This is a genomic window from Streptomyces sp. NPDC094448, assembly GCF_044763775.1.
In the GTDB taxonomy this organism is placed as follows: Bacteria; Actinomycetota; Actinomycetes; order Streptomycetales; family Streptomycetaceae; genus Streptomyces.
On record NZ_JBIWGU010000013.1, the window covers coordinates 158,449 to 216,119 of the forward strand.

Consider the following 57,671-nt stretch of genomic DNA (forward strand, 5'->3'; position numbering starts at 1 on the left):
GACCGCGTCGGAGCCGAAGAGGAATCCGGCCCCGGCGGGGTCCCGGCGGACCCGGGTGCGGGGGCCGACGACGGTGAGCAGCCCGCAGTCGACCAGGGCCGCCATCTCCTCGGCCCGCGACGGCGGCGGGCCGATGGAGAGATAGGCGTTGAGGGGGGTGAACCAGCGGACGACCTCGTCGCGGTAGGAGGTGCCGGTGATGCCCGCGTGGTCGATCGCGAGCCGTACCTCGTTGCGCAGATCGCGCAGTACGTCGAGGGCGGCCTTCAGCGGGTCGTCGAGGTTGCCGCCGCGGGCGTGCCGGACGTCCTCGCGGAGGTGGGCGGCGAGCCACCGGTTGAACTTCCCGGGGTCGGTGAAGACCCGGCGGCCCCAGGGGCGTTCGACCCGCTCCCATTTCCATTCGTCCTGGGCCCGGACCCCGTAGCGGCGCAGGACGGCGGTCCGGCCGGCGGCGGGCGCGGCCAGATACTCGGCGAGGAAGCGGTCGGCGGTGGGTGCGTCGGCCCACTGGGCGACCAGCGCCCGGTGGTAGACGGTGGCGACCTCCGCGGACAGCAGCGGCCAGACGTCCCGCCGGAAGGTCGCCCCGGGGCGGGCCCGGATCCGGCGGACCGCGTCCAGGGTGAGGAACAGCGGTTCGTGCCGGCCCGCCGCGCCCTTCTGGTTCTCTCCGCGGGACTGGTACGGCACTCCGCGCCGGGATCCCGCGTACAGCACGGGCTCATGACCCGACGGCAGGTACTGGAGGCCGCCCTCGGCGGCGGGGGAGGGGACGTACTTGCCTCCGCGGCCCTCCGTCAGCAGGGCCATCAGGTCGAAGAAGGCCAGACCGAGGCCGCGCAGGGCGACCCGCTCCCCGGACTCGACGGCCTCCAGGGCGGCTTCGAGGTCGGCGGGGTTGGCGGGCGGGTGGTAGCGCAGCCCGTGCTCCCGGGCGTACGCGGCCAGCTCCCGCTCCTCGCCGGAGAGTTCCGCCGGGCCGTGGCCGAGGGTGAGCACCACGGCGTCGAGGCCGGTGATCCGGGTGCCGTCGTCGAGGCTGAGGCTCTGGCCGCCGGTGTCCTCGTCGAGGGCGACGGCGGTGGCCCGGTGGACGGTGACGGTGAGCCCGGCCGGGGCTTCGGCCACCAGCCGGCCGAAGACCCACTCCAGATAGCGGCCGTAGCGGGCGCGGGAGGGGTAGTCGTCCGGTCCGAGGGGCTCGGGCTCCGCCCATGCGGCCCGGGGGCCCGGGGCGTCCGCGGTGCCGGGCCGCCGGAGCCAGTCGTACAGGCTGGGCCCCGGCCGTACCGGCCCCGCGCACGGCACGCTGTCGTCGGTGAACTGGCTGACCTGGGAGGTCACCGTGTTCATCAGCAGATGCGGTGACTGCCGGGTCCGCCAGGTCCGCCCCGGCCCCGGCGGGTACGGGTCGACGATATGGACCGCAAGGGGCCGCCCCTGGGGGTGGTTGGCGCACAGCCGCTCGAACACCGCGAGGCCGCGCGGACCGAGGCCCACGACACAGATCGCGCCCGCCTGCTCCGGCATCGTCGTCTCTCCTTCGTCCGTCCGGTCCCGTCGATTCCCGTTGTTTCCTGTTGCTTGGCGTTTCTTCTGCGCTTTCCCTATCCGGCCGAGCGGCGCGCGGCCTCCGCCACGAATTCCCCGAAGGTCAGGCCGGGCAGAGTCTCCATCTCCTCGTCGGAGAAGGCGATGCCCTGGTTGTCGAGTTGCATCACCAGCTCCGCGACGGAGAGGGATTCCAGTTCGAGTCCACCGTCGCCGAGCGGGGTTTCATCGGTGATCGAAGCCACCTCGAAATGCATGTCGCGCAGTGCGTCGACAATGACTTTGCGCAGTTCAGAGGACATGAAAAGCCTCCTGTTCGAAGTTTTTTGCACAGCGGGAAGCTACCGTTGAAATCCCTGCGAAGGGCGCGAAAGGGAATCCTTGAAGGGGGGTGGTTCATTCCCTGGATTCAACGATCCGGCCAGAAGTCAAGCAAAGCATGTTTCCGCGGGGGCGCCAAGAGGTATGCGGTTGTTTTTGGGTTTTATGGCTTTATGTTTCCGGTGGCGCGTTTCCTCGGTTTCTCGTGCTTCTCGGGTGTTCCGGGCGTCCCGGGAAACTCAGAAGTCGAGTTCCACGTCGTCCAGGGGATAGGCGACGCAGGCGTGCGCGTATCCGAAGCGGCGGTCCGAGCCGCGCAGCCGGGCCTCCTCGGCGTGGAAGACCTCGCCCGAGCAGACCTTGACCCGGCAGAGCGCGCATTCGCCCGAACGGCACGACGCCCGCGGGCGCAGCCCGTTGTCCTCCAGGGAGTCCAGCAGCGGCCGCCCGCGCGGCACTTCGAAGCTGCGGCCCCGGACGGTGACGGTGACCGTGCCCGCCGGATCGGCCTCCGCGGGCCAGTGCGGGTCCGCCGGCGGCGGCAGGGCGACGCTGTTGGCCTCCAGTCTGATCCGGCGGCGGGGCTGCCCCAGCGAGCGGAGCTGTTCGACGAGACGGGCGTACCGGCCCGGCGGACCGCAGAGATAGGTCATCCGGCCGTTCAGCGGGCCGGCCAGTTCGTCGATCAGGGCGGCGTCCAGCGGCCCGACGGCCCCTGTCCACCCGGGCTCCGGTTCCGAGACGACATGGTGGACCGTCAGTACGTCGGGGCGCTCCCGCGCGATCCGGTCCAGCTCCTCGCGGAAGATCACGTCGTCCGCCCGCTTCGAGCCGTACACCAGCGTCATCCGGCGGTTCAGCCCGCGGTCGAGGACGTCACGGATCATGCTCATCGCCGGGGCCACCCCGGAGCCGCCCGCCAGGAAGACCAGATCGTCGCCGTGGAACAGGGGGTCGTGGAAGAAGGTCCCGATGGGTCCGTCGCTGGTGAACTCCGTGCCGGGGGCGGTGGTGTCGAGCAGGTGGTTGCTGACCAGACCGCCCCGCAGCCTCCGCACGGTCAGGTCGTAGTGGTCCCGTTCGGCGGGCGAGGAGGAGATGGAGAACGCCCGGCTGGTGACCAGCTCCCCGATCCGTACCGTCAGGCTGATGTACTGCCCGGCCAGAAAGGCCGGCAGGGGGCCGCCGCCGGAGGCCCGCAGTCGCAGGGTCTTCGCCGTCGCGGTCTCGTCGACGACCTCGGACACGGTCAGCGCGAGCCCCGTCGGATGGTAGGCGGCGGCCTCGGCCCAGGCGTCGTCCGGATGGTGTACGGCCGCGCTCTCGGCGGCCGCGGCCCGCCGTTCGATCTCCTCGACGACTTCGTCGGCCCCGTCGAAGAGCCGGGCCAGTGGATTGACGGACGGTGGCATCAGTGGACCTCGTTCCCGGAGCCGGACAGTACGGATGAGACGGAGGAGGGGGCAGGGCGGCGGTTCAGAGGACGGCCAGCAGCCGGCGGCACATCCGGGCCGCGGTCACGATGGTCGAGTTGTAGCCCCCGGCGGTGACCCAGTTGCTGACCAGCACCACCCCGGGGACATTGGGCTTGATGTCGTCGTCGTGGAACAGCCAGCTGTCGGTGACGTCCTGGTCGAAGCCGTAGATCGCGCCCCCGGGCTGGCTCAGATAGCGCTTCATGGTGACGGGGGTGGCGATCTCGGCCTCCTCGATCACGTCCCGTACCCCGGGCGCGACCGTTTTGAGCAGCTCCAGCATGGATTCGGCATAGGTGTACTTGGCCCGCTGGTAGTCGGCGACGGGCACGGCGTCCCAGGGGTCCGTGTACTGGAGGGTGATCAGGTTGAGCTGGGTGGCGCCCGGCGGCGCGCCCCCGTTCGGTTTGACGTCGTAGCAGCTCGCCAGGATGAACGGCGCCGGGTCCAGGGAGCGCATCCCCCGGGCCACGGTCTCCTCCGACAGATCGGTGTGGACGAAGTTCGCGGCGGTGGTGAAACCCAGCTCGGCGGCGGGCGCGTCCAGCCCCAGATAGAGCGCGGTCGCCGAGACGCCCATCCGCCGCGACCCCAGATCGCGCAGGACGGCCGGGGGGACGTCCGCCGGGTCCAGCAGCCGGGTGTAGGTGGTGGTGGCGGGCGCGTTGGAGACCACGACCTTGCAGGACATGGTCTCACCGTCCGCCAGCCGTACCCCGGCCGCCCGGCCGCCGCGGGTGACGATCCGCTCCACGGCCGTATCGAACCGGACCGTTCCGCCCGCTTCGGTGAAGGACTCCAGCATCGCGTACGACAGTGCCTGGCTGCCGCCGGCGACCTGGTACGGCTTGGTCTCCACGAACAGCGCCAGGATCCGGGAGAAGTCCATGAACGACATCCGGGACGGGAGCTGCCCGTTGTACGACCAGTACGAGGCCAGGACGAACTTCAGCCGCTCGTCGGTGAAGAACTCGTCCAGGACTTCCCGGAACGTGCGCAGCCCGTGCCGGCGGACCTGCGGCATTCCGGTCAACCGTTCGATCTCCGCGTCGATCCGGTGGAGGTTGCCGCGGGCGGTGAGCTGCCACAGTCCGACGTCCCGGACCAGCTCCAGAAAGGCCGTCAGCGCCGCGCGCTGCCCCGGATAGTGGCTGTCGAGCACCTCCGTGATGCCCTGCCAGTCGGCGGGCAGTGTCACGTCCAGCACCCCGGGCACCACGGTCCGGTACAGCTGGTCGTCCTCGATGAACTCCACCCGCCGGGTCACGTCCATCTCGTCCAGCACCTGCCGCAGCGGCGCGGGCCCGCCCATCCCGCCGAGCTGGTGCAGCGACACCTCGAACTCGAAACGCCCCCGGACGAAGGTGGTGGCGGCCCCGCCCGGCACATTGTGGCGCTCCAGCAGCAGTGTCCGCTGCCCGCCGCGCTGGAGGGTGGCGGCGGCGGACAGGCCCGCGTTCCCCGCCCCGATCACGATCACGTCGTAGTCGACGCTCATTGCAGAGTCTCCTTCCGGACGCCCGGAGTTCGGGCCGCGGGGCGGGACGGGGGGAGCCCCGGCCCGCCGCCGCGGTCGTACGGGACGGGACGGGGAAGCCCCGCCGCCGTGGGTCGTACGGGACGGTTCAGCAGCCGCCGATCAGCTTCCGGGCCTCGGCCCGCACCACCCGCTTGAGGACCTTGCCGGTGATGCCCACGGGGATGGTGTCCTCGGTGACGATGGCCGCGCCCGCCACCCGCGGCAGCCCGGCCCGGCCCAGCGCCTCGTTGATCCAGGCCGTCGGATCCTGCGGTGCCTCCGCCCCGTCGACCAGGTTGACCAGGGCGTACACCGTGGCCACGCCCTCGTCCTCCCAGCCGAACTCCACCCCCTCGTCGGCCAGTCCGACCACCGTGCAGTCGAGGATCTCCGGGTACTCGCGCAGCAGCACCTCCTCGGTGTAGGCGCTGTAGACGAACCCCTCCTCCGTACGGATCGCGTCCGTCGTCCGGTCCAGGTGGTAGAAGGTGTTCGCGGCGTCCCGGTAGGCCAGGTCACCGGTGAGGAAGTAGCCGCCCAGCCACTGCTTGTGCCAGCGGACGTTGTCGTTCCAGAAGCCGGGGGTAAGCGATTTGGAGCGCACCCCGAGCCGGCCGACCTGTCCGGGCGGCAGCACCGAACCGTCCTCCCCGACCACCGCGGCCTGCGCGAACCGCATCGGGCGGCCGATGCAGCGGCCGATCACCGGACCGCCCGCCCGGTGCACGAAGTCGAAGAGCACATAGCCCATCTCGGTCGACCCGAACATATCGATGAAGATCGCGCCCGGGACCTTCTTCGGCTTCAGATCGGGGCCGGTGACGGTGTGGTAGCCCTTGTCCAGCAGCCGCCGGATATGGACCGCGTGGGCCGCGTCGCCGGAGGCGTAGTACGCCTCCACACTGGTCAGATCCCGGTCGGTCAGATCCTCCGCCGCCATCTCCGTGAAGGTGTGCGTGAAACCGAAGACGATCGTCGGACGGTGCTTCTCGATACCGTCGAGCACGGCCTTCCCGCTGGGGTCGGTGTAGTGGACCACCGGCGCGCCGAGCGTGAGCCCCAGCAGGGTGTTCGACATCGCGGACACATGGTGGCCCGGCAGGGCCAGCAGCCGCTTCCGGGTGGAGCAGTCCAGACCGTCCGCCAGCCGGCTCAGCGCGCCGTGGAACAGGGTCTCGTGGGTGTGGAACGCCGATTTGGGGATGCCGGTGGTGCCGGAGGAGTGGGAGATCAGGATCGGGTCGCCGGGGGCGTGCCGGAACGGGTAGCCGGCCGGGCGGTGCTCCCGGTTCCCCGGCTCCACCTCCGACTGGAGCGCCACGAACAGCGGCGGCTCGTCGTCGTCCAGATGCGCCAGCAGATCCGCGTGCCAGGGCTCACGGGTCATGATGCCGACCACCCGCTGGCGGCGGATGTACTCCCGGCGCGTCTCGGCCGGCATATTCGCGTTCACCAGCGAGGCGATCGCCCCGATACCGGTCAGCGCCATCAGATTGAGCGCGAAGTCGGTGATGGAGGTCGAGACGATCGCGACCGCGTCCTTCGCCCGCACCCCGGCCCGGGTGTAGAAACCGGCGTACTCCGCGACCACCTCGTGCAGTGCGCCCAGGGTCAGCACCTCGGGACGGCTGCCGTCCGGGGCCCGCCAGGTGCCGTCGAGCCACAGCACCTCCTCGTCCAGGGAGCGGCCGTACAGCGGGAGCCGGTGGATCACGTTCCCCGCGCCGAGCGCCGCGTCCGCGAGCACCTTCTGCCGGAGGTCTTCACTGATCATCATCTGCGGTCTCCGAATCCTCGTCGTCCTCGTCGTGCTCTGACAGGTGCGGTGGGTGCTGTTCGTGCGGTACGGGCCCGGCCGGGCCCGGTTCCGGCGGGGGCGCGGCGGCCCGCCGGACCGCCCGGTCCACCAGGGGTCCGGCGGCGCCCAGATAGCCCGCGGGGTCGAGGAGTTCACCGGGCGCGAAGGACATCTCGTCCGCGCAGCCCGCCTCCGCCAGGGCCGGCCGCAGCGCCTCGGCCGGTGGGATACCGCCCGCCGTGCCGCGTACCGCCCGGGTCACGATCTCCTTGGCCCGGGTCCGGCCGAGTTCGGCGGCGAGCGCCACGGACAGCCGTTCGGCCATCAGCCCTGCGCCGGTCAGAGCGGTGTTGGCGCGCACCCGGTCGACGGAGACGGCCAGCCCCTCGGCGAGTTCGGCGGCGGTGTGCGCGGCGCCGCCGGTGAGCCGCAGGCACTGCCGCAGCGGCTCCCACTCCGCGTGCCAGGCGCCCGCGGACCGTTCGTCCTCGGCGACCAGCGACTGCTGGAGCACCAGCGCGTACACCGGGACCTGCCGGGCCGCCGACGCCACCAGGGTGCTCAGCACCGGATTCCGCTTCTGCGGCATCGCCGACGACCGGCCGCGGCCCGCGGCGGCGGGCTCGACGACCTCGCCGATCTCCGTCCGCGTCAGCACCAGCACATCGGCGGCGAACTTGCCGAGCGCGCCCGCGGCCAGGGACAGTACGGCGCCGAGTTCGGCGACGGGGGTACGGACGGAGTGCCACGGCACCTCGGGGACGGCCAGCCCCAGCCGTCCGGCGACCAGCTCCACGAGCCGCAGTTCGGGATGGTCCCCGGCCGCCCCGGCCGCCCGCAGCTGGTCGTGGTAGGCGGCCAGGGTGCCCGCGGCGCCGCCCATCGACACCGGCAGGCCCCGGGCCAGCAGCGCGCCCACCCGGTCGTGGGCGTCGGAGGCCAGCGTCAGCCAGTTGGCCGCCCGCAGTCCGACGGTGGTCGGTACGGCGTGCTGGGTGAGGGTACGGGCGGCGGCCGGGGTGTCCCGGTATGTCCGGGCCGCCGCGGCCAGCGCCGTACGGATCCGGCCCAGATCGCCGTGGAGCAGCTCCAGGGCCCGCCGGGCGACGAGCATCGCCGCCGAGTCCAGGACGTCCTGACTGGTGGAGGCCGCGTGGACGTGCCGGGCGGCCTCCGGGTCGGCGGCGGCGACGAGTTCCGTGAGCCGTGATACGAAGAACACCACCGGATTGGCGGCCTCCCGCCCCCGCCGCGCCAGCGCCACCGGGTCGAGCCCGCCGCCCGCCCCGGCCGCCCGCACCGCGTCCCCCACCCCGCGCGGTACGGCCCCCAGTTCGGCCTGCGCGTCCGCGAGGGCGCCCTCGAACTCCACCATCGCCGCCAGCCAGGCCTCGTCCGAGGTCACCCCCTCCACCGGCGTCCCGGCCCATACGGGTGCCAGCAACCCCGCATCGACCCCGGCGCCCCGGCCCCCGGGCCGGGTGGGTTCACCGGCCGGACGGCCCTGGGCCCCGCTCAGGCGGCCGGGCGCCGGTGCGGGTGCCGCCGCAGGTGTTCCGGCGCCCCGGCCACCGGAGTTGTGGCCGGTGGGCTCACCGCCCGGACGGCGGGCTGCCGCCCTGGATGGTTCCGGTGCGGTTCCGGTCGTGAACTCTCCGGCGGTGGACGCGCGGGGCGCGTTCCCGGCCGGTATGGTTCCGCCCCCGGCCCGGTGGCCTGCCTGCGGCGCCGGGTGATCCGCCCGGCGGCCCGGACCGGGACCCGGGTCCCCGCCGCGGGAGCCCGCCGGGCGCTCCGGACCGGGGAGCCCATCGCCCCCGGGCGCCCCCGGGGCCCGTACCCCTTCCGGCGCGGAACGCGCCCCTCGCGCCGCCTCCCCGCTCATCGGCCCACCCCCACCGGCCGTGGCGGCCGGACCGCGCCGCAGGTCACCACCGCCGTCATCACCCGCGCCGACGGGCCCGCCGCGCGCGGCCCGCGGCCCGCCGACGCCACCGCCAGCCGGTCCGTACGGCCCCGCCACACCGCCCCGCCGGTCCCCCGGATCCCGCCGAGGGCGCACCGCGCCGAACCGGGCGGGCGGACCAGCCGCACCTCGCGGCCGCCGCGCGCCAGCCCCCGCCCCGATGCCTTGACCGCCGCCTCCAGCAGGGTCCAGGCCGAGAAGAACGCCTCCGGATCGTCCAGCCCGCCGAGCGCGGCCGCACCCGGATAGACCGTGCCCAGCACCCGGCCGCCCGCGCCCACGGGCCGTACCAGCTCCACGTCCACCCCCACCGGCCCGCCGTGCCGGACCGCGACCAGCAGCACCCCCGCCGACCGCGACCAGCTCACGTACCAGCCCGGATGCTCCGGCAGCACCGGCCGCCCGCCCGGCTCCGCCGCCAGCCGCACCCCCGCCGCGGTGCCCCCGAGCACCCCGGCCAGGGTGCGGCGGACCGCCGCCCGCGACCGTGTGTACACCGCCGCCGCCGCCGGATCCCGGAACCGGTCGGCCCGCTCCCGCTCCGGCCCCGACAGCACCGACCGCGCCGCCCGATCGTCCCCGCCCGCGCCCGGCGCGTACAGATCGATCAGCCGGCACTCCACCGCCGCCCGCGGCGGCCGGACAGCCGCGCTCATGACCCCGCCGTCCCGGTCAGCGCCCGCGCGCTGAAAACCCGCGGGGTCTCCGACGGCCGCGAACCCAGCAGATGCAGATCACCGAAAGCCGGCCGCATGGCCACCATCGCGACCGTCCGCTCCCGCCGGATGTTGCCGTTGCCCGGCACGAAGACCGGCGGCGCCGAGAGCAGCGCCAGATGGTCCCCCGGCAGCGCCGCCTCCGGCAGCGCGTCGAGCCGCAGCGAACACGCCTCCAGCCGCCGCAGCGACGAATTGCGGGCAAAGACGTTCAGCTTGTCGTACGGGATGAACTCCCGGTGCAGAAAGTGGTTCGTGTGCACGGTCCGCAGCGCACGGACCGTGTGCATCCGCCCGTCGAGGAACTCCGTACACGCCGCGCCTTGCGGATCGCAGAGCGTCAGCGAGCGCGAACTCGCCAGTTTCAGCCCCTCCAGCACCCCCAGTGCCTCGTCCACCGAGCCCGCACTGTCCAGGACATGACGGACCGCCAGATAGGGCGGCAGCCCCGGCCGCCACCGGCCGCCGAGGACCAGGTTGATACCGACGGCCAGACCGTCGCTGTTCATCCCCAGATAGCCGAGGAGCCCGCCGAAGCTGAGGACCAGCACCCGGCGCGAGGAGCCCGCCCGGTCGATGGACAGCAGCCGGCTCTGGTCGTCGAGATCGCCGCTGAGATCGACGGTCTGCGCCAGCACCGTATGCGGCCCGTTCGGATCGACCCGGGCATAGGTGGTGCAGTCGCCGCCCGGCCGCCGGATATCGCGGTAGCCGGTGATCTCCCGCCGCAGCTGGAGCAGCAGCGCCTGCTCATGGCTGATGCCCGCGCCCGCCGCCAGCCCCCGGATCTCCTCCGCCAGCTCCGGTACCGCGGTCTCGATCTCCCGGCGGAATTCCGTGATCAGCGGCCGGAGACCGGCCGTCGTCACCGGGGTGTCGAGGAGGTGGTTGATCCGGGCGAGCCCGTCGTCGAGGAACGCCCGCAGCCCGGCCGCCCGGGCGGCTCCGTGCTGCCGTCCCAGCTCGAAGGGGTCCCCGGCCAGCCGCAGCAGCGCGGCCGGGGCCCCGGCGCCGTCCCCGGCTGCCTCACCGCCGTCCGGCCCGCCCGTTCTCCCGGTTCTGTACGTGTCGTGCTGTCCGTGTCGGTGCATGGTCCGGCACACCCTTCCCGTCAGGGGCACTTGCGGAGCAGTACGCCGTGCCGGGCCCCCGGCACGCTGGACGCCAGCAGATACAGCCCGTCGTCCGCCGCCTCTCCCGCGGCGAGCAGATCGGCCAGATTGATCAGTGGATCGGCGGCGAAGCAGTGCCCGAGGCGCTCGATGTTCCCGGTGCGCATCCGGTCGGGGCCGAACCCGGCCTGCCGCTCCTTCATGGTGATCAGCGGCCGCACCAGATTGGCCGGCAGCAGTGCGGTGACCTTCTCCGGCGGGACGCCCGCCGCCCGCTCCAGCCGCTCGTTCACGGCGACCGAGAGCCGGGCGTCGATCCGGTCCAGCCGCCCCAGCACCTCCGGGTCCTGCGCGGACGCGGTGGCGAGCACCCTGAGCCGCTCCCGCTCCGGCCCCTGCTCGGCCGCCCCCACCAGACAGCTCGCCGCGCCATCGCTGAACAGGGCGAACTTCTCCAGCCGCAGGGACTCGTCGAGCACCCGGTCCGTGGTCACCACCAGCACCAGCCGATGGCTCCCGGACCGCACCAGGGCCTCCGCCACCCGCAGCCCGGCGAGCAGGTTGTTGCAGCGGTTGAGCGTCACCCCGCAGGTGAAGCCGGCCCGGACCAGCCCGAGACCGCGCAGGACCGACCCGACGAGCCCCGCGTGGTCGTCGACGCCCTCCGGGAACGAACTGCTGCACACGACCAGCCCGTCGACCGCCTCCGGATCCGCCCCGGCGGCGGCCAGGGTCGCGGTCCCGCTGGCGACGGCGAGTTCGGCGGTATCCCTGGAGGTACGGAAGAAGCTGCCCCAGCCCCAGATATCGGGCGCCATGGGGATGCCGTACCCGGCCACCCGTCCCGCGAGGTCCGGCACGGCCGTATAGGGCTCCTCGGTCTCGCCCAGCACATAGCGGGGCGCGAGCAGGAAGACCGGGGAAGACACCGGGGGAGTGCTCATCCGTCCTGGGGCTCCGTTCGGGATCGCCGTGCACGGGCAGAAGGAAGAAAAAGGGGGGAGGGGAGGGGACGGGACGGCCTGTCAGCCCCGCGGTTTCTGCACGGGGGGCGGTTCGGCCCGCAGGCGGACGACCGCGCGGGCCTCGCTCAGCACCTTCGTACCGCCGCAGGTGACCGTCAGGTCGATCCGGACCAGGCCGTCGCCGAGCCACCGCGCGACCCGCCCGCCGACCTCGACCAGGGCGCCCCCGGCGTCGTCGGGGACCGGCACCGGACGGCTGAACCGGGTGCGGTACTCGACGACCGCGCCCGGATCGCCCGTCCAGTCGGTGACCGCGCGGGCGGCGATCGCCATCGTCAGCATGCCGTGCGCGACGACATCGGGCAGTCCGGCCTCGCGGGCCACGCGCGGGTTCCAGTGGACCGGGTTGAAGTCCTCCGCGGCGCCCGCGTAGCGGACCAGATCGGACCGGGTGAGGGTGACCGTCAGCGTCGGCAGCTCCGTACCGTCTCCGTCCGCCGCCGGATCCACCGCAGAAGTCTTCGCCCCTGCTGTGCCTGCTGTCATGCGGGCTCACCTCCTTCCACGGCGCTCAGCGCCACGAACGTCATATGGGTGGTGACGACATGGCCCCCGTCGCCGTCGGCGAGATCCGCGCGGAGCGTCAGCACGTCCCGGCCGCGCAGCCGCTGCGCCCCGGTGATCTCCAGCACCGTCACCAGCCGGTCGCCCGCCAGGACCGGCCGGGTGTACTCGAAGCGCTGGTTGCCGTGGATCAGATACGTCGGGTCGAAGCCGATGTCCTCGTACCGGAAGACCTCCTCCATCGCGCGGGCGACCACGGCGAACGGGAAGGTCGGCGGGGCGGGCACCGCCGGATGGCCCAGGGCCCCGGCGGCTTCGGGATCGGTGTAGACGGGCGCCGGATCGCCCACCGCCCGTGCGAACCGGCGGATGGTCTCGGGCTCCACGGGATAGGGCGTGGCGGGCGGGTACGTCGTACCGACGCAGCCGGTGTCGAGTGGCATGTCGCTTCCTTCGGTCGAAGGCCCAGGGGGCACGGAACGCGGGAGCGGGGTACTTCACGGGCCGGTGCCGGGGCCCGGCCGGGGTTCCGGTGGTGTGTCGGTTCGTCTCGGTGTGTCGGTGTGTCGGTGTGTCGGTTCGTCGGTGCGTCGGCGAGTGGAGCGGCCCGGCGGACGCGGCGTCAGTCGTCCCAGTGCCGGACGACCCTCCGGCGTACGTCCTCCGGATACGCCTGCGCGAACGACGCGTGCCGCAGCCGCCCCTCGCCCCAGGCCGGCAGCAGCCCGTCCACCAGCACGCTCGGACCGCGCATCGCCGCCCGCTCCTCCGGCGAGAAGCAGGACATGAACGGCAGCACCCGGCTGTCCCAGAACTGCCGCCGGTCGCGCGGATGGAGCCGGGTCGCCAGCGCCCACAGCAGATCGCGGTCGTCGGCCGGGTCGATGTCGTCGTCCAGGACATAGGTGACGGGCAGCATCGCGCTGGGACCGCCGCCGTTGTGCATCACCTCACCGATCCGCCGGACGAACTCCGCACTGCCGGCGCCCGGCAGCACCGAGCGCCAGTTCTCCGGGACGGTCACCACCGCCCAGTGCATGGCCGCAGCGAACGGCACCCACACCGTTGTCACCGGCAGGCCCGCGGCCCGCAGCGCGTGCAGCACCTTCGCCGCCCGCCCGGTGCCGGTGACCGTGTGGTACTCGTCCGGCGGCCGGCCCTCCGCGACCAGTGGCCACACCGGTTCGTTCCGGTGGGTGACCGCCTCCACCGAGAAGACGGGCTGCTGCGAGGTGTGCGTGGAGGCGTATCCGGCGTACTCGCCGAACGGCCCCTCCAGACTGTCCCGGCCCACCGACAGATGCCCTTCGATCACCACCTCGGCACCGGCGGGCACCTCCAGATCGACCGTCTCGCAGCGCACCAGCTCCAGCGGCTCCCCGAGCAGCGCGCCGATATAGCCGGCCTCGTCGACCCGTTCGGGCAGCGGGATCCCGCCGACGAAGGGGATCGCCGGGGCGCCGCCCTGCACCAGCGCGTACGGCATCGGCTCGCCGCGCTCCACCCACTGCTCCCACACCAGCCCCAGATGCTGCGGCGGGACGACCAGACCGGTCATCCGCCGCCCGTCGAGGCGCATGATGCGGGTGATGGACCAGTTGGTCCAGGAGCCGTCCGGAGTCTTCGCGATCACGACGCCCCAGGTGTTGAGGTAGTCGCCGCCGTCCTCCTCGTGGATCCGGGGGATCGCGAACCGGTCGAGCGTCGCGTCCGCGCCCAGCAGGACGTTCTCCTTGCAGGGCGCCTGCTCCCGGGGCACGGTCACCGGCGGCACCGGCGGCGCGTCCCGGGTCCGTACGAGATGGTCCACCAGCTCCGCCGCGCCCGTATCGGCGGGCAGCCCCACCGACAGGGCGATCCGGGCCAGCGGCAGATCGGGCCGGGAGCCGACCCCGGCGGGGGCGCCGAACAGCCGCATCCCGATCCGGTCCTCCGCGACGGAGGTGAACAGCGGCGCGGGGGAGCGCAGTTCGTAGGAGCGGCGGGTGATCGCCGCGGCTTCGAGATCGGCGCTGACGGTCCGGTCGACGGTCCGCAGATCGCCGAGTGCGTCGAGGGCGTCGAGATACGCCCGGAGATCGGTGAGGTGCTTCATGACGCCCCTCCAGGGGTCGCGGCGAACGGCCGGACGAACGGCCCGGTCTCCGGTCCGGCCGGACGGGCCCCGGGCATGCCCTGCCAGCGGCGGGCCCGGTGCGATGCGATACCGAACTGGTCGAGGACGCGGGCGACCAGATGGTCGACCATGTCGTCCACCGACGACGGGCGGTTGTAGAAGGTCAGCACCGGCGGCATGACCACCACGCCCATCCGGGACAGGGTCAGCAGATGGTCGAGGTGGATCTCGCCGAGCGGGGTCTCCCGGGGCACCAGGACGAGCCTGCGCCGCTCCTTGAGGGTGACGTCGGCGGCGCGGGTGATCAGACCGTCGGCGTAGCCGGTCCTGATGGACGCCAGGGTCTTCATGCTGCACGGCATGACGACCATGCCGTCGGTGCGGAAGGAGCCGGAGGAGATCGCGGCGCCCTGGTCCTCGGGGGAGTAGGCGACATCGGCGAGCGCGGCCACGTCACGGGCGGTCAGGTCGCTCTCCGTCTTCAGCGTCGCCCGCGCCCAGCGGCTCATCACCAGATGGGTCTCGACACCGTCGTGCTGCCGCAACTCCTCCAGCAGCCGGATGCCGAGGACCACCCCGGTGGCCCCGGTCAGCGCCACGACCAGACGCCGGGGCCCGGCCGCCCCGGCGTCGGGCGCCGGAGTCCGGCTGCGGTTCCGTTCGGCCGGCATCACACGGCTCCTCTCACCTTGCGTGGTGGTCGGTGGTCTCGGGCCCGGTACGCGGCAGTCCCTGCCGTCCACCGCGGCCGCCGTCAGTCCGGGGCCCGCAGACAGGCGCGGAAGCGGCAGGATGCGGCGCCCTCGCGCATACAGGCCACGACCTCGTCGTCCGCGGTGACGCCGATGCCCTCGAACCAGCCCGCGCGCAGATCGAGACAGGGGCAGTCGTAGCCCTCCAGGGAGCGGCTCGCGGCCAGCATCTTCAGCGCGAAGTGTTCGCTGACCTCGGTCTCCCAGACGCCGTCGGCCTCGTCGAACTCGGTGGCGTCCAGCCGGACCATGGCCCGGGTGAACATCAGCCCGGCCAGCTCCTGGAGGACGGCGGCCACTTCACGCGGCCCGCTGCCGGGCGGGGTGGGCTTGCGGCGGCTGTAGAGGGTGGCGACCCGGCGGGCCACGAACCGCATCACCTCGGCGTTCAGCTCGTTGGCTGCCTCCTGGCCGAACCGGGTCTTCACCGCCTGGTACCAGCGGGCGTCGTGCAGCCACCACGACCTGCGCAGCAGCGCGATCTCGGAGGAGAGCGGGAACTCCACGGCACGCTCCCTCATTCCGCCACCCCTTCCGGCCGTGCCACGACGGATCCCGCCGGGCCCCCGGCCACGGCGGCGCCCCGGACCAGCAGGGCCTCCGCGCTGTCGGGTTCGCCTTCGCCGACGCCCAGTTCGACCAGGACCACCAGTACGTCCCGGGCGCTGCCGTCCTCGGCCAGCAGCCCCGCCAGCTCCAGCCCCTCGGCCCAGGGGTCCCCGGCCGGGCTGATGCAGATCACCGGCCCGCCGAGACCCCAGCGGGCCGACACCACCCCCAGTACGGCGCTGGGCACCGACTGGTAGAAGAGCAGCGGCGACGCCTTGGTGCCCCGGTCGACGGAGCCGGTGACCGCGGTCTCGGTGGCCATATCGCCCAGCCGGGAGACCAGCACCAGACCGGTGTCCCGGCCGTCTTCGGGGGGTGCGGGCGCGGTGCCGTGGAAGGCGGTGAGACAGCGGTCGGCGACATGGGCGAAGAGGGGGCCGAAGGGGGAGGCGGTGAAGCCGGGCAGGTTCGGCGGGCCGCCGGGGCGTGCGGCCGGATCCCAGCCCGCCCGGGCCAGCACGGTCAGACCCGCGGCCGTAGCGGCGCCGGTCATGGCAGTGGTCGTGGCGGCGGTGGCGGCGCTGGTCATGGTGCGCTCACCACCAGCGCCGTGTTCGCCCCGCCGAAGGCGGAGTTGAGGCTGACGGCATGGCGGACCTCCCGCTCGGTCGGGGTGTCGAGGACGAGGTCGAGCCGGCAGTCCGGGTCGGGCCCCAGATAGCCGGAGTTCACCGGCAGCAGACCGGTCCCGACGGTCAGGACGGTGATGACGAGTTCGACCATTCCGGCGGCCTGGAGGGCGTGCCCGGTCAGCGATTTGGTCGAACTCACCGGGATCCGCTCCGCCAGCTCGCCGAACACCCGGTGCATTCCGGCGGTCTCGGCCGAGTCGTTGTACGGGGTCCCGGTGCCGTGCGCGTTGACGTAGTCGAGGTCACCGGGGCCGAGCCCGGCCCGGCGCAGCGCCAGCTCGATGGAGCGGGCCATGCCCAGGCCCTGCGGATGCGGCTGGCACACATGGTGGGCGTCGCCCGCCATGCCCCAGCCGGAGAGCCGGGCCAGCGGGCGCATCCCGTCGCGGCTGCCGGCCGCCTCCAGCACCACCACGCCCGCGCCGTCACCCAGCAGCAGGCCCTTGCGCCCGGCGCTGAAGGGCCGCAGCCGGCCGTCGGCCGCCAGAGCCCGGCCCGCGTCGAAGGTGGTGAAGGATTCGGCGTCGACCAGATGCCCCGCCGCGACGGCCACCCGGTCCCGGCGGCCGGTCGCGATCAGCACGGCGGCTTCGGCCACCGCCGCGCCCGCCGCGACACAGGCGTTGATGTACGTCCGGCCCGGCGCTTCGAAACCGCACTCCTGCGCCAGCCATCGCGCGGTATCGCCGATGGGCCGTTCGCGCTGCTCGGCGCGGGGCAGCCGGGAGACGGCGGGGTCGGCGTGCCGGGCGGCGAGCAGCAGGGTCTCCGCGCGTTCGGCGGGGGAGAGCCCGGCCTGTTTGCACGCCTCCTCGGCCAGGGTCTTCAGCTCGGTGTCCAGGTCGAGGTCGGCCGGGCCCTGGGCGGCGATGCCCACCCGGTAGCGGTCGGTGTCGAACCGGGTCACGGGGGCGAACGCGGGGACGCCGGAGCGGATCCCCTCGCGCAGGGCGTCGACGCCGTGCCCGTATCCCGTGGTCACCGCCATCCCGGTGAGGACGACGGGCCGCGGGGTGCGGGCCGCCGCTTCGGTGGTGGTGGTCATCCGTCGCCTCCCAGCGTCGGTACGGAGCGGAGGTCGTCCCGGCGGGCCGGGGCGGGCCGGGGACCGCCCCCGACCCGGATCTCTGAATTCCAGGTGCTGCCCGGCCCGGTCGGCGGATTCCGGTCAGGCCACCGGAGCGGAGAATTCCGGCACCCGGTGCCCCGGCCTCGCCGATGCGGCGCGCGGTGGCGGCCGTTCCTTCCCGGCCCGGGATTCCCGGCTGTTCCGTATCCCTGTGCGGGCCCGTCCCCGACTCCGTACCGGCGTTCGGCAGAGCTGCCGTCCAAGGTTCCGTTCAGGGTTCCGTCGGTGGTTACGGTGCTGCCCCGGTATCCGGCCCCGGCCGGATATTCCCCGGGATTTCCCGGCCCCTCCACGTCAGTGCCCCATTCCCATACCGCCGTCCACCGGGACGACCGCGCCCGTGATGTACGAGGCCCCGGGCGAGGCCAGGAACTCCACGGCGGCGGCGATCTCGTCGGGGGCGGCCATCCGCCCCAGCGGTATCTGTCCGACGATCCGTTCGCGCTGGGGGGCGCTGAGCGCCTCGGCCATCGCGGTGTCGGTGAGCCCCGGCGCCACCACATTGGCGGTCACCCCGCGCGGCGCCAACTCCCGGGCGAGCGAGCGGGCCAGTCCGATCAGCCCCGCCTTGGACGCCGCGTAGTTCACCTGGCCCGCGACCCCGCTCAGCCCCGCCGTCGACGAGATGATCACGATCCGGCCCGACCGGGCCTGCACCATCTGCCGGGCGGCCCGCCTGACCACGCGGAAGGTACCCGTCAGATTGGTGTCGAGCACCGCCTCGAAGTCCTCGTCGGACATCCGGATCAGCAGCCCGTCCCGGACGATCCCGGCATTGGCCACCAGCACCTCGACCGGCCCGTGCGCGGCCTCCGCCTTGGCGAACGCCTCGTCGACGGAGGCCGGGTCCAGCACATCGCAGGCCACACCGAGCAGCCCCTCCTCGGGCGACCGGCCCGACCGGCAGGCCACCGCCACCCGGTCGCCCGCCGCGCCGAGCCTGCGGGCCACGGCCAGACCGATTCCCCGGTTTCCTCCGGTGACGAGGACAGAACGGCTCATGAAGAAACTCCAGCCCGGTCGGTGGTCGCGGAAAATGACATCGTGCCGCCCATTCCGAACCGGGTTCCGCAGGAAGACGACAATGGTTCAGTCCACCGAAGGCGGACCCCGGGGGTTTGCCGGAGCGGGCACATAAAGTTTTGGCCCATGCTTTCCGGTTATGCCATATGGCATGGTGTGCCTCGGCTGTGCCTCGCTTTTCGGCCACCGGCGCGCAGCACACCGGGAGCACACGGTTTTCCGCCACCGGCGGCCGGACCCCGCACCTGCTCGTGGCCCCGGACCCGCACGGGCTCGTGGCCCGGGCTCCGGACCCGTACCCGCCTGCGAACCCGGACCGCACCGCTCGCGAACCCGGACCGGCCCCGGACCTGTATCCGCCCCCGGACGCCCTGCGGCCGCCCGGCACCGTCCCCTGTGCCGGGCGGCCGCAGGCCGTACTGCTACCGGGAAGACCACCGGAAGACCCGCCTCGGTCTCCCGCTCCCCGGACTTCGTTCGTCTCACCGGGCGGGCCTCGACTTCCCGCACCTTCCCGGGTCCCGCCGGACCGTTCCGGCGGACCGCGCTCCCGCTCCGGGGGCGCCGCACGGCGCAGCCGTACCGCCCCCGCCGCGGCTCAGCGCCGCTCGTGACGGGCGGCCCGCAGCGCGGCCCGGATCCGCTCCGCCGCGGCTGCCTGCACCCCGCCCAGCAGCGCCGACGCCTTCGCCTCCGACTCCGCACCGGCCACCGGATCGCCGAGGGCCAACTGTGCCTCGGCCGCCCGCAGCAGATACATCGCCCGGACCATCGGCGGCAGGTTCAGCCCCGGGCCCCGGCGGCTGAAGAGCGGATCGAAGTGCAGCAGCGCCCGGTCCGGCTGATCCATGTCCAGCAGCGACACCGCGTCGATGCAGCTCAGCCAGGACTCGGAGCGCAGCGGCAGGATCGGCAGCCCCGCCGCCGAAGTGGTGCAGAGCGCCCGGCGCCCCGCCGCTATCGCCCGGACCCGGGCCGTCTCGTCCCCGCGCTGGGCGTGGATCCGGGCGGTCTGGGCGTACAGCAGTGCGTGGAGCGCGGGGTCGGCCGTCCCGTTCGTATGGCGGTCGAGCAGCTCCCGTACCGCCGCCAGCAGTTCGGCGGCCTCCTCGTGCATCTCCAGGTCGAGGTACTGGCCCACGTGCATGGTGAGCACGGCGGCGGCCACCTCGGGGTCGGCGGCCGCCGTGGCGCACCGCAGCGCGGCGACGTAGAACCGCTGGGCGTTGACGTGCTCGCCCTGCAGCCGGGCGATGAAACCGCAGACCGACAGCCCCTCGGCGGCCAGGACCAGGACCTCACGGCCGGTGTGCAGTGCCTCGGGGGAAGCGAGGAAGTGGTCCGCGAGATGCCGCAGTTCCAGCTCCGTCGCGGGGGCCAGCCAGCTCGCCGAGAACTTGGCCGCGAACTGGTGCAGCGTCCGCAGCCGGGTGCAGGCCTCCAGCAGGGAGCCCGGTTCGGCGCTCTCCGCCTCGGCGGGCGGCATCCGGCCCACGACCCCGCGCGGCGCGACGGTCGGGGCCAGCGACACCTCCTCGCTCACCGCGTCCAGCCAGTTCTTCACCAGCGACCGGGCGGCCCACCCGGTGGCCAGCAGATACTCCTGCTGAAGCTGTTTGCGGCCGGCGACCGCATCGAGAATGGCCTCGGGGACCGCGGCACGGGTCCACGGTAATTCGAGCTGCCGGGTGTCGCCGTTGGCCAGATGCAGCCAGTCGGGCCAGTCGAGCCTGAGGACCTCCTCCTGCGGGACGGCGTGGATATGCGCGATGGCCAGCTGCGCGGTGCGCTCCGGCACTGCTCGCCCGGCCTCCCAGCGGGAGACCTTCTCACGGCGCGCGGCCATCTGGCCGAAGCCCAGTTCGGCATGGGTGGTGGCAATCAGCTGTGCGTACTCGCCGTGCGTATAACCGGCCTTGGTCCGCAACGCGGCCAGGGGATGGCGGTTGCGCCCGGTGGAACCGGGGAAGCCGGGAAAGGGGGATAGGGCGTTCCAGGTATCGCTGCGCATGAACGTGGTGCCTCTCGGTCGAGTGCTTCCTGTGCTGGACCGGGTGGTTGGCCGGGTCGGGACAGAGCCCTCCTGCGCCCTCGGAGCCCGAGGGGCGGAGGCCGTGCTCCCAAGCAGGTGGACGAGAGCCCGCGGGGGGAAGACGCCGTACGCGGCGACCGCGGCGGCCGGACCGGCGAGTACCGGGGCGGGACTGCCCCTCCACTCCTCCCGGGTCCGCCGGGTGCGGCCGTACGACGGCAGCGCAAACCCTGGGCGCTTCAACAGGTCTGACACCGGGACCCGTGAAACACCGGACCACCTGCCCGGAGGCGGTGGTCCACGGCACGAACGGCTCTCGAAGGGCGGGCGCCCGGCCGCGCGCCGGTCCGGCCTCCGCCGCCCCGGCGCCCCGCCGCCCGACGGCGCTCCGTCAGCGTCGTACGGTGGGGGAGCGCCATGCGGCAGAGCGGGCACAACCGTCCCCTTCATGACACAAGAAACATATTGGGTCCTTGGGAAAAGTCCAGCGGTCCGGCATCTGTACCGCCTCCCTTACCCACTGGTAGCGTCCGCAAGCGGCTGGTAGCGTCCGAGCCCGCCGGACCCGGTTCTTCCGATGCGTCTCAGCCGACACCACAGCGTCGCCGAGAAGGAGGAAGAACCGTGCGCGAGTTCACCGTTCCGGCCCTGTACGACGTGCCGTCGGACGGCAATCTGACGGCCATCGCGATCCGGAACGCCACCGACTACCCGGACCGTGCCGTCCTCGCCCGCAAGGAGCACGGCCACTGGCGCGACATCACGGCCACCGCCTTCCTGGCCGAGGCCAAGGCGGTGGCCAAGGGCCTGATCGCCGCCGGGGTGCAGCCCGGGGACCGGATCGCCCTGATGTCCCGCACCCGCTACGAATGGACCCTCTTCGACTTCGCGATCTGGTTCGCCGGAGGCGTCTCCGTACCCGTCTACGAGACCTCGTCCGCCGAACAGGTCGAGTGGGTGACCGGGGACTCCGGCGCCGTCGCCTGCATCGTCGAGACCGCGGAGCACCAGGCCGTGGTCGAGGGCGTACGGGAACGGCTCCCGCTGCTGAAGCACCTCTGGCGGATCGACGCCGGCGCGGTCGCCGAACTGACCGGGTCGGGCGCCGGCATCACCGACGAACTGGTCGACGAACGGGCCGCCGTCGCGGACGCCGACTCCCTCGCCACCATCGTCTACACCTCCGGCACCACCGGCCGCCCCAAGGGCTGCGAGCTGACCCACCGCAACTTCCTCGCCGAGTGCGGGAACATCATCGGCCGCAATCCGGAGATGTTCTCCGCCGACGCCTCCGTCCTCCTCTTCCTCCCGCAGGCCCATGTCCTGGGCCGGGTCGTCGAGATCGGCGCGCTGATGGGCGCGGTCAGACTGGGCCACGTCAGCGACCTCAAGGACGTCTCCGCCGAGCTGGCCGCCTTCCGGCCCAGCTACCTCCTCGGCGTCCCGAGGGTCTTCGAGAAGGTCTACAACTCCGCCCGCGCCCAGGCCAGGGCGGCCGGCAAGGGCAAGATCTTCGACAAGGCCGTCGACACCGCCATCGCCCACAGCCGCGCCCAGGACGATCCGTCCGGCCCCGGCCTCGGTCTGCGCCTGCGCTACGCGCTCTTCGACAAGCTGGTGTACGGGAAGCTGCGCGCCGCCCTCGGCGGCCGCGCCCGCTACGCCATCTCCGGCGGCGCCGCCCTCGGCGAGCGCCTCGGCCACTTCTACCGCGGCCTCGGCATCCTCGTCCTGGAGGGCTACGGACTCGCCGAATCCTGCGCGGCCACCACCCTCAACCCGCTCGACCGGCAGAAGATCGGCACGGTCGGCCAGCCGATCCCCGGCACCGGGGCGAAAATCGCGGAGGACGGCGAGATCCTCCTCAAGGGCGAGCACATCTTCGCCGGCTACTGGAACAACCCCGAGGCCACCGCCGCCGTCATGTCCGGCGACTGGTTCCACACCGGCGATATCGGCACCCTCGACGCCGACGGCTACCTCCGGATCACCGGCCGGAAGAAGGAGATCATCGTCACCGCCGGCGGCAAGAACGTCGCCCCCGCCGTCATCGAGGACCGGATCCGGGCCCATGCCCTGGTCGCCGAGTGCATGGTGGTCGGCGAGGGCAAGCCGTTCGTCGGCGTGCTGGTCACCATCGACGAGGAGTTCCTGCCGCGCTGGGCCGCCCAGAACGGCAAACCGGACGGGATCACCGCGGCCGAACTGCGCGACGACCCGGTGCTGCTCGCCGAGATCCAGCAGGCCGTCGACGACGGGAACGCCGCCGTCTCCAAGGCCGAGTCGGTCCGCAAGTTCAGGATCCTCGAATCCCAGTTCACCGAGGCGTCGGGGCATCTCACGCCGTCGCTGAAGCTGAAGCGCACCGTCGTCCTGCGGGACTACGCCAAGGAGATCGACGCGATCTACGGCGACTGAACGCTCCCGGCGCCGGTCACGCACGGGCCGGTCACAGCCGTACGACGGCGGAGCCCCCGGCGGATCCTGCGATCCGCCGGGGGCTCCGGCCGTATGTCCCGCACCCGGTCCGTCAGTGCGTCAGTGCACGCCGCCCATGAGCGCCTTGACCTTCCGGCGGTACATGAAGACGCCCGCACCGGCCAGGAGGGCCAGCGCGCCCTGGCTGGCGAACCACGCCTCCGTACCCGTCGGCGCCCCGACGAGCTGGAGGAGCGCGATGACCGAGCTGCCCGCGGTGACCGCGAGGAACCAGACGCCCATCATCTGGGAGGAGTACTTCTCCGGCGCCAGCTTCGTCGTCAGCGACAGGCCGACCGGGGAGAGGCACAGCTCGCCGACGGTCTGCATGAAGTACACCGAGACCAGCCACATCGGGGAGACCTTGGTCTCGCCCGAGGCCACGCCCTGGGCCAGCATCATCACGAAGAACGAGCCGCCGATCAGCAGCAGCGCGGTGGCGAACTTCGACGCGGTGCTGGGCTCCTTGTTACGGCGGCTCAGCCACACCCACAGCATGGCGAAGAGCGGGGCCATCGCCATCACGAAGAGCGGGTTCAGCGACTGGAACGCGCTCTCGGCGAAGTCGAAGCCGAAGATCGAGGTCTCGGTGTCGTTCTTGGCGAACAGGGTGAGGACCGAACCGCCCTGGTCGTAGATCGCCCAGAACACGGCGGCGGCGACGAAGAACCAGATGTAGCCGGTCATCCGGCCCTGCTCGACCTGCGTCAGGTCCTTGTCGCGGCGGATCCGGAACAGGTACCAGGCCGGCAGCAGCAGACCGAGGACGGTCAGCGGCCACAGCACCCAGTCGATGTGGAAGTTGCCCGACAGGCCCACGACGGCGTACGCGGCGGCGGCCACGCCCAGCCAGATCAGGCCCTTCTTGACCAGCGCGGTCCGCTCGGAGGCGGGCAGCGGGTTCGGGACCCGGGTGGACTCCTCGTTGAGGTGGCGGTAGCCCAGGAAGAAGAAGAGCAGACCGATCGCCATACCGACACCGGCCAGCGCGAAGCCGAGGTGCCAGTTCACCTTCTGGCCGATCGCGCCGATCGTCAGCGGCGCGACGAAGGCACCGAGGTTGATGCCCATGTAGAAGATCGTGAAGCCACTGTCACGGCGCGAGTCGTTCTTGTCCGGGTACAGATGGCCGACCATCGTGGAGATATTGGCCTTGAGCACACCGGAACCGGCCGCGATGAACGCCAGACCCAGGAAGAACGAGAACTGCGCGGGAACGGCCAGCAGGAAGTGACCGGCCATGATCACGATACCGGCGATCGCCACCGCCTTGCGGGCGCCCCAGACCCGGTCGCCCAGCCAGCCGCCGGGGAGGGCGAGCAGATACACCATGGCGTTGTACACGGAGTAGATCGCGACCGCGGTCGCGTCCTTCATGCCGAGTCCGCCGTCGGCCACCTCGGTGGCCAGGTAGAGCACGAGCAGCGCCCGCATGCCGTAGAAGCTGTAACGCTCCCACATCTCGGTCATAAAGAGATTGGCCAGGCCACGAGGGTGGCCGAGGAAGGTCTTCTCGGTCTCGGCAGAGCCGGCCGGAGCCTTCGTCAGGCTTGACGCCATGGTCGTTCCTTGCGTTCGGGACGCGCCGCGGGGTCCGCGGGAATGCGCCCGGTGGGGGGTGACCGGCACCGGTGGGAGAGCGTCCCGCCCCACGCCCGAGGGGTTCGCATCCGGCGTGGGGGCCGAAGGCGGGGACGTGTCCGCACCGGGATCCACACCCCGGTCGCGTCATTGCGCTCGGGGCCCGGTCCACAGGTCATTCACTGTCGTCGGACCGGTGTCCCGGTCCTCACACACAGAGAGACCCCTGGGCTGCTGCTCGGCAGGCCAAAGGTCTCCGCATAGTGCTACAGGCGTACTCGACACCATACGACATGACACCTGCCCATAAGGAAGGATTTGAGAGATGGATCACAGGAAAAGCAGGTACGTGATCACCGATTCGAAGGTTGTCTCCGGCCTCGCACCTATGACCCGCAGGGAGTGTGGATCACGCTCCTCTGCGTCCCCCTTGCGGACTACCATCGCCCCATGACGCGTGTACTGCTCGCAGAGGACGACGCATCCATCTCGGAGCCCCTGGCGCGCGCGCTGCGCCGCGAGGGGTACGAGGTCGAGGTGCGCGAGGACGGTCCGGCCGCGCTCGACGCGGGTCTCGCGGGCGGCGTGGACCTGGTCGTTCTCGACCTGGGCCTGCCCGGTATGGACGGTCTGGAGGTCGCCCGCCGGCTGCGGGCCGAGGGCCACACGGTGCCCATCCTGGTACTGACCGCGCGCGCCGACGAGGTCGACACCGTCGTCGGCCTCGACGCGGGCGCCGACGACTACGTCACCAAGCCCTTCCGCCTCGCCGAGCTGCTCGCCCGGGTCCGGGCCCTGCTCCGCCGCGGCGCCACGGAACCGGTGCCCGCGCCCGCGACCCACGGCGTCCGGATCGACGTCGAGTCCCATCGCGCCTGGATGGGCGAGGAGGAGCTTCAGCTCACGGCCAAGGAGTTCGACCTCCTCCGGGTCCTGGTCCGCGACGCGGGCCGGGTGGTCACCCGCGACCAGCTGATGCGCGAGGTCTGGGACACCACATGGTGGTCGTCCACCAAGACCCTGGACATGCACATCTCGTGGCTCCGCAAGAAACTGGGCGACGACGCGGCGAACCCGCGCTATATCGCGACGGTCCGCGGCGTGGGCTTCCGCTTCGAGAAGAACTGACCTGTCCCCCGGGCCCGTGACGGGGGCGGCGAGCGCCGGGCCGGGACCGGCCCGCTGCCGACGACCGCCCGCCGGGGGTTGCTCGCGCGGGCAAGCGCCGGGCCGGGACCGGCCCGCCGCTGGGTGCTCGCGCAGTTCTCCCCCTGCGCCTGGCGGCGTGGGTGGTGCCCCCACCCCTGCGCTTGGCGGCGTGGGTGGTGCCCCCACCCCTGCGCTTGGCGGCGTGGGTGGTGCCCCCACCCCTGCGCTTGGCGGCGTGGGTGGTGCCCCCTCAGGGGCGCTGGGGGTCCCCCATTGCCGAAGGCATAGGGGGCGGAACTGCGCGAGCAATCCATGGCCGCGGTCGGCCTTCAGCATGGCCTCGGCCGGGCTTTGGCCGCCCTGCGCCGCCAGGTGCGAGCGGCGGGGGCGCCTCCCGCGTCGCCGGGCCGGGTGCGCGAGCACCCCCCGCGGCGGTCGGCCGGCGATCAACGGCCCCGGCCGGACGCGCCCCCGTCGGCCAGGCTCCCGCGCCCCCGCCCCGGCCAGGCTCCCGCGCCCGCGGCTCCGTCCCGCCCCGCACCCCCAAGCCCCCCACCTCCCACCCCTCGGAGGGATAGGGTCTCGGGGGCCCGGCCCTTGAATCACCGACCTGCCCGGAGGGCACCGTGCGTCGACGACTGATCAACTCGACCCTCGCCGTCGTCCTCGTCGTCATCGCCGTCTTCGGCGTCTCCCTCGTCCTCGTCGAGACCCGCACCATCACCTCCACCGCCGAGGAGTCCGTCGAGGCCGAAGCGGTCCAACTCGTCAGCTTCCTCGACAGCAAGCTCGTCGAGGAGCACGAGCAGCCGATCACGCCCGAGATCGTCGAGGAGGAGAGCCGTATCGACCGGTACGCGGTGATCAAGCTCTCCGGCCGGGCCCCCTTCGCCGTGGGCAAGAAGCCGACCGGCCGGGTGATCCGTGCCGAGGTGTCGGGCGAGCACGGCCAGACCGTCACCGTCGAGGAGCCGTACTCCGCGGTCTACGAGGAGGTCGGCCGTACCCTCCTGATCACCGGCGCCGTCGCGATGCTCGCCGTGGTGGCCGCCGTCGTGCTCGCCGTACGCCAGGCGGACCGGCTCGCTTCCCCGCTGACGGATCTCGCGGAGACCGCCGAACGGCTCGGCTCGGGTGACCCCCGCCCCCGCCACCGGCGGTACGGCGTTCCCGAGCTGGACCGGGTGGCCGATGTGCTGGACTCCAGTGCCGTACGGATCGCCCGGATGCTGACCGCCGAGCGCCGGCTCGCCGCGGACGCCTCCCATCAGCTCCGGACCCCCCTGACCGCGCTGTCGATGCGGCTGGAGGAGATCTCCGCGACCGACGATCCGGATACCGTGAAGGAGGAGGCGAGCATCGCGCTGACGCAGGTCGAGCGGCTGACGGACGTCGTGGAGCGACTGCTGACCAATGCCCGGGATCCGCGGGAGGGCTCCGCGCTCGCCTTCGACCTCGACGAGGTCGTCAAGCAGCAGCTCGAAGAGTGGCGCCCGGCCTACCGCAGCGCCGGGCGCGCCGTGGTCCGCTCGGGCCGCCAGGGCATGCGTGCGGTCGGTACCCCGGGCGCGGTCGCGCAGGTGCTGGCCGCGCTCATCGAGAATTCCCTCATGCACGGCGGCGGTACGGTCGCGATCCGTACCCGGGTGGTCGGAAACCAGGCCGTGATCGAAGTGACCGACGAAGGCCCGGGGGTGCCCGCCGATCTGGGCGCAAGGATCTTCGAGCGGACGATCAGCGGCCGGAACTCGACGGGCATCGGCCTGGCCGTGGCGCGGGATCTCGCGGAGGCGGACGGCGGCCGGCTGGAGCTGCTCCAGCAGCATCCGCCGGTCTTCGCCCTCTTCCTGAGCCGGGTGGCGCGCAAGCAGGAGGAAGAGCCGCCGACGGTCCGCTGAGCACCCCGGACCCCGCCTCCGCGCGGACGCCGCCCGTCAGCGCCGCGGTGCCAGCCGGTCCGCCGAGGGCCGTCCCGGCGCGGCGGACCGTACGTCCGGAGGCGTCGCCGGTACCGCACCCGCACCCGCAGACGCCTGCGCCGCTTCCTCCGCGGCCGTCGCCACCGCTTCCTCCGCCACCGCGACCGGCTCCGGCTGGTGCCGGAAGACCCACGTCCGGTACGACCAGAAGCGGAACATCGTCGCGACCCCGATGCCGAAGAACTTGAAGAAGTTGCTCTGGAGCGGCCCGTCCCAGTCGAAGCCGTACGTCGCCGCGTAGAGGATGCCGTTCTCGATGACCAGGCCGATCACGCTGAACAGCAGAAAGAGGGAGAGTTCCCGGGTCCGCCCGGTCTTGTCGCGGTCCCGGTACGTGAAGTAGCGGAAGCCCACGTAGTTGAAGGCGATCGCGACCACCGTGGCGATGATCGACGCCCGCACCACCGGGATCTCGGTGGTCTGCCTGACGAGGTTGAAGACCGCGAGGTTGACCAGGACCCCGAGGCCCCCGACCGCCCCGAATTTGGCGACCTCGCGCACCAGTTGGTGCAGCTGCCCACGCAACGCTCCGCCGCGTTCACCCATAGTGAGAGCTCAGTCCCGTCTCGTTGACAGCGTCATTTCAATCATGCTAACCAGCGGTCGTGCCGCAGGCCCGGGGACATCGCCGTCGATGGACCCGACCCGTGGGCAAGAAGATACAGAAGAGGTTGCCGAGCGGTGGAAACAAGCCACAAAACGATCAACACTGATCAAAGCGGATATCACGCTCCGTACACCCCGGTTCCGCCGCCGCCCGCCCCCGATACCCTGTGAGGGTGACGTTCCCGGTAGTCGGCATGGTCGGCGGCGGTCAGCTCGCCCGTATGACCCACGAGGCGGGCATCCCCCTCGGTATCCGTTTCAAGCTCCTCAGTGACACTCCGCAGGATTCGGCGGCACAGGTGGTGGGCGATGTCGTGATAGGCGACTATCGCGATCTCGCCACCCTCCGCGCGTTCGCCCGCGGCTGCGACGTGATCACCTTTGATCACGAGCATGTCCCGGTCGAGCATCTGCGCGCCCTGGAGGCGGACGGCATCCCCGTCCGCCCGGGGCCCGACGCGCTCGTCCACGCCCAGGACAAGGGTGTGATGCGGGCCCGCCTGGCCGAACTGGGCGTGCCCTGTCCCCGTAACCGCATCGTCGCCGACCCGGCGGACGTGACGGCCTTCGCGGCCGAGGGCGACGGCTATCCCGTGATCCTCAAGACCGTCCGCGGCGGCTACGACGGCAAGGGTGTCTGGGTGGTCCGCTCGGAGGCGGACGCGGCCCAGCCGTTCGCCGCCGGGGTCCCCGTACTCGCGGAGGAGAAGGTCGACTTCGTCCGCGAGCTGGCGGCGAACGTGGTGCGCTCCCCGCACGGCCAGGCCGTCGCCTACCCCGTCGTGGAGTCCACCCAGGTCGACGGCGTCTGCGATACGGTCGTCGCGCCCGCGCCCGGCCTCGGTGAGACCCTCGCGGGCGAGGCCCAGCAGCTCGCCCTGCGGATCGCCGCCGAACTCGGCGTCGTCGGCCATCTCGCGGTCGAGCTGTTCGAGACCGCCGACGGCCGGGTCCTCGTCAACGAGCTGGCCATGCGGCCCCACAACTCCGGCCACTGGACCCAGGACGGCGCGGTCACGTCCCAGTTCGCCAACCATGTCCGGGCCGTGCTCGACCTGCCGCTGGGCGACCCCCGCCCCCGCGCGCGGTGGACCGTGATGTGCAATGTGCTGGGCGGCGACTACCCGGACATGTACCAGGCGTATCTGCACTGCATGGCCCGCGACCCGCAGCTCAAGATCCATATGTACGGCAAGGACGTCAAGCCCGGCCGGAAGGTGGGGCACGTCAACACCTACGGTGACGATCTCGCGGACGTCCGCGAACGCGCCCGCCACGCCGCCGACTACCTCAGAGGAACGATCACCGAATGAGCAGCACCACCCCGCTGGTTGGCATCGTGATGGGCTCCGACTCCGACTGGCCGGTCATGGAGGCCGCGGCCCAGGCCCTGGCCGAGTTCGAGGTTCCGTACGAGGTCGACGTGGTCTCCGCGCACCGGATGCCGCACGAGATGATCGCGTACGGCGAGGGCGCCGACGCCCGCGGCCTGAAGGTGATCATCGCGGGGGCCGGGGGCGCCGCCCATCTGCCCGGCATGCTCGCCTCCGTCACCCCGCTCCCGGTCATCGGCGTGCCCGTCCCGCTGAAGTACCTCGACGGCATGGACTCCCTGCTCTCCATCGTCCAGATGCCCGCGGGTGTCCCGGTCGCCACCGTCTCCGTCGCCGGGGCCCGCAACGCCGGACTGCTCGCTGCCCGGATCCTCGGCACCCAGGACCCGGAACTGCTCGGCCGGATGCGTGACTTCCAGACCGAGCTGAACCACCAGGCCACCGAGAAGGGCAAGCGGCTGCGCGCCAAGGCCGAGGGCAGCGGTGCCTTCGGCTTCGGCAAGTAGTCCCGCGGGGAAGTGATCGGCCATGGAACCTGATTCCCCCACCGCCGAGCAGTCGGCCAGGGCGCGGGCGATCCTCGCCGCCCATCCCGTCGTCGACGGCCACAACGACCTCCCCTGGGCGCTGCGCGAGCACGTCCGCTACGACCTCGACCGGCTCGGCATCGACACCGACCGCACCGGCGTCCTGCACACCGACATCCCCCGGCTGCGGTCCGGCGGGGTGGGCGCGCAGTTCTGGTCGGTCTATGTCCCCTCGTCGCTGACCGGCGACAACGCGGTGAGCGCGACCCTGGAGCAGATCGACTCCGTACGGCAGCTCCTCGACCGCTATCCGGCCGATCTGGCGCCCGCGGCCACTGCCGACGAGGTCGAGAAGGCCCGCGCCGAGGGCCGGATCGCCTCCCTGATGGGGGCCGAGGGCGGCCACTCCATCAACAACTCCCTCGCCACCCTGCGCGCGCTCCACGCCCTCGGGGTGCGCTATATGACCCTCACCCACAACGACAACAACGACTGGGCGGACTCGGCGACCGATGCCCCGGCCCACGGGGGTCTCACCGCCTTCGGCCGTGAGGTCGTCCGGGAGATGAACCGCTGCGGGATGCTGGTCGACCTCTCCCATGTCGCTCCGGCGACCATGCGGGCGGCGCTGGACACCACGACCGCGCCCGTCGTCTTCTCCCACTCCTCCGCCCGCGCCGTCTGCGACCATCCGCGCAATATCCCCGACGACGTCCTGGAACGGCTCCCCGGCAACGGGGGCGTGGCGATGGTGACCTTCGTCCCCAAGTTCGTGCTCCAGGCGGCCGTGGACTGGACCGCCGCGGCCGACGAGAACCTCCGCGCCCACGGCCTCCACCACCTCGACACCACCCCGGCGGCGATGAAGCTCCACGCTGCCTTCGAGGAGGCGCACCCGCGCCCGGTCGCCACCGCGGCCACGGTCGCCGACCATCTCGACCATATGCGGGAGACGGCGGGCGTCGACCATATCGGCATCGGCGGCGACTACGACGGTACGGCCTTCACCCCGGCCGGACTCGACGATGTCTCCGGCTATCCCCGTCTGATCGCCGAACTGCTCCGCCGGAACTGGTCCGAGGCCGAGATCGCCAAGCTGACCTGGGGCAATGCGGTACGGGTGCTCCGTGACGCGGAGGCCGTGGCCCGGGAGGAGCAGTCCCGCCGGGGCCCGTCGAACGCGACGATCACCGCGCTGGACGGCTGACGGGGTCCGTCCGCAGCGGGTACGGAAGAGGGCGCGCGGTCCGACGACCGCGCGCCCTCCGCCGTATCCGGAGATGTTCAGAAGCCGAGGCAGAAGGGGTGCCCGGCCGGATCGGCGTACACCCGCCAGCGGTTCTCCGGGCGGGCCTCCAGCAGGGTCGCGCCGAGGGCCAGGACCGCCTTCTCCGCCGCCTCGGGATCGTCGGCATGGAGGTCGAGATGCGTCTGCGCGGGCGTACCGGGCCAGGGTGCCGGTACATAGCCGGGCACGGTCTGGAAGCCCAGTGCCGGACCCGCTCCCGCAGGCCGCAGCACCGCCCAATCGTCGTCCTCCACCTTCAGCTCACCGCCGAGAACGGCCTGGTAGAAGCGGCCGAGCGCGGCCGGGTCGGAACAGTCGACGGTGACCATGTGGACGGTGGCGATACTCATGACTCTCCTCCAGCGGAGCCCGGTTCGTTACCACTGAACAGGGTCTGAGGGTAACGGTTACCTCATCATCCCCCTTGGGAGGTAACGTCGCAACCATGAACGAGAGGGAACCCGCGCCCGGGGGTCTCGCGCTGATCGAAGCGCTGGTCAACACCGTCGATTTCGAGGCCGGAACGGACACCCTGGACACCCCGGAAGGGTGTGCCCGCTTCGATCTGGCCCCCGGGGACGTGCCCGCCGCCCGCGCACTGCGCGAGGCGCTCCGCTCCGCCCTCACGGCCCACGCGGGCCATACCGCCCCCGGCGGCCCGCCCCCTTCGGAACTGGGTGCGCTGCTCGCCGCGGCGCCGCTCGCGGTCACGGTCACCGGCGACGGCGCCGCGGCGCTGGCGCCCGTCCCGTCCCCGGCCCCCGCCCTGACCCGCAGGGTGGCCCAGGCGGTCGCCGACTCCCTGATCGCCGGCACCTGGCAGCGCCTGAAGTGCTGCGAGTCCACGACCTGCCGCTGGGCGTACTACGACCGCAGCCCCGCGGCCCGCGGCCGCTGGTGTTCGATGTCGGTCTGCGGCGCCCGCGCGAAGATGCGCGCGTACCGCGCGAGGACCGCGGCGCGACCGGGAGCCTGACGGCCGGGTCCGCTCGGATGCGCGATGGCGGCGCGGCGCGGTTGTACGACGGCCCGGGGCCCGGAGGACTCCCGCTCCCGGAGGGTTCGCGCCCCGCAGGGCCCGCGGTTACGCGGTCGGGCGGCCCATCGCCCGATAGGTCCAGCCGGCCTCGCGCCAGACCGCTCCGTCCAGTGCGTTGCGGCCGTCGAGGATGATCCGGTCGGCCACGACCGTGCCCAGCCGGGCCGGGTCCAGCTCGCGGAACTCGGTCCACTCCGTGAGGTGGAGGACCACGTCGGCGCCGCGGGCGGCGGCCTCGGCGGAGTCCGCGTACCCGAGCGTCGGGAACAGCACCCGGGCGTTCGCCATCCCCTTGGGGTCGTAGACGGTGACCTGGCCGCCCTGGAGGTGGATCTGGCCCGCGACATTGAGCGCGGGGGAGTCCCGGACATCGTCCGAGTCCGGCTTGAAGGTGGCGCCGAGGACCGCGACCCGCTTGCCGAGGAAGGAGCCGCCGACCGCCTCCCGGGCCAGCTCGACCATATGGGTGCGGCGGCGCATATTGATGGAGTCGACCTCGCGCAGGAAGGTGAGGGCCTGGTCGGCGCCGAGCTCGCCCGCGCGGGCCATGAAGGCGCGGATGTCCTTGGGCAGGCAGCCGCCGCCGAAGCCGATCCCGGCGCGCAGGAACTTCTTCCCGATCCGGTCGTCGTGCCCGATCGCCTCCGCGAGCTTCACGACGTCGCCGCCCGCGGCCTCGCAGATCTCGGCCATCGCGTTGATGAAGGAGATCTTGGTCGACAGGAAGGAGTTCGCGGCGGTCTTCACCAGCTCGGCGGTCGGGAAGTCGGTGACGACGAAGGGCGACCCCTCCGCGACCGGACCGGCGTACACCTCCCGCAGCAGCTTCTCGGCCCGTTCGCTCTCGACGCCCACCACGATCCGGTCGGGGTGGAGGGTGTCCGCGACGGCGAAGCCCTCCCGCAGGAACTCCGGGTTCCAGGCCAGCTCCACCTCGCCGGGCGCCAGCTCCCGCAGCAGCCCGGCGAGCCGGGCCGCGCTGCCGACCGGCACGGTCGACTTGCCGACGACCAGCGCCGGGCGGGTCAGATGAGGGGCGAGGGAGGAGAATGCGGCATCCACGAAGCTCATGTCGCAGGCGTACTCGCCGTGCTTCTGCGGGGTGTTCACACAGACGAAGTGGATATCGCCGAAGGCGCCCGCCTCCTCCCAGGAGGTGGTGAAGCGCAGCCGTCCGCTGGACCCTTCGAGCCCCGCGACGTGCCGGCGCAGCAGCTCCTCCAGCCCGGGTTCGTACATCGGCACCCGCCCCGCGGAGAGCATCGCGATCTTCTCGGGGACGATATCGAGCCCGAGGACCTCGAAACCGAGTTCGGCCATGGCCGCGGCGTGCGTGGCGCCGAGGTAGCCGGTGCCGATCACGGTGATCTTGAGGGCCATGCGTACTCCAATTACCAACCCGGCGGGACGGCCCCGAGCATAACCGCGTGTACTGCCCCGGTGCCTGCCGCCTGTCGCGCAGGTCACCTATGCCGGAAGGGGCCGCAGATCTACCATGAGTTACTTAACGGTAGTGAACGTCCTTGGGGAGTGAGAGAACGTGGCCGGATCGGCTGATTTCGACCTGTACCGCCCGTCCGAGGAGCACGACCTGCTCCGTGATGCCGTCCGCTCCCTCGCCGAGGCGAAGATTGCTCCGTTCGCCGCCGACGTCGACGAGCGGTCCCGCTTCCCCCAGGAGGCCCTCGACGCGCTGGTCGCCAATGATCTGCACGCCGTCCATGTCCCCGAGAGCTACGGCGGCGCGGGCGCCGACGCCCTCGCCACGGTGATCGTCATCGAGGAGGTCGCCCGGGTCTGCGTCTCCTCCTCCCTGATCCCGGCCGTCAACAAGCTCGGCTCCCTCCCGGTGATCCTCTCCGGTTCGGAGGAGCTGAAGGAGAAGTACCTCGGCCCGCTGGCCAAGGGCGACGCGATGTTCTCGTACGCCCTCTCGGAACCGGACGCGGGCTCCGACGCGGCCGGGATGAAGACCCGTGCGGTCCGCGACGGCGACCACTGGATCCTCAACGGCGTCAAGCGGTGGATCACCAACGCGGGGGTCTCCGAGTACTACACGGTCATGGCCGTCACCGACCCGGAGAAGCGGTCGAAGGGCATCTCCGCCTTCGTCGTCGAGAAGTCCGACGAGGGCGTCTCCTTCGGCGCCCCGGAGAAGAAGCTCGGCATCAAAGGCTCCCCGACCCGCGAGGTCTACCTCGACAACGTCCGCATCCCCGCCGACCGCATGATCGGCGAGGAGGGCACCGGGTTCGCCACCGCGATGAAGACCCTGGACCACACCCGGATCACCATCGCCGCCCAGGCCCTCGGCGTAGCCCAGGGCGCCCTCGACTACGCCAAGGGCTATGTCCGCGAGCGCAAGCAGTTCGGCAAGCCGGTCGGGGACTTCCAGGGGGTGCAGTTCATGCTGGCCGATATGGCCATGAAGCTGGAGGCGGCCCGCCAGCTCACCTACGCCGCCGCCGCCAGGTCCGAGCGCGTCGCCGCCGGAGGCGCGGGCGAGGCGCTCACGTTCTTCGGTGCCGCGGCGAAGTGCTTCGCCTCCGACGTCGCGATGGAGGTCACCACGGACGCGGTCCAGCTCCTCGGCGGCTACGGCTACACCCGTGACTATCCGCTGGAGCGGATGATGCGCGACGCCAAGATCACCCAGATCTACGAGGGCACGAACCAGGTCCAGCGCATCGTGATGGCCCGAAACCTGCCGTAGCGACCCGAAGGGTGACGGGGGCGGGGGCTGGGGGCGCTGGGGTCCCCCATTGCCGAAGGCATAGGGGGCGGAACTGCGCGACCAGCCACCCACGGCCCGCGGCCGGACGGCAAGCCGCGCCCCGCAGGGACCGGCGCCGCCCCCTGCCCCGCCCGCCGGGCCGCAGGGCGCCGTCGCGGATACTGGTCAGGTCCCCGTCCCCGACCCGCTTGGACCAGGCGTGCTCCTCACCCCCACGGACGCGGCCCGCACCGCCGTGCCTGTGCAGCCGGCTCCGGGCCGGGCCGTGCTCGCGGCCCTCGCCGCCTACGCCGCGATCAAGGCGCTCGGCCTCGCCGTGCTGTTCCTCTGGGCGCAGTTCGCGGACCGCAGCGCGCACCGGCTGCTCGCCGAGCGGTGGGACTCCCTCTGGTACGTACGGGTCGTCGAGCACGGGTACGGGTTCACCCTCACCGCGCCCGACGGGCGGGTGCTGTCCAACACCGCCTTCTTCCCGCTGCTGCCGTGGCTGGAGAAGGGGCTGTCGGCGGTCACCCCCCTCGGGCCCGCCGACGCCGGGCTCGCCGTCAGCGCCGCCGCCTCCCTCGCCGCGGCCTGGGGCATCTTCCGGCTGGTGGACCACCTCTACGGGCCGCGGGCCGGGGTGCTCACCGTGGTGCTGTGGGGTGCGCTGCCGGTCGGGATCGTCCAGTCGATGGCGTACAGCGAATCACTGTTCACGGCTCTGGCGGCCTGGTCGCTGTATGCGGTGGTACGGGGACACTGGCCGGCCGCCGGGCTGCTCGCGGCGCTCGCCGGGCTGACCCGCCCGGTGGGGCTGGCGGTGGCCGCCGCGGTCTGGGCGGGCGCGTACCTCGCGCTCCGGAACACCAGCGAAAACACCGGCGAAACCGGCTCCGGCGGAACCGGCACCAGGGGCATACGCACCGAGCGGCTGCGGATCCTCGCCGGGGCGCTGCTCGCCCCGCTGGGCGCCGCCGGGTACGTCCTGTGGGTCGGGATCCGCGAGGGCAATCCGCTCTTCGGCTATCTCGACGTCCAGGGAGCCTGGGGGAACGGCTTCGACGGCGGGCTGGCCTTCGCCCGTTTCATCGGCGGCCTGATCGCGAGCACCCCGCCCGCCGGCCTTGCGCTGGCCGCCGGAGTGATCGCCCTGCTCTGGCTGTACACCCGGGGCATCCGGCAGGGCCAGCCGCTGCCCCTCCTGGTCTACAGCGGCATCGTCCTGGCGCTCGCCCTCTGCTCCTCGGGCTACTTCGGCTCCAAGCCGCGGCTTCTGATGCCCGCCTTCCCACTCCTGATCCCCGCCGCCGTCGCCCTCGCACGGACGAAGGCTCCGGTGGTGTGGACGGTGGCCGGACTGCTGTCGGCGGCGGCCGCGGTCTACGGGGCGTTCTGGCTGCACGGCTCCGGCCCGCCGTAACCCCCGGGCACCCTGCTCCGGACGTCCTGGCGCCGTTGCGGACTCGCCGGCCGGAGGCCGCCCGTCACTGCCCCTTGACGGTGATCTTCTGGTCCTTGCGGATCTGCTCCACGAGCTGCTCGACCTTCGCCTTGTCCCAGGTCAGGTTCCCGCCCCGGGTGCCCGAGAGGGGAATGTTCATCGAGGTGCCGTCGCCGCCGGTGACGCCCTTCATGGCGAAGAACATCTGGCCCAGGTCCCACAGGGACATGTCCTTGTCCACGATCACCGTGTCCAGGCCCGCGCCCATCGTCGGGTAGAGCTTGAAGGGGTTCAGGATCGTGCCCATGGTCGCCGTCTGGTTGGCGAGCGCCGCCAGGAACTTCTGCTGGTTCTTCGTCCGGTCCAGATCCGACCCGGCGAAGGCGTACCGGGTGCGGACGAAGGCGAGCGCCTGCTCCCCGTCGAGGGTCTGCTTGCCCGCCTGGAAGTCGGCGCCCGACTTCTTGTCCTTGAACGCCTTCGGGATGTCCATCTCGACCCCGCCGATCGCGTCCACGACATTCGCGAAGCCCGCGAAGCCGATCTCCGCGTAGTGGTCGATCCGCAGCCCGGTGTTGTGCTCGACGGTCCGCACCAGCAGCTCGGGGCCGTCCATCGCGTACGCGGCGTTCAGCTTGACCCGCTGCCCCCTGGCCGGGAAGAGCTTCCCCGACTCCGAACCCTTGAAGGACGGGATCTCCACATCCGAGTCGCGCGGCAGGGACACCATCACCGGACCGCTGGAGCAGTCGGCGAGGATCATCATCGAGTCCGTCCGCTTGCCCACGGCCGAACCCGTTCTGAGCTTCTTCTTCTCCTCCGAGGTCATACCCTCGCGGCTGTCGGAGCCGACGATGAGATACGTCGTGCAGTCGCCCTCGCCGGGGCGTTCGATCACCTTGGAGAGGTCGACCTCGCGCTTCACCTTGCCGTCGGCCCAGAAGTAGGTGCCGACGGAGACCACGAGCAGCGTGCCCACCAGCACCAGCGAACCGATCTTGATCCGGCGGCGCCAGTCCGGCGGCTGCCGGTCGGGCCGGGAGCCGGGCGGACCGGCCGGCGGAGGACCGTACTGACCCTGCCCGTAACCCTGATCCTGTCCGTAACCCTGGTCCTGGCCGTAAGGCTGCCCCTGGCCCGGCGCGCCGCCCTGCCGCGGCAGCCGGCCGCGCCCGGACTGGCTGCCGTAGACCTGGCCCGTGTTGTAACCGCTGTCGTACGGGGGCTGACCCTGCTGGTCGTCGTGCCCCGGCGACTGCTGCGGCGGTACCGGTCGCTGCACATGGCGCATCACGCGTGCGCCCTCGGGCTCCGAGCCCTGGCTGCCGCGTCCGTGTCCGTACCCGTCGGGCCAATCGTTCATGTGATCAGTGTGCCGGGTCACATCGGCCCTCCGACAGGCCGGGTGCGGTTTCGGGGCGGGCCCGTAGCAGAGCTGTGGCATTCGTCGCCGGATGTCCGAAGAGCACCCGCTGAGCGCGCCCAGGGGCCGCCCCGCAGGCCACCCGCAGGCCACTCGCGGGCGGCCCGCGAGCCGTGGGCCGGCCGCCGCGGATCAGGTGGACGAGCCGCTCCCACTTAGGGTGGAAGACATGACAAACCAGGCCCAGCATCCGGAGGCCGCCCCGGCCGCGCAGCACGCGCCCGGGGCGGACGCGGCGGCGCCGGAGATCCCGGCCAAGCCGACCTCAGCCTCCCGCACCACCCTCAGCCACATCATGACCGGCAACGACACCAACCTCCTCGGCACCGTCCACGGCGGGGTGATCATGAAGCTGGTCGACGATGCCGCGGGTGCGGTGGCGGGCCGCCACTCCGGCGGGCCCGCGGTGACCGCCTCCATGGACGAGATGGTCTTCCTGGAGCCGGTCAGGGTCGGTGATCTCGTCCATGTGAAGGCCCAGGTGAACTGGACCGGACGGTCCTCCATGGAGGTCGGCGTCCGGGTCCTGGCCGAACGCTGGAACGAGTCGACCCCCGCCCAGCAGGTCGGCTCCGCCTATCTCGTCTTCGCCGCCGTCGACGCGGACGGCAAGCCGCGGCCCGTACCGCAGGTGGTCCCCGAGACCGAACGCGACCGGCGGCGCTACCAGGAGGCCCAGATCCGCCGTACGCACCGGCTCGCCCGCCGCCGGGCGATCAGGGAACTGCGGGAGCAGCGCGCCGCGGACGGTATGGCCGACTGAACCGGGCGGGCCGGGGCCACCCCCGGCCCGTGCTCAGGGGCAGACCACCTCGTCGCCCCGCACCGCCCCGAACTCCCCGAGGTTCGTGCTCTCCGCCCGGACCGGGACCACCCCCGACCAGTCGGCCCCCGCGGTCACCCGCAGCGTCCGCCCGAGCCCCTTCACCGGCCGGGTCTCGCACCCCTTGAGCGCCGTGGCCAGCGCCTTCGCGGAGCGGTCCCAGCGGGGGTCGTACGAGACGAAGGTACGGGCCGCCACCGGGCCGCCCGCGTTGCGCGGCGCCCGGGTGGTGTCGAAGCCGGTACCCCGCAGCGCCGCGTCCACCCGGCTGCCCAGACCGCCCGTCCGCGTGCCGTTGTAGACCTGCACCCGGATCTGCTGCGGAGACACCTCGACGAGCTGTTTCCGCACGCCCCCGGTCCGCGCGGCCGCGAGCGGCCGGTCCTCCCGGATCAGCCGGAAGAGCCGCTCCGCCTTCGGCCGGTCCCAGTGCACCACCGACCCGGCGCCCGGCACCTGCCCCGTCGACGCGACCGGTACGGAGGTGAACTCCGACGACGCCGCCGAGAAACCGCGCATCGCCCGGCCCAGGGCCAGCAGCTCGTCCGTACCGAAATCGCGGTCCGCCCGCACCGAGCCCAGCATGGTCGACGCCACCTGCCGGAACCGCACCGGATTGAGCATGATCCCGGTCCCGCCGACCTCTTTGATCAGCGCGGCGACGAACCGCTGCTGCCGCCGCATCCGGCCCAGATCGCTCGCCCCGTCGACATGGCGGGAGCGGACGTACTGCAGGGCCCGCCCGCCGTCGAGCCGGTGGTTCCCCGCGGGCAGGTCGAGACCGGTGTACTTGTCCTTCATCGGGCTCGCCGTGCAGATGTCCACCCCGCCGACCGCGTCGACCGTCTTCATAAAACTGGTGAAGTCGACCTCCAGATAGTGGTCGACCTTCACCCGGGTCAGCTGCTCCACGGCCCTGACCGTCAGCGCGGGACCGCCCTCCGCGTAGGCGGCGTTCAGCTTCACCGGATGCGGCCGGTGGCTGCGGCCGCTGTTGCGGTCGGTGTGCGCGGGCAGCCGGGCGAGACTGTCCCGGGGCAGGCTCACCACGCTCGCCCGGTCCCGGTCCCGCGAGATGTGCACCAGCATGATCGTGTCCGTGCAGTGGCAGGGCGCCCCGCCCAGCCGGTACTTCGCCTTCTCCGCCTTGGTGATCCGGTCCCGGCCGTCGGTGCCGACGACCAGCACATTGGTGCCGTGCCCGCCCTCCGGACGGTTCTTTATGTCCCGGAACGGATCCACCCGGGCGATCCCGGTGTCGAGGCCCGTCATCAGCGCGTGGCCGATCGCCCCGGCACCCAGGACGAGCACCGACAGCGCCGTCGCCATCCGCAGCCCCCAGCGCGGCCGCCGTGGCGGCGCCGGGCGTCTGCCCCCGGTCCTGCCCCCGGTCCTGACCCGGGGCCCGGCGGGGTACGGCGGGCGGGGGCGGGGGGAACGGGGCGGCATGGGCACGAGGGGACACCTCCGCGGGCGTCGGTGGTGGACGGGTTCACCCGCCCCGGAGCGGCACCGGCCGCGGTGCGCCCGGACGGGTGGGCCCCCGGACGGCGGCACCGGCGCCTGCGACCGGAGCAATAGCGTGAACGTATGGTTACTCGCGGTCACTATAGGGGGTGCGTGGCCTCCGGCACTGCTGGACTGCGGGGGAGTGCCCCGGACGGGTGGGCCGGAACGGTCCGGAACCGCCCGGACGCGGCTGACAGGGCGAATCCAGCACACCGTAGGCCGATACGATCGGCGGCCGGTCGCACCGGACAGCCGCCGCGCGTCCCTGTCCCCCGTTCGCGGTAACGCGGGGACGGTGAACGCCGCGCCTCCTTCTCCGTCCGTGACCATGCCGGTCCCGATGGGGAGCGGCATCCGTGCCACCCGGCCCGGTCCGTCCCCGACCGGGGGCAAGGCGGTGCAACGGAGGCGGTGCTCATGCTCGGTCCGGCCACGGACCGCACCGGCGGGATCGCCCGCCGGGCCGGTCCGCGAGGACCCCGGGTCCGTACGGTCCCCGTCCCGCGGGCCGTACACCCGCCGCTTCCGGCGCCGCCGTCCGGGCCTCGTCTCACCCGATCGTGGTACGCGCCGGCGCTGCGCCTCGGGCCCGGGACGCTCTCATGATGCGCCGGAGCAGCGGGGCGGCCGCCTTGCGGCGATCACCGCGAGGTCCGTGCCGGCAGGCCGAGCGCACCGGGTCGTCGCCGGACGGCGCGCCGGGCGCGAGGGGGGAGCGGCCGGGCGCCCCGTCCCGCGGTGCCGAGCGGTGGCCGCCGGAGCCCGCACGCCCCGGAACGCCTCCCGCTACCAGGTGAAGCCCGGCTGCACCGGCATGCACGCCTTGTCGTCGTCGCCCTTCATCGCCTTCGCCGACGCGGGCACCTTGTTGCTCTTCGGCTTGGGCTTCGGGAAGCTCTGGCCCTGCCGCCAGTCCGCGCCGACCGTCAGCGTGATCCCCTCCAGGCCGTCCGACGCCGGGGCCTTCTTCACCGCCGACAGCGGGATCCCCAGCGCCTTGGCGACCGCCTGGGCATCGCCCTCCAGATCGTCGGCGCCGTACCGGATCACCGTCTTCGCCTGCGGGTTCCGTACCGATGTCGTCGTCGCCCGGGTGAAGCCCTTCGCGCCGAGCGCACCCGCGACGTCCGCGGCCCGGCGGGGCGCCGGGGCCAGTCCGTCGCCGTCCGTACCGTTCTGCACCCGGACCCGGATCTCGCCGGGCGCCGCCGCCGGATCCCCGGACACCGGTGTGGTCTCCGTCTTCGGCTTCTTCTTCGTCGCCGACGAAGCCTTGCCGTCCAGCGGGATGTCCTCCCGGATCATCCGGAAGACGTCCTCCGCCTCGCCCGCCATGGGCTCGACCTTCCCCGGGCGCCGGGTGGAGTAGACGTTCGGCATCGTCGTGGTCGTGATCCGGCTCGCCGGGACCTTCTTCAGGTCGTTCCCGATGTCCAGCAGCTTCTTCACCGAGTTGATGGTGTCGCTGACGGTCAGCGAGTCGATGGCGGCCTCGGCCAGTTTGCGGAGCTTGTTGGGGTCGGTGAGCTTGGTGTTCTTCCGCAGCTCGCGCACCATCGCGGTCATGTACATCTGCTGGGCCTGGGCCCGGTAGAGGTCGGTGCCGTCGCCGAAGCCGTAGCGCGTCCGCAGCCACTGGAGGGCCTGCTCGCCCTGGACGTAGGTGGTCCCCTTCTTCAGCTTCAGACCGGAGCCTTTGCCGTCGCGGGTACGGGAGTGGATGTTCTGCTGGACACAGACGGGGACTCCGCCGATCGCGTCGGCCATGGAGACCACACCGCCGAAGTCGATCATCATGAAGTGGTCGATGGGTATCCCGGTCAGCTGGTACCAGGTGGCCACCGTGCAGCCCGGCCCGCCGCGCCCCAGCGACGCGTTGGTCTGCTCGAACTTCAGCGCCGGATAGACCTTGTCGTTCTTCTTGTCCCGGCACTCCGGGATCTCCAGCATGGTGTCCCGCGGCATGCTGAGCACCGATATGTTCGAACGGTCGGCGGATATATGGACCAGCATCTGCACATCGGCGAGCGGGGCGGCGCCGAAGGTGTCCCGGCCGCCGCCGAGCTTCTGGTTCGCCTTGTTGTCCCGGGCGTCCGAACCGATGAGCAGGATGTTGACCGGGGTCTGGCCCGCGGAGTTGGGCCGGTGGTCGGCCATGTCCTTGCTGCCGAGGTTGAGGTCCTCTTTTTTGAGCTTGCTGTTGAGGTGCTCGTAGTAGAGGTAGCCCGCGCCCGCGGTGCCGAGGATCAGGAACGAGAGCACACCCGCGGTCCAGACGAGGGCCCGCTTGCGGCGGCTGCGCCGTGCCGAGCGGCCGGCCCGCCGCCCCTCTCCCGCGCCGTCACCGCGGCCGCCGCCGCCGCCGCGCCGGTGGGAGCGACCGCCGTTCCCCGGCCCTTCACCGCCGCTCCCGCCGCTGTGACCGTTGCCGTTTCCGCCGCCGTGCGCGTTGCCGTACGCCCCGCCGCCGACCGACGGCATGGCCGCGGTCGATTCGAGCGGCCCCTCGCCCCGGCCTCCTGTGCCATGGCGGGGCCCCTCGCCCCAGCCCGTTCCACCGGGGTGGCGGACTCCGTCCTCCCGAGTCCCCCTCCCCTGTATGTGATTCTGTTCCACCCCAAAGTCCCCTGTGTCATGTGCGCCGAGGGACCCGGGACGGGTATGCCCGTATCAGGGTCACTTGGCGCACAGTTGCTTGTCTGCTTCGACCTTCTGGATGCCCTCGGGTGCCTTGGCCTTCGCGGGGGATACCGGGATTCCGGCGCCCTGGAAATCGGCGCCGAGCGTGAGCACCATCGGCTCGCGCCCCTGCGAGTCCGCCGCCTTCTGCTTGAGCGCCGTGGCGGGCAGGCCCATCAGGTCCGCGAGCGTGCGCGCCTGATCGGCCTGGTTCGGGCCGTACTCCAGTGTCGTTGCGGCGATCTTCTGCGGGGCGTTCGCCTCGTTGCTCGACTTGGACACACCCTCGCCCTGAAGCCAGGTGAGGGTGGCGCCCGCGGCGCCCCTGGTGTCGCTGCCGTTGTAGATCGCGACGCGTACGTCGGATTTCTGCGCCCGGGCGCCGTCGAGCGGTCCCGGGGCCTTCTTTGCGGCTGCCGCCTTCTCCTTCTTCTGCACCTCGGTCAGCGACACATCGTTTTTGATCATCGAGAACAGCGGTTTGGCCTTGCTCTCCTGGAGCAGCACCGACGAGCGGTCCTCGTTGTCCACGACCGGAACCGTGGTGAAGGTGATGTTCTTGGGGTCGACCTTCGCCAGCTCCAGGCCGAGGCTCTGGAGCTGCTTGATGCTTCCTATCCCGGTGTCGACCGTCAGCGCCTTGGTGGCCGCGTTCGCCAGGTCCCACATCTTCGTGGGGCTGGTGAGGGTGTCACCGGACTTCATCTTGCGGATCATCGAGCTGAGGAACTGCTGCTGGATCTCGATACGGCTGAGGTCGCTGCCGAAGCCCACGGACTTCCGGGTCCGTACGAACGCCAGCGCTTCCTCACCCTTGACGACGTGCTTTCCGGCCGAGAGGTTCAGTTTGGAGTCCTTGTCCTTGATGGGCTTGGCGAGACAGACCTCGACCCCGCCCACCGCCGTCGACAGCTCCTTCACCGCGTTGAAGTCGGCCATCATGAAATGGTCGACCTCTATGCCCGTCAGCTCCTTGACCGTCCGCATGGTGCAGCCCGGGTCCCGACCCGATACGCCCAGGCTCTCGTTGAACCGCGTGCTCGACGTGCCGGGGATGGTGGTGACACCGTCCCCGGTCTTCGTCTCGCAGTCCGGGATATCCGTGATCAGGTCACGGGGGATGGAGAGCGCGGTCGCGTTGGTGCGGTCCTTGGACACATGGAAGAGGATCGTGGTGTCGGCGTGGCCCTGGCTCTTCCGGTCGCCGTAGGCCGTATTGCCCTTGCCGGTCCGCTTGTCGGTGCCGATGACCAGGATGTTGACGGCCTGGTCCTTCTTGAAGCCGCCGGAGCCGCCGACGATGTCGACGGTCTGGATATTGCCGTCGAGCTGCTGGTAGATCACATAGCCGGTGACCGCGCCCGCGGTGAGGAGCAGGGCGAGCGTCCCGCCCGTCCACATCAGGATCTTCTTCTTGCGGGGCGCGCTCTGCTTGCGCTTGCGGCGGCCGGTGCCGGGCGGGGGCGTATCGCCCGAGCCGTCACGGGAGCGGCGGGAGCGCTGGCCGGGGACGGGGACCTGACCGGGGACACCGGTGTCCTCCCGGCGGCCGGGACCGGCTCCCGTGCCCGTACCCGTGGTGGTGTTGCCGGGGCGGTAACCGCCGGGGGCACCGTCTTCGGCCGGGGTGCGCGGACCGGGCGTTCTCGGCCGTTCCGGAGCAGCGGACGGCGACGACTGCGCCGGGTTCCGGTCCAGTCGCAGTTCGTAGTTGCCGGTCTGCGGGTTGTACACCCACTGGTCGGCGGGGTCGATGTCGTCGGCCCGCCCGCGGCTCTGCGCATCCACGGTTGTCTGAATCCTCCGTCGGTGCCACGCGAAACGCCTCCCCCGAAGGCGTTCGGTATGTCGATCCTCAGTGCGCGACGCGAATCCGAGCACCGGATCGCGTCACACTATCCGCCCAGGTCAATGAGGAGCGATGCCGGTGACGCATGCCACGTCGCTTACAAGGGGCAATCTGCCCAATCCGCTTGGCCGGGGACCTTGCTTGGGTATCGCTTTACTCAGACCACACCATTCAGTCACATACGCCCACCGCCGCGTTCGTCCCGGAGAAACTGGGGCTGTTGGTGGGGGAGGCCGACGGGTCCGGGCTTCCGGACGGGGGCCGGGACGGCTTTCCGGCGGCGTCGGTCCGCTCGTTCTCCCGCGGATCGGCGCTCCGCACCGCGCCCGGCGACGGCGCGTTCTTCTGCCCCGCGTCCGTGTCCGCGTCCGCGTCCGCCGCCTTGGCGCCGGGCGTCAGGACGGTGATGGGGGAGTCCTCGCGCAACTGCCGGAACAGGATGGACGCCTGCGGCTGTACCAGTTCGTCCCGGTTGGGGTTGTTTGCCCAGGGGCGTCGCGGGACGGTGAGGAACTGGACGTTCTCCGTGGGCACGTTCCGCAGGGAGCGGGTGAGGTCGTACAGGTCCTTCAGCGAGTCCAGACCGGGATCGGTCGTCAGCGACTTGGTCGCCGCGTCCAGCACCGGATACAGCTTCCCGGGATTGAGCAGCACCCCGTCGCTCTGCACCTTCTTCACCAGGGAACCCAGGAACTGCTGCTGGCGGTCCATCCGCTCGGTGTCGCTGCCGTTCCCGATGGACTTGCGGGCGCGGACGTACCCGAGCGCCTGCTCGCCGTCGAGCGTCTGCCGGCCCGACGGGAGGTCCAGATGCGCGTCGGGGTCGTCGACCGGCTCCTTCAGGCACACCTCGACGCCGTCGACCGCGTCGACCATCTTGGTGAAGCCGCGGAAGTCGACGACCATATGGTGGTCGATCCGGACGCCCGTCATCTCCTCGACCGTACGGATCGCGCAGGCCGCGCCGCCCGTCTCGAACGCCGAGTTGAACTGCCCGAGGCGCTCCTCGGTCCGGCTGCCGTCAGGGCGCCGGCACGACGGGATCGTCGTCATCAGATCGCGCGGTATCGACATCGACGTCGAACTCTGCCGGTCCGCCGCGATGTGCAGCAGGATCACGGTGTCCGCGCGCTGGCTGCCGCCGTCGTCCCGCCCGTACTTGCTGTTGCCCTCGCCGCGGCGGGTGTCGGAGCCCATCAGCAGGATGTTCTTGGCGTCCAGGGAGACCTGGACCGGCCGCTCCTTCTCGAAGGTCTCCAACTCGACCGCGGTCGCGGTGTCGGTGGTGATGTTGCTGTCGAGCTTGCGGTAGAACCACCAGGCCGTGGCCGAGCCCGAGAGGAGGGCCACGGATACGCCGAGCGCGGTCCACCGCAGCCAGCGGCGCTTGCGGCGGGCGCCCTCCGGACCGGCGCCGGGCCCGTCCGGGACGGCTCCCAGGGGCGCGCCGAGACGTCCGGCCGCGGGCGCGCCGCCGAGGGGTCCGGCCTGTCCCGGGCCGGGGAGCGGGACGGAGTCGCCGTCGGGGGCCGCGTGCGGGATCCGCTCGGCGGCCGCGTCGGTGCCGTCGGCGGGCCCGGACGGCGGCACGGCCACGTCCCCCGGGTCCGTCCCCGTACCGGACGCCTCGCCCGTCTCCGTACCGGAATCCGTGCCCGTCCTCGTACCGGAATCTGTACCGGTGCCCGCATCCGTACCGGAATCGCGGTCGGTGTCCGAATCCGCGCCCGCCTCCGGACCGGTCTCCGTCTCCGGACCGGTGCCTGCCTCCGGGCCGTTTCCGGTCCGCTGGCCGGTGTCCGTCTCCGCGTCGGGCCCGGGGGTGTCCTCCGGTGCCAGGGGCGGCGGTACGTGGTGTTCCGCGCCGCCCCCGGTCCGCTCCCCGACCGCGTCGTCTCCGCCGTCTCCGCCGTCCGGGCCGTCCGGGCCCGTCGGTGTGCCGGCACTCTCCGTCACTTCTGCGTCCATCCTCACGGCGTCGGCGGTGCGCTGGACCGCCGATCGCAGGGCTAGACGGCTGAACCTGGCGCTTGGTTGTGCGGGAAATCCCGGATATCGCCGATCATCCAACGGAGTTGGGGGCCGGGCCCGGGGGCTCGGCAGCGGTGTGCGCCATGTGGGGGTATACATCCCGTTTCCCCCGGAGCCATCCCGTTGGCTGTGCGGCGACACCCGTTGTTCAACGGGACGGGAGGTGTTCTCGGTGTTTCCGCCCCGCCCCGCCCCGGCCGCTGCTGCCGCGTCCGGGCGGAGGCGGCTCGGCACCCCACCGGCGTCCCGCCACCGGCGCGGGACGCGGACGGCAGCGGGGGCCCGGACGCCCGGGATGCGGGTGGCGAACACGCCCCGTACACGGGCCGGGAGGCGGAGCGGGGTGGCGGCCGGATTCCGCGGATCCCCGCGGGCCCCGACCCGCGGGCCGGCCGCCGCCTCCGCCGCCGGTTCCCCCGGCCCGTACCAGGCGCGCAGTGAACGCGCCCCGTCCGCAGGCGCCGGCCGGGACCCCCGGGAGTCGCGTACCGCGGAATCTGCCGCCGGGCGGCGCGGCCGGCAGCCCCGGAGAGGCCGCATGCCGCGCCGGGGAGCCTGCCCCTGCGGAGGCCGGCCCCCCGCCGGGGCAGGGCCTATGCGCCGGGAGCGACGAGCGACTTCGTCACCCGTTCGCTCTCGATGCGCCGCCGCAGCTGATCCGCGGGCAGCCGGTCCAGATGGCGGCAGAGCACCACCGACGCGCCCGCCGCCAGCGGTGCGTACAGCCCGGCCGACAGCCCCTCCCACGTTCCGTACTCCCCGCCCGTCAGCAGCCGGGCCCCGGCCGTCAGCCCGAGCCGCCCCGCGTCCTCGCGGGCCCGCCCGACCAGCCCGGCGCCGCTCAGCTCCATCCCGTCGACGATGAGCGCAGGCGCATCCGGATCAACCGGCACGAAGGGGGCGAACCGATCGCCCTGGCCGGGTACCTCCACCGCATAGTCCGCGAATCCGTCCGGGGCCTGCGGGAAGCGCCCGCCCAACGGCCGCAGCGCCAGCGCCATCCGCTCCCCGGTGCAGGACCCGGCCTCCTCCAGTGTGTCGGGACCGCTGACGACCACGTCCGCGTCCGCGGGATCGCCACCGATCTCCACGGTCACCCCGACCGACGCACCCGCCAGCAGCCAGACCGCGCTCTGCCAGTGGGCCGGCAGCAGCAGGGCGAGCCGGTCGCCGGGGCCGGCTGCGAGATCGCCCTGGAGCAGATTCGCCGTCTTGGCCACCCAATTGGCGAAGGTGGCGACGGACAATTCCACCCGTTCACCGGTGGCGTCGTCGTAGAAAGTGATCAAGGGGCGGCCCGGGTCCGCGGCGAGCGCGGAACGCAGCAGGTCGGCGGGGGTGCGGTCGCTGGCGTTCATCCCGGCAAGGGTACGCGCGCGTCCACGCGGCGGCGTCCCTCGTACCGGTGACGGGATCCTCCGGTCGGCCGTGGGCCCGGGGCCTTCCCGGGGCCGTTCCGGCGAGCGGAGCGGCCGACGGACACTCAGCATCTTCTGCATGCGTCGATTTCTGGCTTCCTCGACCGGTGTAGCGGCCTGTGCCGCGTTCGTCCTCCCGCTCGCGCTGCCCCCGGGCGCGTCGGCGGCAACCCTGCCCACCGACCCCCGGGACGCCCCACCGGCGCCCCGCGTCCAGCCCGTCCAGGCCGCCCCCGACGTCCCCGGCTCCACCCAGTCCCTCCCACTCCCCGACCGCCCCGCGGACTCCGCCGACCCCGAGACGTCCGAGCCCCCGGCCTCCGAGCCCCCGTCGTCCGAGCCCTGGTCCTCCGAAGCACCGTCCGAAGCTCCGTCCGCCCGGTCCTCCGCCCCGACCCGGGTCCCCGAGCGCGGCCGGTACGAACCCCGGGTCCGCCCCTTCTCCCTCGTCGGTGTCGTCTGGGACGACGCCGGAGCCGAACTGCACGGCACCGTCCAGATCCGCACCCGCGCCGCCGGGACCGGCGACTGGTCGGGCTGGCAGGACATCGAGACCCACACGGGTGACCACGGTGCCGACCCCGGCACCGCCGAGGCCGCCTCGGGGCGGCTGCGCGGAGCGACGGCCCCGCTGTGGGTGGGGGCATCGGACGGAGTGGAGGTACGGGTACGGGGCGAGGGCGCCGACCGTGAACTGCCGCGGGGGCTGCGGCTGGAGCTGGTGGACCCCGGGCAGTTCGCACCGGGCGCCGCCGAAGCGCCCGGCGGGCCCGGTGCGGCGGGGGCGCCCGGCGTACCCGCCCTCCTGCCGGCCTCCCGCACCGTGCGGCCCGCCGCGGCCGCCAGGCCGCCGTACCCCGACGGCTTCCCCGAGTCCTTCCTGGCCGGGCAGTACGCCGCGTCCCGTCCCGGGATCACCAGCCGGAAGCAGTGGGGCGCCAACGAGTCGCTCAGGGAGGGCGGCTACGTCTACACCAGAACTGTGAAGGCGGCGTTCGTCCACCACACCTCCACCGGCAACAACTACACCTGCGCCCAGGCCCCCTCCGTACTGCGCGGTATCTACCGCTACCACGTGGTCAGCAGCGGCTGGCGGGACTTCGGCTACAACTTCGCCGTCGACAAGTGCGGAAATATCTACGAGGGCCGGGCGGGTGGCGTCACCAAGGCAGTCCTCGGCGCGCACACGCTGGGGTTCAACTCGAACACCATGGGGGTGGCCGTACTCGGCACCTACAACAAGACCGGTCCGTCCGCCGCGGTGGAGACCGCGGTCGCCCGGCTGACCGCGTGGAAACTGGGGCTGTTCCAGGCCGACCCGCGCGGGAAGGTGACGCTGACGTCGGGCGGGAGCGGAAAGTACAAGAAGGGCCGGAAGATCAGTTTCAACGTCATCTCGGGCCACCGGGACGGCGTCTCGACGGACTGCCCCGGCACCCGCCTCTACAACCGCCTCCCGGCCATCCGCACCGCATCGGCCGACTACCAGGGCCGCGGCTGACGGAGCCCTCCGGGCCGGGGCCCGCTCCGGCCCGCGGTCCGGGGCGCACCGGCCCCCGGACCGGACGCCCCGGGGCGGACCCCCGGCCACCGACCGGCAACCACGGCGCCCCCGCCTCCACGGACCCGGCCCGCGCGGGTCCCGGCCCGAGGCCGCACACCGCTCGGCCGCTCCGGGCGGACGGGGCCGCCCCGCCCCGCCCGGCCGGGGCACGCGGGCCGCGGGCCGACTGTCAGCGGCGGGGCCTACCCTCGAAGTGACAGCCTTCCCTCACTCCGAGGACCCTCTTGTCCGGTCGTTTCTCCCCCCGGCCCGCCCCCGCCCCCGGGACGGGCTCCGCCCCGCTGCCCGGCGCGCCGTCCGCCTCCGCCCAACCGGGCAGCGGGATCCGGCGCTGGCGGCCGCCCGGACCGCTGGACCTGGGCCTGGTGCTGGGAGTCCTGCGCCGCGGGCCGGGCGATCCGACGTTCCGGACGGCGGCCGACGGCGCCGTATGGCGGACCGCCCGCACCCCCGAGGGCCCGGGGACCCTGCGGGTCGCCGCCTGCGGCGGAGGAGAGGTCGAGGCCCATGCGTGGGGCCCGGGCGCCGCATGGCTGCTGGACTCCCTGCCCGCACTCCTCGGTGACGCCGACGAGCCCGAGGCCTTCACCCCGCGCCACCGCCTCGTCGCCCACGCCCGCCACCGCCGCCCCGGGCTGCGCCTCACCCGCACCGGCATGGTCCTGGAATCGCTGATCCCCTCCGTCCTGGAGCAGAAGGTCACCACGGACGAGGCGTACCGAGCCTGGCGGCTGCTGGTGTGCAAATTCGGGGAGCCCGCCCCCGGTCCTGCGGGTCCGATGCCCGGATACGGCGGTCTGTACGTGATCCCCGAGCCCCGCGCCTGGGCCCTCATCCCGTCCTGGGAGTGGCACCGCGCGGGCGTCGACGACAAGCGGGCTTCGACGATCCTGCGCGCCGCCCGGGTCGCCCGCCGTCTGGAGGAGGCGGCTGCGATGGACCCGGAGCGGGCCATGGCCAGGCTGGAGGCCGTACCCGGTATCGGCCCCTGGACCTCCGCCGAAACCGTGCAGCGCAGCAACGGCGCACCGGACGCGGTGACCCTCGGCGATCTCCATCTCCCGAGGATCGTCGGCTGGGCGCTGGCGGGGGACCGGGACGCCGACGACGCGGCGATGCTCGAACTCCTCGCGCCGTACGAGGGCCAGCGCCACCGCGCCGCGCGCTATGTCCTGCTCAGCGGCCGGGTGCCGCCCCGCCGCAAGCCGAAGATGCGGAAGGTCGATATCGGCCTGCTCTGACGGTCCGTGCGGACACCCGGCGCCGCCCCGCCGGCCCGGGCCCATGGACCCGACGGGACCACGCCGACCGACGGGACCACACGGAACACGAAACACGGAAGACGGCACTCGGGCCGAGCGGCCGAGCGGCAGAGCGACCGCGAAGATGTCCGGCCGCCGGGACCCGCTGCCACGCGCGCCCCGGCGCCCCGTCACCGCACGGTGATGAACGCCGAGGCGTCCCGCGGCGGCCGTTCCTTCGGCGCGGCGGCCGCATGCCCCACGGCGACCGCGCCCATGGGGTCCCAGCCTTCCGGCAGCCCGAGGACCTTCCGTACGACATCACGGCAGAACATCGTCGAGGACACCCAGGCCGAGCCGAGTCCCTCACCGGCCAGTGCCACCAGCAGGTTCTGCACCCCGGCACCGGTCGCGACGACGAACATCTCCCGCTCGGCACCGTCCCGCCGGGCGTCGCCGTAGTGATGGGAACCGTCCATCACCAGACAGGGCACGACGAGATACGGAGCCCGGCGCAGCACCTCGCCCCGGCGCACCCGCCGGGCCACGGACTCCTCCGATTTCCCGTCCCGCCGCAGATCCGCGATCCACGCCTCCCGCATGGCGTCCAGCAGCTCCGTACGCGCATCGGCCGACTCCAGCAGCACGAACCGCCAGGGTGTGGTGTGGTGCGGGGCGGGCGCGGTGACCGCCGCGGCGACCGCCCGGCGGACCGCCGCGGGATCCACGGGCGCGTCGGTGAACTCCCGGACCGTACGGCGCCGGGTCACCGCCTCCCGTACCGCCTCGGACGTCCCGAGCCGGAACAGGTCGTCGTCGGCGGCGCGGACCAGGGCCCGCGCACCGTCCGGCCCGGCGTCGTCACCGACGAGACGGCCGAGCCCGCGGACCACGGCGACGGGCCTGCCCGAGGTCTTCCCCTTGACCAGATCACCGGCGGCGGCGAGTTCGTCCGCGACGGCCGTGACCGTGACATTCAGCGGATTGCCGTGTGTGTCCCGGCCGCCGCGCAGATCGTCGAGGACCCGGACCCCGGCCGCACCGATCGCGATATCGGTGAGCCCGTTGCGCCAGGGCCGTCCGGAGGTATCGGTGACGACGACCCCGACGTCGACCCCGAGCGCCGCCCGCAGCCCCGACCGGATCGCCCGCGCGGACGCGTCGGGGTCCTCGGGGAGCAGCAGGACCGTCCCGGCGGGGGTGTTGGAGGCGTCCACCCCGGCGGCGGCCATGACCAGCCCCTGCCGGTTCTCCACGATCCGCAGGCTGCCGCGCCGGGCCACGACCCGTACCGTCTCGGCGTCTATCGCGTCCTCGCGGTCCCCGGCGGGCAGGATCCGCCCCTCCGCCTTGCTGACGACCTTCGAGGTGACGAGGAGGACGTCGCCGTCCCGCAGATCCGGCGCGGCGGCGGCGACCAGCGCGGCGATATCGTCACCCGGGCGCACCTCCGGCAGCCCCTCCAGGGCCCGTACACCGAAAGCGAAGCCGGCCCCGTCCCAGGCCCCGGCCCCGGCCCCGGAAATCGCGGCCTCGGTCTCCCCGCCCCGGGGACCGGCCGGATCGGCCCCGGCGAGGCCCGCCGGCTCCGTCCCCGCCGCCAGGCCTGCCGACCCGGTCTCCGCCCCCGACCCGGCGAGGTCCGCGGCCGTCACGACCGCACCTCCGCGGCCAGCTCCAGCGCCCGGCGGGCCATCTCGGCCGTCGCGTCCGTGTCGGTCATCATCAGCGGTACGGCCCGGCAGCGGATGCCCGCCGCCTCGACCGCCGCCACGGCCTCCCCGTCGACCGTGTCGACCAGCCAGCCGTCGAGCAGCCCGGAGCCGTAGTGCGCGGCGACCGCGGCAGCCGTCGACTCCACGCCCACCGCCGCGAGCACCTTGTCCGCCATCCCGCGCACCGGTGCGCCGCCGACCACGGGGGAGAGGCCGACGACCGGGACCCCGGCCTCCGCGATGGCCTCCCGGATCCCGGGGACGGCCAGGATCGTGCCGATGCTGACCACCGGGTTCGACGGCGGGAAGAGCACGACGTCCGCGGCGGCGATCGCCTCCAGCACCCCCGGTGCGGGCTTCGCCTGCTCGGCCCCGACCGGTACGACCGCCTCAGCGGGCACCGACGCCCGCAGCTTCACCCAGTACTCCTGGAAGTGGATCACCTTGCGCTCGCCGTCGGTCTCGACGGCCACATGGGTCTCCACCCGGTCGTCGGACATCGGCAGCAGCCGCACACCGGGGTTCCAACGGGTACAGAGCGCCTCGGTGACGGCGCTGAGCGGATAACCGGCCGCCAGCATCTGCGTACGGACGATATGGGTGGCGAAGTCGCGGTCGCCCAGGCCGAACCAGCCGGGCCCCACCCCGTACGCGGCAAGCTCCTCCTTGACCCGGAAGCTCTCGTCCGTACGCCCCCAGCCCTGCTCCTCGTTGATGCCGCCGCCGAGCGTGTACATCACGGTGTCGAGGTCGGGGCAGACCTTCAGCCCGAACAGATGGATGTCGTCACCGGTGTTCCCGATCACGGTGATGTCCGCCTCGGGCGCGGCCTGCTTGAGGCCGCGCAGGAAACGGGCGCCGCCGATGCCTCCGGCCAGAACCACAATTCGCATGACCGCAGTCTGTCAGGCGGGTACGACATCCCGGATCGCCGGTGTGCAACGGGAGCCGTGCATCGGCATTTCGGTCAGACCGGGGAAGTAGATGTGCAGGGATACGGCCGGTTCGAGCGTGTCGTTGATCACCTCGTGGGCGTATCCGGGCGCGAAGACGCGGACTTCGCCGGGAACGAGCACCCGCGAGGTCCCACCGCCCTCGTCCCTCCCCGCCCTCGAACCGGCCCCCGCGCCCGAGCCCGTCCCGGAACCGGCCCCCGAGCCCGCGCCCGCCCCGGAACCCGTCCGCGCTCCCGGTGCCGTGCGGGCCGCGGGGGGCGCCGACGGCGCGTCCGTGAGGCGCTCGGTCCGCTCGGTGAGCCGCCCCCGGAGCACCGTCAGCACACCGGACGAAGGCCCGTGGTCATGCGCTCCGGTGCCCTGGCCGGGCACCCAGGACAGCAGCCACACCTCGTACCCGGGACCGGTCCTGATCCGGTGGTACCAGCGGCTGGTGGCGTCGTACTCGACGACCCCCTCCCACAGCGCACGGTCGGCCGCGACCGTACGCGCGAGTCCGACGAAGTCCGCGACGGTGGAGGGGTGTTCGCGCGGCGGCTGAAGAAGATGCTGTACGGAAAGGATGTCGCCGGCGATCTGGAGGTCGCTGTCGTTGTCCATGGTGCTGCGGTGATCCCTCGGCAGGAGAGTCGCCCTCCGTCACGCTGCGCGCGGCGCGGTCGGTGACGGGAGACGACGGAAACAACGGGAAACAACGGAAAGGCATACGGATAAGCGGGGCGGCGCCCGGAGCCTTACGGCTTCAACGGAGCGTCGTCACTGAATTCGGTTCAGTGGCCGCAACAACAACAACGACAGCGGGCCTGCACAGCGCTGCGGAACCCACGGGCGGGGGTCGCGAGGGGCGCGGAGGCTGCTGACATGAGACCCACGGTGACGGGTGTCCCGCTTTGATGTCAACTCGATGACCGGTTTGGCGGAAATCTTTCACCTCATCCGGTTACGGAGCGCGCAGAAAGGTTTATGCAGCGCAAGGGTTGGGACACATCGCGCACGACCCACCCGCTACTACCCCGCTGCCACCCCTTCCCGCCTCCGCCGTGATCCGGCTGTGATCCGGATCGCTTCAGCGGTGCGACCGCAACACGATCGAAGGTGTTGACGTCTTCCCGTTCGAGGGCGGTTGGAGTGTGCGGGACGCCCGTGGAAGCGAGAGATGCGGCAAGTGTCAGATTTTTGCGGATTTGAACACTTTCCGTATACCCTTGGTTCCGCAGAGTGAATACGGGGCTCAATAGCAGATCTCCGCTTGACTGCCCCGGAGCCACACACTTGTAATTTCACTCGTGTCGTTCGGCCGAATCGAGCACGGCAACATCACGGGGACGCCAACAGACGAGGGGCGCACATGACCGAGCTGTTCGAACAACTGCTGGTCGAGGACGCGGACGATGAAATCGGCTGGCAGGAGCGCGCGTTGTGCGCCCAGACCGATCCCGAGTCCTTCTTCCCCGAGAAAGGCGGCTCCACACGTGAGGCGAAAAAAGTCTGCCTGGCGTGCGAAGTCCGTTCGGAATGCCTTGAGTACGCACTGGCGAATGACGAGCGTTTCGGTATCTGGGGCGGTCTCTCGGAACGGGAACGCCGCCGGCTGAAGAAAGCGGCCGTCTGACGCACTCCGGAGCGCCCGCCGCACGCGGGCGCTCCGCCCACCGGAGGTGCTTCCCGGCGGCCCGGGGCGGCCCGGCTGTGATGTGCGGGGTTCTCCGGTGGCCGATCCGCGCTGCTCCGTATCGCAGACACAGGCACAGACGCAGGTAACAGGTACAGGGCCCGGGTGCGGTGCGGCCGGATCAGTGGCCTCCGGGCCCACCTCGCCGACCCGGGCGGCGAACCGTGCCGGGGGCGAACCCTCCTCGACGCGGGCCCGGAGGCCCACGCCCCGTCCGCACCCGGCAGGACGCGGGCCCTGCCCCACGGGCCCTGCCCCACCACGGGCGCAGCACCCACGGGCCCGGAGAACCGGCCGCTGTCCGGACGGGCCTCGCCGTCGGTCGAGGCGCGGGAGACGCCGACGGGTTGTCCACCCCAGGCCCCGGGACCAGGCCACACCGGGAGGCGCCCCGGCCGCCCCGTACCAACTCGCCTTCCCCGGAAGGGAAACCCACCCCGCGACGACCCGTTAATGTGGGGCCCCGTCCCAGACGCTGACGCGCCCCCGCCGCGCGCTCCCGTCCCCGGCCGGAGGGCCCCACCCCCATGTCCGCCCCGCTGCCCGCCACATCCGCCGCGTTCCATACGGCCGATCCCCTGACCTTCCCGCGGCATGTCGTCACCGCCGTCCTCGTCTCGCACGACGGCGCCCGCTGGCTTCCGGAGACCCTCGCCGGGCTCCTCGCCCAGCAGCGGCCCGTACAGAACGTCATCGCCGCGGACACCGGCAGCGCCGACGAATCCGCGCAGCTCCTGACGGAGGCCCTCGGCGCCGACCGGGTGCTCAACCTCGCCCGCCGTACCGGTTTCGGCACCGCGGTCGGGGAGGCGGTACGCACCGCGGGCGTCCTCACCCCGGACGACCTGCCCTATCTCAGACGGCCCAGCGGCTGGGACCCCGCCACCCGGACCTGGCACGACGAGGCGTACGACATGCCGGAGCTGCTGTACGGCGAACCCGTCCAGTGGCTCTGGCTGCTCCACGACGACAGCGCCCCCGAACCGACCGCACTCGCCGAACTCCTCAAGGTCGTCGACGCCGACGGACACGCGGTGATCGTCGGCCCCAAACTCCGCGGCTGGTACGACCGAAGACAACTGCTCGAAGTCGGCGTCTCGATCGCCTACAGCGGCCGCCGCTGGACCGGCCTCGACCGCCGCGAACCGGACCAGGGCCAGCACGACCAGATCAGGACCGTACTGTCGGTCTCGTCCGCGGGCATGCTGATCCGCCGGGACGTCTTCGACGCCCTCGGCGGCTTCGACCGCCGGCTGCCCCTGATGCGGGACGACCTCGACCTGTGCTGGCGCGCCCACCGGGTCGGCCACCGCATCCTGATCGCCCCCGACGCCGTACTGCGGCACGCCGAGGCCGCCACCCGGCAACGCCGTACCGTCGACTGCGCGGGCCGCTCCACGGCCTCCCCGCACCGTGTCGCGAAGGCGGGCGCGGTCCACACCCTGCTGACCAACACCCATGCCGCGGCACTGCCCCTGGTCCTGCTGAGGATCGCCGTCGGCACGCTCGTCCGCACCCTCGCCTATCTCGTCGGCAAGGCCCCCCGCCACGCCGCCGACGAGGTCGCCGGACTGCTGTCCGTACTGCTCCGTCCCGGCCGGGTGGTCTCCGGCCGGATTGCCCGCCGCCGGGCGCGGGCAGCCGCCGCCGGAGCCGTCGTCGAGGCGCCCGAACTGCGCCCCCTGTTCCCCCCGGCGGGCGCGACCGTCAAAGCCGGCTTCGAACGGGTGATGGGCCGCCTCAGCCGCTCCCGCCCCGACACCACCACCCCCGTTCCCGGGCGCGCCCCCGAGGGCGACGATGCGGAGCCTCCTGAAGCCGGACGCTTCCCCCGCCTGCGGAAACTCGCGCTGAGGCCCGCGCCCGCCCTCTTCACCGTCCTGGTCCTGGTCACCCTTGTCGCCTGCCGAGGCCTGTTCGCCCCCGGCGCGCTCGCGGGGGGAGCGCTGCTGCCCGCGCCCGGCGATGTGCCGGGGCTGTGGGACCGGTACGCGGACCAGTGGCAGCCCCTGGGCACCGGCGGCACCCCGACCGCACCGCCCTACCTCGGCATCCTCGCCGGTCTCGCCGCGCTCCTGTTCGGCTCGACCGGCCTCGCCGTGACGGTGCTCCTGGTCTGCTCGGTGCCGCTGGCCGGTCTGACCGCGTACCTCGCCGCCCGCCCCCTCATCCCGTCCCGGCTGCTGAGGGCCTGGGGGAGCCTGCTGTACGCACTCCTGCCCGCCACGACCGGAGCCCTGGCCTCCGGTCGGATCGGCACCTCGGTTCTGGCGGTCCTGCTGCCCCTGGCCGCCCGTGCGGCCGTCACCGCGCACGGCCTCGACCGCGCTCCTGCGGCCGCGCAAGCTCTCGACCGCCCTCCCGTGGCCG

The 57,671-nt window shown here is 72.5% G+C and carries 45 protein-coding genes (2 of these 45 only partly in view); 14 read left to right on the plus strand and 31 right to left on the minus strand.

The window, feature by feature from the left end; genetic code table 11:
* The 18 genes from ACIQ9E_RS24920 to ACIQ9E_RS25005 all read right to left on the minus strand — a co-directional run.
* On the minus strand, positions 1–1,533 hold the 5' portion of the coding sequence (locus ACIQ9E_RS24920) for an FAD/NAD(P)-binding protein (RefSeq protein WP_403710509.1). Its footprint begins 354 nt before the window's first position; the window shows 1,533 of its 1,887 coding nt (coding positions 1–1,533); it begins with the start codon at positions 1,531–1,533; its stop codon lies beyond the left edge, outside the window.
* Positions 1,534–1,610: 77 nt separating this feature from the next.
* Complete coding sequence (locus ACIQ9E_RS24925) at positions 1,611–1,856, minus strand: acyl carrier protein (RefSeq protein WP_403710511.1); 246 nt, start codon at positions 1,854–1,856, stop codon at positions 1,611–1,613.
* 258 nt (positions 1,857–2,114) lie between these two features.
* Positions 2,115–3,287 (minus strand): 2Fe-2S iron-sulfur cluster-binding protein, encoded by a 1,173-nt coding sequence (locus tag ACIQ9E_RS24930; protein WP_403710513.1) that lies wholly within the window; start codon positions 3,285–3,287, stop codon positions 2,115–2,117.
* A gap of 64 nt (positions 3,288–3,351) precedes the next feature.
* Positions 3,352–4,848 carry a phytoene desaturase family protein gene (locus ACIQ9E_RS24935; RefSeq protein WP_403710515.1) on the minus strand — a complete coding sequence of 499 codons (1,497 nt, stop codon included), beginning with the start codon at positions 4,846–4,848 and terminating at the stop codon, positions 3,352–3,354.
* Positions 4,849–4,975: 127 nt separating this feature from the next.
* Positions 4,976–6,646: a class I adenylate-forming enzyme family protein gene (locus tag ACIQ9E_RS24940; protein ID WP_403710517.1), complete on the minus strand. Its 1,671-nt coding sequence runs from the start codon at positions 6,644–6,646 to the stop codon at positions 4,976–4,978.
* Positions 6,633–8,072, minus strand: a complete 1,440-nt coding sequence (locus ACIQ9E_RS24945; protein WP_403710519.1) for a lyase family protein — start codon at positions 8,070–8,072, stop codon at positions 6,633–6,635. Before ACIQ9E_RS24945 ends, ACIQ9E_RS24940 begins: the two co-directional genes overlap by 14 nt.
* Positions 8,073–8,548: 476 nt before the next feature.
* Positions 8,549–9,289: a 4'-phosphopantetheinyl transferase family protein gene (locus ACIQ9E_RS24950; RefSeq protein WP_403710521.1), complete on the minus strand. Its 741-nt coding sequence runs from the start codon at positions 9,287–9,289 to the stop codon at positions 8,549–8,551.
* Positions 9,286–10,440 (minus strand): C45 family autoproteolytic acyltransferase/hydolase, encoded by a 1,155-nt coding sequence (locus tag ACIQ9E_RS24955; protein WP_403710523.1) that lies wholly within the window; start codon positions 10,438–10,440, stop codon positions 9,286–9,288. The genes ACIQ9E_RS24950 and ACIQ9E_RS24955 overlap by 4 nt, the downstream gene beginning before the upstream one ends.
* Before the next feature lie 20 nt (positions 10,441–10,460).
* Positions 10,461–11,405, minus strand: a complete 945-nt coding sequence (locus ACIQ9E_RS24960) for a 3-oxoacyl-ACP synthase (RefSeq protein ID WP_403710525.1) — start codon at positions 11,403–11,405, stop codon at positions 10,461–10,463.
* 81 nt (positions 11,406–11,486) lie between these two features.
* The gene (locus ACIQ9E_RS24965; protein ID WP_403710527.1) at positions 11,487–11,972 is read right to left on the minus strand and encodes a MaoC family dehydratase; all 486 of its coding nucleotides are present in this window, start codon (positions 11,970–11,972) and stop codon (positions 11,487–11,489) included.
* Positions 11,969–12,433: a MaoC family dehydratase N-terminal domain-containing protein gene (locus tag ACIQ9E_RS24970; protein ID WP_403710529.1), complete on the minus strand. Its 465-nt coding sequence runs from the start codon at positions 12,431–12,433 to the stop codon at positions 11,969–11,971. Before ACIQ9E_RS24970 ends, ACIQ9E_RS24965 begins: the two co-directional genes overlap by 4 nt.
* Before the next feature lie 179 nt (positions 12,434–12,612).
* A complete protein-coding gene (locus ACIQ9E_RS24975; RefSeq protein ID WP_403710531.1) occupies positions 12,613–14,085 on the minus strand; it encodes a UbiD family decarboxylase in 1,473 nt (490 codons plus the stop codon).
* Positions 14,082–14,777 (minus strand): non-oxidative hydroxyarylic acid decarboxylases subunit B, encoded by a 696-nt coding sequence (locus ACIQ9E_RS24980; RefSeq protein ID WP_403710533.1) that lies wholly within the window; start codon positions 14,775–14,777, stop codon positions 14,082–14,084. The genes ACIQ9E_RS24975 and ACIQ9E_RS24980 overlap by 4 nt, the downstream gene beginning before the upstream one ends.
* An 83-nt stretch (positions 14,778–14,860) precedes the next feature.
* Entirely contained in the window at positions 14,861–15,379 is a 519-nt protein-coding gene (locus ACIQ9E_RS24985) for a hypothetical protein (RefSeq protein WP_403710535.1), read from the minus strand.
* Positions 15,376–15,996: a beta-ketoacyl synthase chain length factor gene (locus ACIQ9E_RS24990; protein ID WP_403710537.1), complete on the minus strand. Its 621-nt coding sequence runs from the start codon at positions 15,994–15,996 to the stop codon at positions 15,376–15,378. Before ACIQ9E_RS24990 ends, ACIQ9E_RS24985 begins: the two co-directional genes overlap by 4 nt.
* Entirely contained in the window at positions 15,993–17,144 is a 1,152-nt protein-coding gene (locus tag ACIQ9E_RS24995) for a beta-ketoacyl-[acyl-carrier-protein] synthase family protein (RefSeq protein ID WP_403710539.1), read from the minus strand. The genes ACIQ9E_RS24990 and ACIQ9E_RS24995 overlap by 4 nt, the downstream gene beginning before the upstream one ends.
* Before the next feature lie 378 nt (positions 17,145–17,522).
* The gene (gene fabG, locus ACIQ9E_RS25000; RefSeq protein ID WP_403710541.1) at positions 17,523–18,230 is read right to left on the minus strand and encodes a 3-oxoacyl-ACP reductase FabG; all 708 of its coding nucleotides are present in this window, start codon (positions 18,228–18,230) and stop codon (positions 17,523–17,525) included.
* 619 nt (positions 18,231–18,849) lie between these two features.
* Entirely contained in the window at positions 18,850–20,262 is a 1,413-nt protein-coding gene (locus ACIQ9E_RS25005; RefSeq protein WP_403710543.1) for a transcriptional regulator, read from the minus strand.
* A gap of 645 nt (positions 20,263–20,907) precedes the next feature.
* On the opposite strand from ACIQ9E_RS25005, the gene ACIQ9E_RS25010 reads away from it, so the two are divergent.
* The gene (locus tag ACIQ9E_RS25010; RefSeq protein WP_403710545.1) at positions 20,908–22,701 is read left to right on the plus strand and encodes an AMP-dependent synthetase/ligase; all 1,794 of its coding nucleotides are present in this window, start codon (positions 20,908–20,910) and stop codon (positions 22,699–22,701) included.
* A gap of 120 nt (positions 22,702–22,821) precedes the next feature.
* Here the strand turns inward: ACIQ9E_RS25010 and ACIQ9E_RS25015 are convergent, their stop codons facing one another.
* Complete coding sequence (locus ACIQ9E_RS25015) at positions 22,822–24,321, minus strand: peptide MFS transporter (RefSeq protein ID WP_403710547.1); 1,500 nt, start codon at positions 24,319–24,321, stop codon at positions 22,822–22,824.
* Between the two features lie 471 nt (positions 24,322–24,792).
* On the opposite strand from ACIQ9E_RS25015, the gene ACIQ9E_RS25020 reads away from it, so the two are divergent.
* The gene (locus ACIQ9E_RS25020) at positions 24,793–25,470 is read left to right on the plus strand and encodes a response regulator transcription factor (protein WP_006348944.1); all 678 of its coding nucleotides are present in this window, start codon (positions 24,793–24,795) and stop codon (positions 25,468–25,470) included.
* Positions 25,471–26,117: 647 nt separating this feature from the next.
* Complete coding sequence (locus tag ACIQ9E_RS25025) at positions 26,118–27,389, plus strand: ATP-binding protein (RefSeq protein WP_403710549.1); 1,272 nt, start codon at positions 26,118–26,120, stop codon at positions 27,387–27,389.
* 36 nt (positions 27,390–27,425) lie between these two features.
* Here the strand turns inward: ACIQ9E_RS25025 and ACIQ9E_RS25030 are convergent, their stop codons facing one another.
* Positions 27,426–28,016 carry a GtrA family protein gene (locus tag ACIQ9E_RS25030; protein ID WP_403710551.1) on the minus strand — a complete coding sequence of 197 codons (591 nt, stop codon included), beginning with the start codon at positions 28,014–28,016 and terminating at the stop codon, positions 27,426–27,428.
* Between the two features lie 233 nt (positions 28,017–28,249).
* Here ACIQ9E_RS25030 and ACIQ9E_RS25035 point away from each other — a divergent pair, with 233 nt between their 5' ends.
* From ACIQ9E_RS25035 to ACIQ9E_RS25045, 3 genes are read left to right on the plus strand one after another with little or no spacing between them, the layout of a single operon-like run.
* A complete protein-coding gene (locus tag ACIQ9E_RS25035) occupies positions 28,250–29,389 on the plus strand; it encodes a 5-(carboxyamino)imidazole ribonucleotide synthase (protein WP_403710553.1) in 1,140 nt (379 codons plus the stop codon).
* Positions 29,386–29,916, plus strand: coding sequence for a 5-(carboxyamino)imidazole ribonucleotide mutase (purE, locus tag ACIQ9E_RS25040; RefSeq protein ID WP_403710555.1), 531 nt, complete (start codon positions 29,386–29,388; stop codon positions 29,914–29,916). The genes ACIQ9E_RS25035 and purE overlap by 4 nt, the downstream gene beginning before the upstream one ends.
* Before the next feature lie 22 nt (positions 29,917–29,938).
* The gene (locus tag ACIQ9E_RS25045) at positions 29,939–31,144 is read left to right on the plus strand and encodes a dipeptidase (protein WP_403710557.1); all 1,206 of its coding nucleotides are present in this window, start codon (positions 29,939–29,941) and stop codon (positions 31,142–31,144) included.
* Positions 31,145–31,221: 77 nt separating this feature from the next.
* Here ACIQ9E_RS25045 and ACIQ9E_RS25050 read toward each other — a convergent pair whose 3' ends face one another.
* A complete protein-coding gene (locus tag ACIQ9E_RS25050) occupies positions 31,222–31,575 on the minus strand; it encodes a VOC family protein (protein ID WP_403710559.1) in 354 nt (117 codons plus the stop codon).
* Between the two features lie 95 nt (positions 31,576–31,670).
* Between ACIQ9E_RS25050 and ACIQ9E_RS25055 the strand changes: the two genes are divergently transcribed.
* Positions 31,671–32,201: a CGNR zinc finger domain-containing protein gene (locus tag ACIQ9E_RS25055; RefSeq protein ID WP_403710561.1), complete on the plus strand. Its 531-nt coding sequence runs from the start codon at positions 31,671–31,673 to the stop codon at positions 32,199–32,201.
* Positions 32,202–32,309: 108 nt separating this feature from the next.
* Here the strand turns inward: ACIQ9E_RS25055 and ACIQ9E_RS25060 are convergent, their stop codons facing one another.
* On the minus strand, positions 32,310–33,644 hold the full coding sequence (locus ACIQ9E_RS25060) for a UDP-glucose dehydrogenase family protein (protein WP_403710563.1): 1,335 nt from the start codon (positions 33,642–33,644) through the stop codon (positions 32,310–32,312).
* Positions 33,645–33,804: 160 nt separating this feature from the next.
* On the opposite strand from ACIQ9E_RS25060, the gene ACIQ9E_RS25065 reads away from it, so the two are divergent.
* A complete protein-coding gene (locus ACIQ9E_RS25065; protein ID WP_403710565.1) occupies positions 33,805–34,977 on the plus strand; it encodes an acyl-CoA dehydrogenase family protein in 1,173 nt (390 codons plus the stop codon).
* Between the two features lie 220 nt (positions 34,978–35,197).
* Positions 35,198–36,400: a hypothetical protein gene (locus ACIQ9E_RS25070; protein ID WP_403710567.1), complete on the plus strand. Its 1,203-nt coding sequence runs from the start codon at positions 35,198–35,200 to the stop codon at positions 36,398–36,400.
* Between the two features lie 64 nt (positions 36,401–36,464).
* Here ACIQ9E_RS25070 and ACIQ9E_RS25075 read toward each other — a convergent pair whose 3' ends face one another.
* Positions 36,465–37,784 carry an LCP family protein gene (locus ACIQ9E_RS25075; RefSeq protein ID WP_403710569.1) on the minus strand — a complete coding sequence of 440 codons (1,320 nt, stop codon included), beginning with the start codon at positions 37,782–37,784 and terminating at the stop codon, positions 36,465–36,467.
* Between the two features lie 229 nt (positions 37,785–38,013).
* On the opposite strand from ACIQ9E_RS25075, the gene ACIQ9E_RS25080 reads away from it, so the two are divergent.
* Positions 38,014–38,607 carry an acyl-CoA thioesterase gene (locus ACIQ9E_RS25080; protein WP_006348959.1) on the plus strand — a complete coding sequence of 198 codons (594 nt, stop codon included), beginning with the start codon at positions 38,014–38,016 and terminating at the stop codon, positions 38,605–38,607.
* 33 nt (positions 38,608–38,640) lie between these two features.
* On the opposite strand, the gene ACIQ9E_RS25085 is transcribed toward ACIQ9E_RS25080, so the two are convergent.
* From ACIQ9E_RS25085 to ACIQ9E_RS25105, 5 genes are all read right to left on the minus strand, one after another.
* Positions 38,641–39,996: an LCP family protein gene (locus ACIQ9E_RS25085; RefSeq protein WP_403710571.1), complete on the minus strand. Its 1,356-nt coding sequence runs from the start codon at positions 39,994–39,996 to the stop codon at positions 38,641–38,643.
* A gap of 966 nt (positions 39,997–40,962) precedes the next feature.
* On the minus strand, positions 40,963–42,657 hold the full coding sequence (locus tag ACIQ9E_RS25090) for an LCP family protein (RefSeq protein ID WP_403710573.1): 1,695 nt from the start codon (positions 42,655–42,657) through the stop codon (positions 40,963–40,965).
* 195 nt (positions 42,658–42,852) lie between these two features.
* Positions 42,853–44,643, minus strand: a complete 1,791-nt coding sequence (locus ACIQ9E_RS25095) for an LCP family protein (protein ID WP_403710575.1) — start codon at positions 44,641–44,643, stop codon at positions 42,853–42,855.
* A 232-nt stretch (positions 44,644–44,875) separates the two neighbouring features.
* Positions 44,876–46,543, minus strand: coding sequence for an LCP family protein (locus ACIQ9E_RS25100; protein WP_403710629.1), 1,668 nt, complete (start codon positions 46,541–46,543; stop codon positions 44,876–44,878).
* A 785-nt stretch (positions 46,544–47,328) separates the two neighbouring features.
* The gene (locus ACIQ9E_RS25105) at positions 47,329–48,093 is read right to left on the minus strand and encodes a TIGR03089 family protein (protein WP_403710577.1); all 765 of its coding nucleotides are present in this window, start codon (positions 48,091–48,093) and stop codon (positions 47,329–47,331) included.
* Between the two features lie 139 nt (positions 48,094–48,232).
* Here ACIQ9E_RS25105 and ACIQ9E_RS25110 point away from each other — a divergent pair, with 139 nt between their 5' ends.
* Both ACIQ9E_RS25110 and ACIQ9E_RS25115 read left to right on the plus strand, forming a co-directional pair.
* On the plus strand, positions 48,233–49,654 hold the full coding sequence (locus ACIQ9E_RS25110) for an N-acetylmuramoyl-L-alanine amidase (protein WP_403710579.1): 1,422 nt from the start codon (positions 48,233–48,235) through the stop codon (positions 49,652–49,654).
* Positions 49,655–49,941: 287 nt separating this feature from the next.
* Complete coding sequence (locus ACIQ9E_RS25115) at positions 49,942–50,958, plus strand: DNA-3-methyladenine glycosylase family protein (protein WP_403710581.1); 1,017 nt, start codon at positions 49,942–49,944, stop codon at positions 50,956–50,958.
* Positions 50,959–51,149: 191 nt separating this feature from the next.
* Here the strand turns inward: ACIQ9E_RS25115 and ACIQ9E_RS25120 are convergent, their stop codons facing one another.
* The 3 genes from ACIQ9E_RS25120 to ACIQ9E_RS25130 all read right to left on the minus strand — a co-directional run bounded on the left by ACIQ9E_RS25120 (position 51,150) and on the right by ACIQ9E_RS25130 (position 54,229).
* Positions 51,150–52,484 (minus strand): coenzyme F420-0:L-glutamate ligase, encoded by a 1,335-nt coding sequence (locus tag ACIQ9E_RS25120; RefSeq protein ID WP_403710631.1) that lies wholly within the window; start codon positions 52,482–52,484, stop codon positions 51,150–51,152.
* Positions 52,485–52,609: 125 nt separating this feature from the next.
* Entirely contained in the window at positions 52,610–53,566 is a 957-nt protein-coding gene (gene cofD / locus ACIQ9E_RS25125; protein ID WP_366257872.1) for a 2-phospho-L-lactate transferase, read from the minus strand.
* A 12-nt stretch (positions 53,567–53,578) separates the two neighbouring features.
* On the minus strand, positions 53,579–54,229 hold the full coding sequence (locus ACIQ9E_RS25130) for a cysteine dioxygenase (RefSeq protein WP_403710583.1): 651 nt from the start codon (positions 54,227–54,229) through the stop codon (positions 53,579–53,581).
* A gap of 748 nt (positions 54,230–54,977) precedes the next feature.
* Here ACIQ9E_RS25130 and ACIQ9E_RS25135 point away from each other — a divergent pair.
* Positions 54,978–55,241 carry a WhiB family transcriptional regulator gene (locus ACIQ9E_RS25135; RefSeq protein ID WP_006348971.1) on the plus strand — a complete coding sequence of 88 codons (264 nt, stop codon included), beginning with the start codon at positions 54,978–54,980 and terminating at the stop codon, positions 55,239–55,241.
* Between the two features lie 587 nt (positions 55,242–55,828).
* On the plus strand, positions 55,829–57,671 hold the 5' portion of the coding sequence (locus tag ACIQ9E_RS25140) for a glycosyltransferase family 2 protein (protein ID WP_403710585.1). The gene runs 1,937 nt beyond the window's last position; the window shows 1,843 of its 3,780 coding nt (coding positions 1–1,843); its start codon is at positions 55,829–55,831; its stop codon lies off the right edge, out of view.

What these genes read in the sequence shown, in the direction of transcription:
- ACIQ9E_RS24925 (WP_403710511.1), bottom strand. Translation starts at nt 1,856, where the DNA reads ATGTCCTCTGAACTGCGCAAAGTCATTGTCGACGCACTGCGCGACATG.
- ACIQ9E_RS24930 (WP_403710513.1), bottom strand. Translation starts at nt 3,287, where the DNA reads ATGCCACCGTCCGTCAATCCACTGGCCCGGCTCTTCGACGGGGCCGAC.
- ACIQ9E_RS24935 (WP_403710515.1), bottom strand. Translation starts at nt 4,848, where the DNA reads ATGAGCGTCGACTACGACGTGATCGTGATCGGGGCGGGGAACGCGGGC.
- ACIQ9E_RS24940 (WP_403710517.1), bottom strand. Translation starts at nt 6,646, where the DNA reads ATGATGATCAGTGAAGACCTCCGGCAGAAGGTGCTCGCGGACGCGGCG.
- ACIQ9E_RS24950 (WP_403710521.1), bottom strand. Translation starts at nt 9,289, where the DNA reads ATGAGCGCGGCTGTCCGGCCGCCGCGGGCGGCGGTGGAGTGCCGGCTG.
- ACIQ9E_RS24955 (WP_403710523.1), bottom strand. Translation starts at nt 10,440, where the DNA reads ATGCACCGACACGGACAGCACGACACGTACAGAACCGGGAGAACGGGC.
- ACIQ9E_RS24960 (WP_403710525.1), bottom strand. Translation starts at nt 11,405, where the DNA reads ATGAGCACTCCCCCGGTGTCTTCCCCGGTCTTCCTGCTCGCGCCCCGC.
- ACIQ9E_RS24965 (WP_403710527.1), bottom strand. Translation starts at nt 11,972, where the DNA reads ATGACAGCAGGCACAGCAGGGGCGAAGACTTCTGCGGTGGATCCGGCG.
- ACIQ9E_RS24970 (WP_403710529.1), bottom strand. Translation starts at nt 12,433, where the DNA reads ATGCCACTCGACACCGGCTGCGTCGGTACGACGTACCCGCCCGCCACG.
- ACIQ9E_RS24975 (WP_403710531.1), bottom strand. Translation starts at nt 14,085, where the DNA reads ATGAAGCACCTCACCGATCTCCGGGCGTATCTCGACGCCCTCGACGCA.
- ACIQ9E_RS24980 (WP_403710533.1), bottom strand. Translation starts at nt 14,777, where the DNA reads ATGCCGGCCGAACGGAACCGCAGCCGGACTCCGGCGCCCGACGCCGGG.
- ACIQ9E_RS24985 (WP_403710535.1), bottom strand. Translation starts at nt 15,379, where the DNA reads ATGAGGGAGCGTGCCGTGGAGTTCCCGCTCTCCTCCGAGATCGCGCTG.
- ACIQ9E_RS24990 (WP_403710537.1), bottom strand. Translation starts at nt 15,996, where the DNA reads ATGACCAGCGCCGCCACCGCCGCCACGACCACTGCCATGACCGGCGCC.
- ACIQ9E_RS24995 (WP_403710539.1), bottom strand. Translation starts at nt 17,144, where the DNA reads ATGACCACCACCACCGAAGCGGCGGCCCGCACCCCGCGGCCCGTCGTC.
- fabG (WP_403710541.1), bottom strand. Translation starts at nt 18,230, where the DNA reads ATGAGCCGTTCTGTCCTCGTCACCGGAGGAAACCGGGGAATCGGTCTG.
- ACIQ9E_RS25005 (WP_403710543.1), bottom strand. Translation starts at nt 20,262, where the DNA reads ATGCGCAGCGATACCTGGAACGCCCTATCCCCCTTTCCCGGCTTCCCC.
- ACIQ9E_RS25015 (WP_403710547.1), bottom strand. Translation starts at nt 24,321, where the DNA reads ATGGCGTCAAGCCTGACGAAGGCTCCGGCCGGCTCTGCCGAGACCGAG.
- ACIQ9E_RS25020 (WP_006348944.1), top strand. Translation starts at nt 24,793, where the DNA reads ATGACGCGTGTACTGCTCGCAGAGGACGACGCATCCATCTCGGAGCCC.
- ACIQ9E_RS25030 (WP_403710551.1), bottom strand. Translation starts at nt 28,016, where the DNA reads ATGGGTGAACGCGGCGGAGCGTTGCGTGGGCAGCTGCACCAACTGGTG.
- purE (WP_403710555.1), top strand. Translation starts at nt 29,386, where the DNA reads ATGAGCAGCACCACCCCGCTGGTTGGCATCGTGATGGGCTCCGACTCC.
- ACIQ9E_RS25045 (WP_403710557.1), top strand. Translation starts at nt 29,939, where the DNA reads ATGGAACCTGATTCCCCCACCGCCGAGCAGTCGGCCAGGGCGCGGGCG.
- ACIQ9E_RS25050 (WP_403710559.1), bottom strand. Translation starts at nt 31,575, where the DNA reads ATGAGTATCGCCACCGTCCACATGGTCACCGTCGACTGTTCCGACCCG.
- ACIQ9E_RS25055 (WP_403710561.1), top strand. Translation starts at nt 31,671, where the DNA reads ATGAACGAGAGGGAACCCGCGCCCGGGGGTCTCGCGCTGATCGAAGCG.
- ACIQ9E_RS25060 (WP_403710563.1), bottom strand. Translation starts at nt 33,644, where the DNA reads ATGGCCCTCAAGATCACCGTGATCGGCACCGGCTACCTCGGCGCCACG.
- ACIQ9E_RS25075 (WP_403710569.1), bottom strand. Translation starts at nt 37,784, where the DNA reads ATGAACGATTGGCCCGACGGGTACGGACACGGACGCGGCAGCCAGGGC.
- ACIQ9E_RS25080 (WP_006348959.1), top strand. Translation starts at nt 38,014, where the DNA reads ATGACAAACCAGGCCCAGCATCCGGAGGCCGCCCCGGCCGCGCAGCAC.
- ACIQ9E_RS25085 (WP_403710571.1), bottom strand. Translation starts at nt 39,996, where the DNA reads ATGGCGACGGCGCTGTCGGTGCTCGTCCTGGGTGCCGGGGCGATCGGC.
- ACIQ9E_RS25090 (WP_403710573.1), bottom strand. Translation starts at nt 42,657, where the DNA reads ATGCCGTCGGTCGGCGGCGGGGCGTACGGCAACGCGCACGGCGGCGGA.
- ACIQ9E_RS25105 (WP_403710577.1), bottom strand. Translation starts at nt 48,093, where the DNA reads ATGAACGCCAGCGACCGCACCCCCGCCGACCTGCTGCGTTCCGCGCTC.
- ACIQ9E_RS25110 (WP_403710579.1), top strand. Translation starts at nt 48,233, where the DNA reads ATGCGTCGATTTCTGGCTTCCTCGACCGGTGTAGCGGCCTGTGCCGCG.
- cofD (WP_366257872.1), bottom strand. Translation starts at nt 53,566, where the DNA reads ATGCGAATTGTGGTTCTGGCCGGAGGCATCGGCGGCGCCCGTTTCCTG.
- ACIQ9E_RS25130 (WP_403710583.1), bottom strand. Translation starts at nt 54,229, where the DNA reads ATGGACAACGACAGCGACCTCCAGATCGCCGGCGACATCCTTTCCGTA.
- ACIQ9E_RS25135 (WP_006348971.1), top strand. Translation starts at nt 54,978, where the DNA reads ATGACCGAGCTGTTCGAACAACTGCTGGTCGAGGACGCGGACGATGAA.